At 39.0% G+C, this 56,724-nt stretch carries 64 protein-coding genes, 4 tRNA genes and 1 pseudogene (2 of these 69 only partly in view); 51 read left to right on the forward strand and 18 right to left on the reverse strand.

The genetic code is table 11. The features are described 5' to 3' along the window. Positions 1-8, forward strand: partial view of a type II toxin-antitoxin system RelE/ParE family toxin gene (locus GGG_RS0102735; RefSeq protein ID WP_010111884.1) — the 3' portion only. Its footprint begins 289 nt before the window's first position; the window shows 8 of its 297 coding nt (coding positions 290-297); its start codon lies beyond the left edge, outside the window; the stop codon is at positions 6-8. A 1-nt stretch (position 9) separates the two neighbouring features. Further along, the gene (locus GGG_RS0102740) at positions 10-300 is read left to right on the forward strand and encodes an addiction module antidote protein (RefSeq protein ID WP_010111886.1); all 291 of its coding nucleotides are present in this window, start codon (positions 10-12) and stop codon (positions 298-300) included. Positions 301-380: 80 nt separating this feature from the next. Here the strand turns inward: GGG_RS0102740 and GGG_RS0102745 are convergent, their stop codons facing one another. Together GGG_RS0102745 and plsB are read right to left on the reverse strand one after the other, a co-directional pair. Next, on the reverse strand, positions 381-944 hold the full coding sequence (locus GGG_RS0102745) for a tetratricopeptide repeat protein (RefSeq protein ID WP_171057637.1): 564 nt from the start codon (positions 942-944) through the stop codon (positions 381-383). Between the two features lie 99 nt (positions 945-1,043). Then, positions 1,044-3,626: a glycerol-3-phosphate 1-O-acyltransferase PlsB gene (gene plsB, locus GGG_RS0102750; RefSeq protein ID WP_010111890.1), complete on the reverse strand. Its 2,583-nt coding sequence runs from the start codon at positions 3,624-3,626 to the stop codon at positions 1,044-1,046. Positions 3,627-3,919: 293 nt separating this feature from the next. Here plsB and GGG_RS0102755 point away from each other — a divergent pair, with 293 nt between their 5' ends. Together GGG_RS0102755 and GGG_RS0102760 are read left to right on the forward strand one after the other, a co-directional pair. Continuing rightward, positions 3,920-4,795, forward strand: a complete 876-nt coding sequence (locus GGG_RS0102755) for an acyl-CoA thioesterase II (RefSeq protein WP_010111891.1) — start codon at positions 3,920-3,922, stop codon at positions 4,793-4,795. Positions 4,796-5,145: 350 nt separating this feature from the next. After that, entirely contained in the window at positions 5,146-6,384 is a 1,239-nt protein-coding gene (locus tag GGG_RS0102760; RefSeq protein ID WP_010111892.1) for a dicarboxylate/amino acid:cation symporter, read from the forward strand. 87 nt (positions 6,385-6,471) lie between these two features. Here GGG_RS0102760 and GGG_RS0102765 read toward each other — a convergent pair whose 3' ends face one another. From GGG_RS0102765 to hmpA, 4 genes are all read right to left on the reverse strand, one after another. Next, complete coding sequence (locus GGG_RS0102765; protein WP_010111893.1) at positions 6,472-7,416, reverse strand: metal-dependent hydrolase; 945 nt, start codon at positions 7,414-7,416, stop codon at positions 6,472-6,474. Positions 7,417-7,547: 131 nt separating this feature from the next. Further along, positions 7,548-8,396, reverse strand: coding sequence for a ribosome biogenesis GTP-binding protein YihA/YsxC (gene yihA, locus GGG_RS0102770; protein WP_010111894.1), 849 nt, complete (start codon positions 8,394-8,396; stop codon positions 7,548-7,550). Positions 8,397-8,535: 139 nt separating this feature from the next. Further along, positions 8,536-8,979: an Rrf2 family transcriptional regulator gene (locus tag GGG_RS0102775; RefSeq protein WP_010111895.1), complete on the reverse strand. Its 444-nt coding sequence runs from the start codon at positions 8,977-8,979 to the stop codon at positions 8,536-8,538. A gap of 100 nt (positions 8,980-9,079) precedes the next feature. Further along, entirely contained in the window at positions 9,080-10,288 is a 1,209-nt protein-coding gene (gene hmpA / locus GGG_RS0102780; RefSeq protein ID WP_010111897.1) for an NO-inducible flavohemoprotein, read from the reverse strand. Positions 10,289-10,617: 329 nt separating this feature from the next. Between hmpA and ytfE the strand changes: the two genes are divergently transcribed. Then, a complete protein-coding gene (ytfE, locus tag GGG_RS0102785; RefSeq protein WP_010111898.1) occupies positions 10,618-11,274 on the forward strand; it encodes an iron-sulfur cluster repair protein YtfE in 657 nt (218 codons plus the stop codon). Positions 11,275-11,658: 384 nt separating this feature from the next. On the opposite strand, the gene GGG_RS0102790 is transcribed toward ytfE, so the two are convergent. Both GGG_RS0102790 and GGG_RS0102795 read right to left on the reverse strand, forming a co-directional pair. After that, positions 11,659-13,230 carry a helicase HerA-like domain-containing protein gene (locus tag GGG_RS0102790; protein WP_010111899.1) on the reverse strand — a complete coding sequence of 524 codons (1,572 nt, stop codon included), beginning with the start codon at positions 13,228-13,230 and terminating at the stop codon, positions 11,659-11,661. Between the two features lie 615 nt (positions 13,231-13,845). Beyond that, a complete protein-coding gene (locus tag GGG_RS0102795; RefSeq protein ID WP_010111900.1) occupies positions 13,846-15,030 on the reverse strand; it encodes a PLP-dependent transferase in 1,185 nt (394 codons plus the stop codon). Between the two features lie 182 nt (positions 15,031-15,212). Here GGG_RS0102795 and GGG_RS0102800 point away from each other — a divergent pair, with 182 nt between their 5' ends. From GGG_RS0102800 to GGG_RS0102945, 30 genes and pseudogenes are all read left to right on the forward strand, one after another. Beyond that, entirely contained in the window at positions 15,213-15,938 is a 726-nt protein-coding gene (locus GGG_RS0102800; RefSeq protein ID WP_010111901.1) for a type 1 glutamine amidotransferase, read from the forward strand. 275 nt (positions 15,939-16,213) lie between these two features. Continuing rightward, the gene (rpsJ, locus tag GGG_RS0102805; RefSeq protein ID WP_004725677.1) at positions 16,214-16,525 is read left to right on the forward strand and encodes a 30S ribosomal protein S10; all 312 of its coding nucleotides are present in this window, start codon (positions 16,214-16,216) and stop codon (positions 16,523-16,525) included. Positions 16,526-16,584: 59 nt separating this feature from the next. After that, positions 16,585-17,223 (forward strand): 50S ribosomal protein L3, encoded by a 639-nt coding sequence (rplC, locus tag GGG_RS0102810; RefSeq protein ID WP_010111911.1) that lies wholly within the window; start codon positions 16,585-16,587, stop codon positions 17,221-17,223. A gap of 11 nt (positions 17,224-17,234) precedes the next feature. Next, complete coding sequence (gene rplD, locus GGG_RS0102815; RefSeq protein ID WP_004725681.1) at positions 17,235-17,837, forward strand: 50S ribosomal protein L4; 603 nt, start codon at positions 17,235-17,237, stop codon at positions 17,835-17,837. After that, complete coding sequence (gene rplW, locus GGG_RS0102820; protein ID WP_010111913.1) at positions 17,834-18,154, forward strand: 50S ribosomal protein L23; 321 nt, start codon at positions 17,834-17,836, stop codon at positions 18,152-18,154. Before rplD ends, rplW begins: the two co-directional genes overlap by 4 nt. 11 nt (positions 18,155-18,165) lie before the next feature. After that, positions 18,166-18,990, forward strand: coding sequence for a 50S ribosomal protein L2 (gene rplB, locus GGG_RS0102825; RefSeq protein ID WP_010111915.1), 825 nt, complete (start codon positions 18,166-18,168; stop codon positions 18,988-18,990). A 19-nt stretch (positions 18,991-19,009) separates the two neighbouring features. Beyond that, entirely contained in the window at positions 19,010-19,285 is a 276-nt protein-coding gene (gene rpsS, locus GGG_RS0102830; RefSeq protein WP_004869548.1) for a 30S ribosomal protein S19, read from the forward strand. A 9-nt stretch (positions 19,286-19,294) separates the two neighbouring features. Further along, a complete protein-coding gene (rplV, locus tag GGG_RS0102835) occupies positions 19,295-19,624 on the forward strand; it encodes a 50S ribosomal protein L22 (protein WP_004691320.1) in 330 nt (109 codons plus the stop codon). A gap of 1 nt (position 19,625) precedes the next feature. After that, positions 19,626-20,495 (forward strand): annotated as a pseudogene (rpsC, locus tag GGG_RS0102840) (30S ribosomal protein S3). Continuing rightward, the gene (rplP, locus tag GGG_RS0102845) at positions 20,435-20,848 is read left to right on the forward strand and encodes a 50S ribosomal protein L16 (RefSeq protein WP_004825189.1); all 414 of its coding nucleotides are present in this window, start codon (positions 20,435-20,437) and stop codon (positions 20,846-20,848) included. The pseudogene rpsC and the gene rplP overlap by 61 nt, the downstream one beginning before the upstream one ends. Continuing rightward, positions 20,848-21,045, forward strand: a complete 198-nt coding sequence (rpmC, locus tag GGG_RS0102850; RefSeq protein ID WP_004825188.1) for a 50S ribosomal protein L29 — start codon at positions 20,848-20,850, stop codon at positions 21,043-21,045. Before rplP ends, rpmC begins: the two co-directional genes overlap by 1 nt. Continuing rightward, a complete protein-coding gene (gene rpsQ, locus GGG_RS0102855) occupies positions 21,042-21,299 on the forward strand; it encodes a 30S ribosomal protein S17 (protein WP_004725698.1) in 258 nt (85 codons plus the stop codon). The genes rpmC and rpsQ overlap by 4 nt, the downstream gene beginning before the upstream one ends. A 92-nt stretch (positions 21,300-21,391) precedes the next feature. Then, on the forward strand, positions 21,392-21,760 hold the full coding sequence (gene rplN / locus GGG_RS0102860; RefSeq protein ID WP_004725701.1) for a 50S ribosomal protein L14: 369 nt from the start codon (positions 21,392-21,394) through the stop codon (positions 21,758-21,760). An 11-nt stretch (positions 21,761-21,771) separates the two neighbouring features. Next, positions 21,772-22,089 (forward strand): 50S ribosomal protein L24, encoded by a 318-nt coding sequence (gene rplX / locus GGG_RS0102865; RefSeq protein ID WP_010111933.1) that lies wholly within the window; start codon positions 21,772-21,774, stop codon positions 22,087-22,089. A gap of 16 nt (positions 22,090-22,105) precedes the next feature. Further along, the gene (rplE, locus tag GGG_RS0102870) at positions 22,106-22,642 is read left to right on the forward strand and encodes a 50S ribosomal protein L5 (protein ID WP_004825186.1); all 537 of its coding nucleotides are present in this window, start codon (positions 22,106-22,108) and stop codon (positions 22,640-22,642) included. A gap of 9 nt (positions 22,643-22,651) precedes the next feature. Continuing rightward, positions 22,652-22,957 carry a 30S ribosomal protein S14 gene (gene rpsN, locus GGG_RS0102875; RefSeq protein WP_004825185.1) on the forward strand — a complete coding sequence of 102 codons (306 nt, stop codon included), beginning with the start codon at positions 22,652-22,654 and terminating at the stop codon, positions 22,955-22,957. Positions 22,958-22,970: 13 nt separating this feature from the next. After that, the gene (gene rpsH, locus GGG_RS0102880; RefSeq protein WP_010111934.1) at positions 22,971-23,366 is read left to right on the forward strand and encodes a 30S ribosomal protein S8; all 396 of its coding nucleotides are present in this window, start codon (positions 22,971-22,973) and stop codon (positions 23,364-23,366) included. Between the two features lie 13 nt (positions 23,367-23,379). Further along, positions 23,380-23,913: a 50S ribosomal protein L6 gene (gene rplF, locus GGG_RS0102885; protein ID WP_010111935.1), complete on the forward strand. Its 534-nt coding sequence runs from the start codon at positions 23,380-23,382 to the stop codon at positions 23,911-23,913. A gap of 14 nt (positions 23,914-23,927) precedes the next feature. Further along, positions 23,928-24,278, forward strand: a complete 351-nt coding sequence (gene rplR, locus GGG_RS0102890; RefSeq protein ID WP_002049741.1) for a 50S ribosomal protein L18 — start codon at positions 23,928-23,930, stop codon at positions 24,276-24,278. A 2-nt stretch (positions 24,279-24,280) separates the two neighbouring features. Then, complete coding sequence (gene rpsE, locus GGG_RS0102895) at positions 24,281-24,778, forward strand: 30S ribosomal protein S5 (protein WP_010111943.1); 498 nt, start codon at positions 24,281-24,283, stop codon at positions 24,776-24,778. A 6-nt stretch (positions 24,779-24,784) separates the two neighbouring features. Continuing rightward, entirely contained in the window at positions 24,785-24,961 is a 177-nt protein-coding gene (gene rpmD / locus GGG_RS0102900) for a 50S ribosomal protein L30 (protein WP_010111945.1), read from the forward strand. 3 nt (positions 24,962-24,964) lie between these two features. Then, positions 24,965-25,405 (forward strand): 50S ribosomal protein L15, encoded by a 441-nt coding sequence (gene rplO, locus GGG_RS0102905; RefSeq protein ID WP_010111947.1) that lies wholly within the window; start codon positions 24,965-24,967, stop codon positions 25,403-25,405. Positions 25,406-25,450: 45 nt separating this feature from the next. Next, positions 25,451-26,770, forward strand: a complete 1,320-nt coding sequence (gene secY / locus GGG_RS0102910; RefSeq protein ID WP_171057645.1) for a preprotein translocase subunit SecY — start codon at positions 25,451-25,453, stop codon at positions 26,768-26,770. 21 nt (positions 26,771-26,791) lie between these two features. Then, the gene (gene rpmJ, locus GGG_RS0102915) at positions 26,792-26,908 is read left to right on the forward strand and encodes a 50S ribosomal protein L36 (RefSeq protein ID WP_000867907.1); all 117 of its coding nucleotides are present in this window, start codon (positions 26,792-26,794) and stop codon (positions 26,906-26,908) included. 107 nt (positions 26,909-27,015) lie between these two features. Continuing rightward, the gene (gene rpsM / locus GGG_RS0102920; protein WP_005012957.1) at positions 27,016-27,372 is read left to right on the forward strand and encodes a 30S ribosomal protein S13; all 357 of its coding nucleotides are present in this window, start codon (positions 27,016-27,018) and stop codon (positions 27,370-27,372) included. Between the two features lie 19 nt (positions 27,373-27,391). Further along, entirely contained in the window at positions 27,392-27,778 is a 387-nt protein-coding gene (rpsK, locus tag GGG_RS0102925; protein WP_001040166.1) for a 30S ribosomal protein S11, read from the forward strand. A gap of 12 nt (positions 27,779-27,790) precedes the next feature. After that, positions 27,791-28,417 carry a 30S ribosomal protein S4 gene (gene rpsD / locus GGG_RS0102930; protein ID WP_010112125.1) on the forward strand — a complete coding sequence of 209 codons (627 nt, stop codon included), beginning with the start codon at positions 27,791-27,793 and terminating at the stop codon, positions 28,415-28,417. A gap of 17 nt (positions 28,418-28,434) precedes the next feature. Continuing rightward, a complete protein-coding gene (gene rpoA / locus GGG_RS0102935) occupies positions 28,435-29,442 on the forward strand; it encodes a DNA-directed RNA polymerase subunit alpha (protein ID WP_004650465.1) in 1,008 nt (335 codons plus the stop codon). 18 nt (positions 29,443-29,460) lie between these two features. Next, entirely contained in the window at positions 29,461-29,826 is a 366-nt protein-coding gene (gene rplQ, locus GGG_RS0102940) for a 50S ribosomal protein L17 (RefSeq protein ID WP_004281488.1), read from the forward strand. A 211-nt stretch (positions 29,827-30,037) separates the two neighbouring features. Beyond that, a complete protein-coding gene (locus tag GGG_RS0102945; RefSeq protein WP_010112128.1) occupies positions 30,038-31,528 on the forward strand; it encodes an NAD(P)/FAD-dependent oxidoreductase in 1,491 nt (496 codons plus the stop codon). A gap of 164 nt (positions 31,529-31,692) precedes the next feature. On the opposite strand, the gene GGG_RS0102950 is transcribed toward GGG_RS0102945, so the two are convergent. Then, on the reverse strand, positions 31,693-32,865 hold the full coding sequence (locus GGG_RS0102950) for an acyl-CoA dehydrogenase family protein (protein WP_029574416.1): 1,173 nt from the start codon (positions 32,863-32,865) through the stop codon (positions 31,693-31,695). A gap of 179 nt (positions 32,866-33,044) precedes the next feature. Between GGG_RS0102950 and GGG_RS0102955 the strand changes: the two genes are divergently transcribed. The 5 genes from GGG_RS0102955 to GGG_RS0102980 all read left to right on the forward strand — a co-directional run bounded on the left by GGG_RS0102955 (position 33,045) and on the right by GGG_RS0102980 (position 38,739). Next, positions 33,045-33,302: a succinate dehydrogenase assembly factor 2 gene (locus GGG_RS0102955; RefSeq protein ID WP_010112131.1), complete on the forward strand. Its 258-nt coding sequence runs from the start codon at positions 33,045-33,047 to the stop codon at positions 33,300-33,302. 76 nt (positions 33,303-33,378) lie between these two features. Continuing rightward, positions 33,379-33,690 carry a hypothetical protein gene (locus tag GGG_RS0102960; RefSeq protein WP_138920253.1) on the forward strand — a complete coding sequence of 104 codons (312 nt, stop codon included), beginning with the start codon at positions 33,379-33,381 and terminating at the stop codon, positions 33,688-33,690. A 572-nt stretch (positions 33,691-34,262) separates the two neighbouring features. After that, positions 34,263-35,360: a hypothetical protein gene (locus GGG_RS0102970; protein WP_010112137.1), complete on the forward strand. Its 1,098-nt coding sequence runs from the start codon at positions 34,263-34,265 to the stop codon at positions 35,358-35,360. Between the two features lie 61 nt (positions 35,361-35,421). After that, entirely contained in the window at positions 35,422-36,000 is a 579-nt protein-coding gene (gene rrtA, locus GGG_RS0102975) for a rhombosortase (RefSeq protein WP_010112138.1), read from the forward strand. 540 nt (positions 36,001-36,540) lie between these two features. Then, on the forward strand, positions 36,541-38,739 hold the full coding sequence (locus GGG_RS0102980; protein ID WP_010112139.1) for a TRAP transporter large permease subunit: 2,199 nt from the start codon (positions 36,541-36,543) through the stop codon (positions 38,737-38,739). Between the two features lie 815 nt (positions 38,740-39,554). On the opposite strand, the gene GGG_RS0102985 is transcribed toward GGG_RS0102980, so the two are convergent. The 3 genes from GGG_RS0102985 to GGG_RS0102995 are packed head-to-tail and all read right to left on the reverse strand — an operon-like array spanning position 39,555 to position 42,318. Next, positions 39,555-39,998, reverse strand: a complete 444-nt coding sequence (locus GGG_RS0102985) for a hypothetical protein (protein ID WP_010112140.1) — start codon at positions 39,996-39,998, stop codon at positions 39,555-39,557. Between the two features lie 14 nt (positions 39,999-40,012). Then, positions 40,013-40,222 carry a YheV family putative zinc ribbon protein gene (locus GGG_RS0102990; RefSeq protein ID WP_171057646.1) on the reverse strand — a complete coding sequence of 70 codons (210 nt, stop codon included), beginning with the start codon at positions 40,220-40,222 and terminating at the stop codon, positions 40,013-40,015. 53 nt (positions 40,223-40,275) lie between these two features. Beyond that, entirely contained in the window at positions 40,276-42,318 is a 2,043-nt protein-coding gene (locus tag GGG_RS0102995) for a M3 family metallopeptidase (protein ID WP_029574417.1), read from the reverse strand. Positions 42,319-42,518: 200 nt separating this feature from the next. On the opposite strand from GGG_RS0102995, the gene GGG_RS0103000 reads away from it, so the two are divergent. After that, positions 42,519-43,211, forward strand: coding sequence for a hypothetical protein (locus GGG_RS0103000; RefSeq protein WP_138920254.1), 693 nt, complete (start codon positions 42,519-42,521; stop codon positions 43,209-43,211). A 182-nt stretch (positions 43,212-43,393) separates the two neighbouring features. On the opposite strand, the gene rnr is transcribed toward GGG_RS0103000, so the two are convergent. Beyond that, positions 43,394-45,841, reverse strand: coding sequence for a ribonuclease R (gene rnr, locus GGG_RS0103005; protein ID WP_029574418.1), 2,448 nt, complete (start codon positions 45,839-45,841; stop codon positions 43,394-43,396). A 267-nt stretch (positions 45,842-46,108) separates the two neighbouring features. Here rnr and GGG_RS0103010 point away from each other — a divergent pair. From GGG_RS0103010 to GGG_RS0103020, 3 genes are all read left to right on the forward strand, one after another. Continuing rightward, a tRNA-Ser gene (locus GGG_RS0103010) sits at positions 46,109-46,198 on the forward strand. Positions 46,199-46,214: 16 nt separating this feature from the next. Continuing rightward, positions 46,215-46,291: transfer RNA gene (locus GGG_RS0103015), tRNA-Arg, on the forward strand. Between the two features lie 51 nt (positions 46,292-46,342). Then, positions 46,343-46,419: transfer RNA gene (locus tag GGG_RS0103020), tRNA-Arg, on the forward strand. Between the two features lie 68 nt (positions 46,420-46,487). Here GGG_RS0103020 and GGG_RS0103025 read toward each other — a convergent pair. Beyond that, positions 46,488-47,453 (reverse strand): hypothetical protein, encoded by a 966-nt coding sequence (locus GGG_RS0103025; protein ID WP_010112146.1) that lies wholly within the window; start codon positions 47,451-47,453, stop codon positions 46,488-46,490. A gap of 183 nt (positions 47,454-47,636) precedes the next feature. Between GGG_RS0103025 and GGG_RS0103030 the strand changes: the two genes are divergently transcribed. After that, on the forward strand, positions 47,637-47,834 hold the full coding sequence (locus GGG_RS0103030) for a hypothetical protein (RefSeq protein WP_010112147.1): 198 nt from the start codon (positions 47,637-47,639) through the stop codon (positions 47,832-47,834). Positions 47,835-47,977: 143 nt separating this feature from the next. After that, positions 47,978-48,054: transfer RNA gene (locus tag GGG_RS0103035), tRNA-Arg, on the forward strand. Between the two features lie 429 nt (positions 48,055-48,483). On the opposite strand, the gene GGG_RS0103040 is transcribed toward GGG_RS0103035, so the two are convergent. After that, on the reverse strand, positions 48,484-49,773 hold the full coding sequence (locus tag GGG_RS0103040; protein ID WP_010112148.1) for a hypothetical protein: 1,290 nt from the start codon (positions 49,771-49,773) through the stop codon (positions 48,484-48,486). A 170-nt stretch (positions 49,774-49,943) separates the two neighbouring features. On the opposite strand from GGG_RS0103040, the gene GGG_RS0103045 reads away from it, so the two are divergent. Together GGG_RS0103045 and GGG_RS0103050 are read left to right on the forward strand one after the other, a co-directional pair. After that, a complete protein-coding gene (locus tag GGG_RS0103045; protein WP_010112150.1) occupies positions 49,944-50,444 on the forward strand; it encodes a YcxB family protein in 501 nt (166 codons plus the stop codon). Positions 50,445-50,530: 86 nt separating this feature from the next. Next, complete coding sequence (locus tag GGG_RS0103050; RefSeq protein ID WP_010112151.1) at positions 50,531-51,169, forward strand: fumarylacetoacetate hydrolase family protein; 639 nt, start codon at positions 50,531-50,533, stop codon at positions 51,167-51,169. A 433-nt stretch (positions 51,170-51,602) separates the two neighbouring features. Here the strand turns inward: GGG_RS0103050 and GGG_RS0103055 are convergent, their stop codons facing one another. Further along, positions 51,603-52,403 (reverse strand): helix-turn-helix domain-containing protein, encoded by an 801-nt coding sequence (locus GGG_RS0103055; RefSeq protein ID WP_010112152.1) that lies wholly within the window; start codon positions 52,401-52,403, stop codon positions 51,603-51,605. A gap of 104 nt (positions 52,404-52,507) precedes the next feature. Between GGG_RS0103055 and GGG_RS0103060 the strand changes: the two genes are divergently transcribed. Both GGG_RS0103060 and yddG read left to right on the forward strand, forming a co-directional pair. After that, positions 52,508-53,443, forward strand: coding sequence for a DMT family transporter (locus tag GGG_RS0103060; protein WP_010112153.1), 936 nt, complete (start codon positions 52,508-52,510; stop codon positions 53,441-53,443). Between the two features lie 52 nt (positions 53,444-53,495). Next, positions 53,496-54,380 carry an aromatic amino acid DMT transporter YddG gene (yddG, locus tag GGG_RS0103065; protein WP_010112154.1) on the forward strand — a complete coding sequence of 295 codons (885 nt, stop codon included), beginning with the start codon at positions 53,496-53,498 and terminating at the stop codon, positions 54,378-54,380. 186 nt (positions 54,381-54,566) lie between these two features. Here yddG and GGG_RS0103070 read toward each other — a convergent pair whose 3' ends face one another. Then, complete coding sequence (locus GGG_RS0103070; protein ID WP_010112155.1) at positions 54,567-55,808, reverse strand: YihY family inner membrane protein; 1,242 nt, start codon at positions 55,806-55,808, stop codon at positions 54,567-54,569. 112 nt (positions 55,809-55,920) lie between these two features. Here GGG_RS0103070 and wrbA point away from each other — a divergent pair, with 112 nt between their 5' ends. Then, positions 55,921-56,514, forward strand: coding sequence for an NAD(P)H:quinone oxidoreductase (wrbA, locus tag GGG_RS0103075; RefSeq protein WP_010112156.1), 594 nt, complete (start codon positions 55,921-55,923; stop codon positions 56,512-56,514). Positions 56,515-56,661: 147 nt separating this feature from the next. Here wrbA and GGG_RS0103080 read toward each other — a convergent pair whose 3' ends face one another. Continuing rightward, positions 56,662-56,724 carry the 3' end of a hypothetical protein gene (locus GGG_RS0103080; RefSeq protein ID WP_010112158.1) on the reverse strand. The gene runs 318 nt beyond the window's last position, so only the last 63 of its 381 coding nucleotides appear in the window; its start codon lies beyond the right edge, outside the window; its stop codon occupies positions 56,662-56,664.

The raw sequence follows: 56,724 nt of genomic DNA on the forward strand, positions 1-56,724 counted from the left end.
AGGATTAAAATGGTTAAAGTTGCTGATTTACCAAGTTTTGATATGGCTGAGTCACTCAAAACTGAAGAAGATATTGTGATGTATCTTAATATGGTTCTTGAAGATAATGACCCTGCTGAGTTAGCGCATGCGCTTGGTATCATTGCCAAAGCCAGAGGTATGACTCAAATTGCGAAAGAAGCAGGCATTGGTCGTGAAGCGCTCTATAAAGCACTTCGCCATGATTCAGCACCTCGTTTTGATACGATTAATCGTGTCGTGAATGCATTAGGTTTAAAGCTTAGAGTTCAAAATACTTAAAATTTAAAAAATGGGAGTTTAAGGCTCCCATTTTGATTTTGTATAGACTGTATTTTATTGATTTTAAATGTGTTATATAATTACATCTTTGCCTTATCTTCCCAAAATTTTGCAGTATCTAAATTTTTTTCTACACCTATTCCGTATTGATACATAAACTCAATATCTCTCATAGCCTCTTTACTACCAAGAGAAGCTGCTTTTTTAAATAAATCTAATGCTTTATCAGTATCTTTCGTAACACCCTCACCATCACGATATAACTTAGCCAAACCAACCATAGAATCAGTATGATTCAGGTCAGATCCTTTTGAAAACCAAACGAAAGCTTTTTTATAATGATCTTCAGCATCAATTGGATCCATATCTTCCAGTAGACCAGCATATGTCGCATATCCATCACCGAGCCAATGCATTGCATTAACATTACCACTTTCAGCTGATTTAATAGCCCAACTTTCTGCTTGAGCTTCATCTTCGTCAATACCATAACCGTGTATATATACTTCAGCTAATTCTAATTGCGCTGATGAATCACCATTTGTAGCTTTTGTTAATAAATCATTTGAGAATATTGGGTTTGCTAATATTTCCATTGAAAAGATTAGTCCTAAGGCAATAGATATAAGTTTGAAAATTTTCACTTTCTACCTTTAAGTTAAAGAAATTAAAAGCTAAGTATTCTTCTAAGCTAGATATAAAATAATGCTTTAAATCTAGCTCAGGAGAGGGCATACAAAAGCTTACTTCTTCTTACGTTTTAAACGTTTCTTCGCTTGTTGTGCTGCAACAGCATCTAAAGCTTCTTTTAATTCTTCATCGGTAAACGAAGTAATGTGTTGAAGCATTTGCAAAGTCACATCATCTAAAACAAGATTTGCATACTGTGCAACATTACGGAATTGCTCATCAAAAACAATAGCACCTTCTTCATTCTTGCCAATATAACCTTGCTCAGTCAGTACCTTGATAAAGCTTTGGAATAAGGCTTTATCAAAGAATTCAGGTGAATTGAATTCATACAATACAGAAAGACGCTGCCCCAACAAGTGACTGAGCACTTCAACTTGATTGGTCGAAATATTTCCAGAACCACGTTGTGTGATCAAGGCTAAAGTCATGTAATAACGTTCAAGACTTTGACGAACTGGTGCAGCTAAAACAGCAAGCTGATTATGATTTTCTGAATTTGGTGCTGGACTGTAAATAAAGTCTTCGTCATCAACAAAAATCAAATTGGCTTGAGCTAATGCTTTCACATATTCACAAACCTGATCTTTAATTTCTTCATCTTTCCATTTTAAGAACAATTCTGCTTTTAAGAATGGGTAGAGTGTACGAATGACATTAACCAAATCCGCTAGATTAATTTTACCGTTATGTTCAACTAAAGCAGCAACCAATGACGGTAAAACAAAGGCATGCAAAATATTATTACGGAAGTAAGTGAGCAAAACAGCTTGATTATCTTCGATGGCAATAATATCGCCCAATACATGCTGAACTCGCTTAATCAGTTTTAACTTCAAGCCATAAGCAATGATTTCTTTGCCTGAAAGCGGTGTCACCTGAGTACGACTGTCATAAGGAAGAGCAGTGAGGAGTTTACGATAAGTATCGAGCTGTTTAATGCAAATTTCTTCGTCAAGCGTGTGTTTCGGCGTCGCCAATAAAATCAGGGACAATAAAGAAACAGGGTTGATGACCACTGCACGGTTAATATTTTCCAAAATCGCATTGGCTGAACTATTCACAGCATTTGAAACTTCAGGAGGAATAGGATCATCATTATGTTCAATTTTGATCTTATCCGCGCCGTGTTCTTTGAGTAAATCATCCAAGAATACTGGTTCGCCAAAGTTCACATGGACTTTACCGAAAATACGTTCAATCTTTTTCAGAGTTTGAAGAATACCCCAAATCGATTCAGATTCTTTCGGTTTGCCATTCATTTCACCGACATAGGTTGCACCTTCCATCAGACGCTCATAACCCACATAGGTCGGGATGAAAACAATCGGTTTAGCACGACCACGTAAATGTCCATGCACTGTCATGGCTAACATGCCTGTTTTAGGTGGAAGCAAACGACCTGTACGTGAACGACCACCTTCAATAAAGTATTCAAGTGGTGTGTTGCGAGATAAAATACTGAATAAATATTCTTTAAATACAGAGGTATATAGTGCATTACCACGGAATGAACGGCGAATAAAGAATGCACCACCGCCACGTAATAATTGACCTACGAACGGCATATTTAAATTATCACCCGCAGCGATGTACGGCACCATCAAGCCACGCTTATAAATCACATAAGACAATAATAGATAGTCAATGTGGCTACGATGACATGGGGTGTAAATCACCTCATAGTCTTTCACCAATTCACGAACAGTACTAAAGTTATGAACTTCAACACCATCATAAAGCTGAGTCCATAAACGAGTCAGTGCCATATCGGCAAAACGAACCGCAGACGCAGAGTAGTCTGAAGCGATTTCATTCACAAAACCAATGGCTTTACGCTCAGATTCGATCATGCTGGTTTTAGAGCGAATGCTTTCTTTGCGAATTGCATCCTGAACATCTGGTGCTTTAATTAAAGACTGCATGACATTACGGCGATCTGATAAATCTGGCCCAAGAATGACTTCGCGCTGACGATCTAAATAATCATTAAGGCTATTGGTAATGTATGTTGCAGGTGAAATATTTGGATGGTGAATTTTGGCATACTGTACCAATTCACGCAGAGATTTATTTTCATGGAATTCTAAAAAAGATTGACGACCATGTACGCCGATATTCATCAATTGTTTGACTTTACTTGGGGTTGCCCATGTATCTGTAAACAAGAGTTTAAATAAAGAATCTTCTTTATCAGGTGAACGTCCCCAAAGTACAGTCACTGGGATCAGTTCAATATCCAAGTTTGGGTCTTGATCTAGTGCATCAATCAGTCTTAACAAGCGTGGAGGGAATGTATGTGTCGGCGAGTGTAATAAATTGCTTTCATCTTGTTGCTGTAAAAATACAACCGCTGCTTTTTCTGTGTGATTGCCAATCAGTAATGGATCAAGTGCAGGTGCAATATTTAAACGGCGAGTTTCACTATCGACAACCAAGGCATTGCTACGAGAATAGTTTTGCAATACATAGCAAGTAATCTTCTGCGCCTTTTCTGAAGATGAATTTTCTTGGCTTTCATTTTCAGAAATTTGGTTTTCTGTAGGAACTTCTCCAAGAACATGTGGAGTTACTACAAGGTCAAGTAGCTTACTTGAAAGCCGACGATACATTTGACCAAAGCCACTCTTGGACATACATACTCCTAGCGAATGATGAATATCGCATTGTTAGTCAATGAAAGAAGCGATATTTTCTATAATTTAGGGATAAAACAATAGGTCATTTTCAGACAATTTGTAAGAAAATTGGTTGTTTTAATCATTTTAAAGCGTAATTTTAGTAAGTATAGCAAACTCAGTATGTGACAATATAGTCCATGAAACTTTAGTGAATTACTCAGAATTTATGGCAATATAGAGTTAACCCTCTAAAGTACGTATATTTTACTTCATTTCTGATGATGAAGATTGGAATAAAAAGGTCTTTTATGAATGCTCTAACGCAAGAACTTGTTGAGCTATTAACGCTCGAAAAACTCGAAGAACATATTTTCCGTGGTCAAAGTAAAAACTTGGTGGGTAAGCGTGTTTTTGGTGGGCAAGTATTAGGTCAAGCGCTTATGGCAGCTTCATATACGGCAGACCGTCCAGTACATTCATTACACGCTTACTTTTTATATGGCGGCGATGTAAATGCGCCGATTATCTATGAGGTTGACCGTTTACGTGATGGTAAAAGTTTTTTAAGCCGTCAAGTTCGTGCCATTCAGCATGGGCGTACCATCTTTTCGGCAATGGTGTCTTTTGCGACGCCTGAAGAAGGTTTGAATTACCAAATCAGCGAACCTGAATATCCTGCACCAGAGGAGTTGAAATCTGAACAGGAATTAAAAGAAAACCTGATTAGCTTTATCCCAGAAAATATTCGTGCGGCATTCATGCGTCCACGTCAGGTGGATATCAAGCCGATTAATATTGGTAATCCATTTCAACCACAGCCTGAAGCACCATCCAATGCGTTGTATATGAAAGCTTATGGTGAATTACCTAAACATTTGGCTGATAATATTGCATTGAATCAAGCGATTGTGGCGTTCTATTCAGATTATTCCTTTATGGTTACTGCACTACGCCCGCACGGTGTTAATTATCTGACACCAAGTGTTCAAATTGCCAGTATTGACCATGCAATGTATTTCCATAAACCTGTGAAAGCAGATGAATGGATGCTGTATGACATGGATGCGACGGTCACTGCAAGTTCTCGTGGTTTAAGCCATGGACGGATGTGGCAAAATGGCGAATTGGTATGTAGTACGGTACAAGAAGGCTTGATGCGTATGCGTGAGATTGAAACGCAATAAGCTTGAATGAAAGAATTAAAGACACGATATGAAGTCATCTCAATAGATTAATGCCAGTCAGTTAAGCATTTTTAATCCTCCTCTTGCGGAGCATGCTCCTCACCTTTGAAAAAGGAGGGGGTATCTTGGATTCAATACCGCATTGAATTCACGAGTGTCCCCCTCTTTTGTAAAGAGGGGTTAGGGGAGATTTATCAATCAGTAATAATACAATTGCGTTTAACTGATCAGCATTAATCTAAACAGATGGCTTTTTTATTTTTAAGCTAAGCTGATCACAAAAAAATGCTCGATTTCACATGATTTCAATGGCATATTGCAAAGCACGGAAGACAAAATAGTAAGCAAAGATGAGCTTAAATACGCAAATTTTAATTGCCGCCATTTTAGGTATCGCGTTTGGATTTTTACTCAATCAATTTCCCAATACTCAATTTTTTGAAGCCAGTATCTATGGTTTAGGTATTGCCAGCAGTATTTTTATTGGCTTATTAAAAATGCTGCTTGTGCCTTTGATTTTTAGTTCGATCGTCGTCGGTGTGTCGAATTTACAAGCAGGTGGGCAACTCAGTCGAACGTGGAAAATTACCTTAGCATGTTGTGTGACTACAACGACCTTGGCGTTGATTCTCGGTATTAGCTGTGCGCATTTATTTGAGGTCGGGAAAGGGGTAGACATTGCGCTTTTTCAAGATGCAATGAATCAGCATCAAACCCCCGATACGTTGACAGCTTCATCTTTCTTTACCAATTTTATTCAAAATACCTTAATCAATCCGTTCAAAGCTTTTGCTGAAGGGAATGTACTCGCTGTTGTAGTTTTTGCCTTATTGCTTGGTGTGGCATTGGTCAAAGGTGGTGAGCGTTTTCAAAGTATCCGTAAACTCAGTACACAGTTTTTTGAAGTGATGATGATGATGGTTGGCTGGGTGATGAAACTCGCACCTATCGGAATTTTTGCATTATTGGCTAAACTCATTTCTACTGAGGATATTTCTATTCTCAGTCGTTTGGCTGAGTTTGCTGCTGTGGTGACTGGAACAACGATTTTTCATGGCATTGTCGTCCTACCTTTATTGTTGTGGATTTTTGGACGAATGAATCCGATTACTTTTTTTAGAGGTGCAAGAGCGGCCTTAATTACGGCGTTTGCAACCAGTTCTAGTTCAGCCACCATGCCACTTTCGATGAAGTGTGCACAGGAAAATTTAGGTGTGCGTCCTCAAACAGCAGGCTTTGTTATTCCATTGGGAACGCAGTTGAATATGGATGGCACAGCGCTTTACGAAGCTGCTGCAGCACTGTTTATTGCAAATTTAATGGGGCTTGATCTGAGTTTAGGACAACAAGTCATTGTTTGTTTGACTGCGATGATTGCGTCATTGGGTGCGCCAGGAATTCCAAGTGCAGGTATGGTAACCATGATTATGGTATTGCAATCTGTGGGTTTACCTGCGGAAGCAATCGCTATTTTATTACCTATAGATCGCTTACTCGATACTGTACGAACTGTAGTCAATGTTCAGGGTGACATGATGATAAGTGTGGTGGTGGATCGTTATACCAAAGATATGGGTTCGCCGAGTTAGTTTTTATTCACTAAAATATGGCTAGGCTATAAAAAACAATGTAAAAAAGCAGGATTATTGATCCTGCTTTTCTTTTTTATATAAGATTTAAGCGACTTTAGGTAGTGCACGTTTTGCAGCAGGTGAGCTGTCTAAGTAAGCAATCGCATCTTCAGTTTTAGCTTCATGCACAGGATCATACCACGGCATTAAATAGCCAAGTTGTTGTGAAACCAACCACAGTGGATGCGGCATAACACGATTATCTTTTTGAGCGATATTGGCCCATTCACGCCATATCCATGGTTTATAGAAAGCAGGTTTTTTATCTGCAAAGCGTGGGTCTTGTTCCATGATATGCGCAGCACCATCGACCCATAAACCTAGTACAGCAATGATCACAATCACGCTTTGATAATAACGTGAGATATAACCACCACCTAAATGGCGGTATAAATCAAATGCAACAGTACGATGTTCAATTTCTTCTGCACCATGCCATTTGACTAAATCTAGCATGTTGGGATCTGCACCAAGTTCAGCCCATTTTTTATTATAAAGTGCATATTTACCGAGTACACAAGTCATGTGTTCAACGGTAGCGACAATGCCTAGGCGGAATAAGTCCCATTGATGATCCAAGATTTTTGGAACTTTCAAACCAAGTGGCTGGTCGGCAAGTAATTTACCAAATAGAAAATCCATAACGTCTAAATTACGTTGAATATCGATATTTCGTACCGTTAAATATTCTTTATTTGCGGAAACATGAGCTTGCGCATGCATTGCTTCTTGGCGAATAAAAGCACGGACATCCTGTGCTAATTTTTCATCGGTAATTTTAGGTAAAACTCGGTTGTATAGTCGGCAAAACCAAAATTCACCCGCAGGTAGGATATTGTTAATTTCATTAATAAAATAACTGACGAAAGGCTGGTTTGGAATCCAATCAATTGGGGTTTCTTGCCATTCAAATTTTACTTTACGTGGTTTGATTTGATACTGAATAGATGATCCAATTTTACTGTTTTTTAATCGAGATAATAATTTCATCACACTGTCCTGATTTTTATTTGTAAATATCACAATTTGTATTCAGTATAAAAAAATGTCCTAAATAGTTATTAGCAATTTAGGACATTCCAATATCAATTGGTGATGAATTTGGTCGGACAATTTCTATTTTAGGGTGTTTTGTCTGAATCGATCTCTTGAATCGGTGTTTGTTCTAGATCATCAGCATCAACATCGTCAGCATCATCAAAGTCAGCTTCAGAAGCTTCTGGAATTGAATCCATATCAAAGTCTAAAGTCTTGTCTAATGTGTAATTTAAACGCCCAGCCATGACCGATGCTAATTCTTCAAGTCCTTGTTTATTCATTGATGAGAATAATTGGATTGAGAAATTAAGTTTCATTTTGCGTAATTGTTGCTGTACATCGAGCAGCACTTTACTTGCAGGACCACGATTGAGTTTGTCTGATTTCGTTAATAAAACATGGACAAACAAATGGCGTGAATAAGCCCATTCCAACATCATGACATCAAAATGTTGTAAAGGATGGCGAATATCCATCAATAAAACTAAGCCTTGTAGGCTTTTACGATGAATCAGATAATTCTCAAGTTCTTTTTGCCATACGATTTTCATCGCTTCAGGTACGGCTGCATAACCATAACCAGGTAAATCCACAAGACGTTGATCAGGATTACCTAAGCTAAAAAAGTTGATCATTTGCGTACGACCCGGTCTTTTTGAAGCCCGAGCCAATTGCTTTTGATTGGTTAATGCATTGATTGCACTTGATTTCCCTGCATTCGAGCGACCTGCAAAAGCAACTTCATAACCTGTGTCTTCGACACACAAGTTAAGTTTAGGCGCACTCATTAAGAATTCAGCTTTGCGCAACCAATTTAAAGACGAGGTTGAGTACTCTGAAATCGCAGGGTCAGCTTTTTTCTCATAGCTAATTTTTTGTTTAGGGGCATTTGAGGTCTTACTGTTTTTAGACTTTCCACTGCTGCGATGCATACTTCAACTTCAATAAACGGATGAACAAAGGGCATTATAAAGGAAGTCGATCTTTCAAGCGAATTTTGACAGCTTTTATTGCGTAACCAAACCGAGAGATTGGCTTATTAATCACGTTATAGTCTTGATAAATATTGGCTTATACATTGAGATTTGGAATGGGTGAATGAATCACTTTTTGATAATGCGGTGGTGTATTCAAAACATCTGCAACCGTATATTGGTCTAGGCTTTGATAAAACTGTATAAGAGCATGATCTAAAATGCCTTTTAAACCACACTGAGGACGTAAAACACAGGGAGGGGTATTACATTCTACAATTTCTGTATTGCCTTGCAGAATGCGAACAATTTGTCCCAATTTAAAATTTAAAATATCCTGATTCAGGCGAATACCGCCGCCTTTACCACGAGTCGTAATTAACCAGCCTTGTTTGCCCATGAAATGCACAATTTTAACAAGATGATTTTGTGAAACTTCTAAGTCTTCAGCAATCTCCGCAATAGTATAAGGTAGATCACGTGGTCTACTGATATACATGAGAATGCGCAGTGCATAGTCGGTAAATTTGTTCAGTTGCATGTAAGGTACTCATCTATTTTTAAAGATGTGTCTGATCCTAAAATGAATAAGGCCAGTCTAACATAGACTAGCCTTATAAAGCATATCAGTCGTGAGGAGTTTAAATTCCTGCACCACCTGTGCCAAACGCTTCACTATGAATTTGTTCAGGTTTTATTCCACGTGCAACTAGTGCTTGATGCTGTTGTTGCATAAATGGGATTGGACCACATAAATAGTAATCGGCATTGGCTGGCAGTAATGCCGCATCCACTGTTGCTAGGTCTAAACGTCCAGCGACATCATAATCTGCACCAATCACATCGCCTTCATGTGGGAATTCATAGGCTGTGAATGTGCTTAGACGCGGGAATTTAGTTTTTTGCTCTTGAATATGTTTTTTCATGGCATGTACTTGGCTACTACGACATGCATGAATGAAGCTAACAGGTTGTGGCATATCTAATGTCACCAATTGATTCAACATTGCAATCATTGGAGTTAAACCTACACCACCACTGATGAAGACATTGCGTTTGCTACTATCAATAAGGTAGAAATTACCTGTTGGTGCAGATACTTCGATTTCAGCACCTTCAGCCAAGCTGTGTAAAGTGCTTGAAACCCAACCACCAGCCAAATCACCTTTTTCATCTTCACGTTTTACAGAAATACGTAAATAGTCAGCTTGAGGGCTTGTAGATAGCGTGTATTGACGTGGTTGTTTTAAACCTAGTTCTTCAACGAAGACACGAACTGAAATGTATTGACCTGCTTCATATTTAGGTAATGCGCCACCATCAACAGGTGCAAGATAGAATGAGGTAATTTCTTCGCTTTCAACAACTTTTTTCGCGATTTTAAAGTTGCGCCAACCTAACCAACTGCCTTGAGTTTGTTGATGTTGTTCATAAATTGCTTTTTCTGTGCTGATAAATAGATCAGCCAATTGACCATACGCCGCAGCCCATGCACTGATCAATGGGTCTTCCATTGGAATGCTTAAGACTTCACTGATCGAATGTAATAAGTTTTCACCGACTATATTGTAATCAGGCGATTGGATATTCAAGCTGACATGTTTGTGTGCAATCAGTTCAACAACAGGCAATAGTACTGAAGGGTCTTCAATATTTTCAGCATATGCTAAAACAGCACCAGCCAAAGCCTGAGCTTGCGCACCACTACGTTGATGCCCCATGTTAAAGGTTTCTTTTAATTCAGGATTATTGCCTAACATGCGATTATAAAAATAACCAGTCAGTGCTACACCATTTTCACGAAGAACAGGAACAGTTGCTTTTACTAGGTCAATTTGCTGCGGAGTCATTGTTGATCTCTCTTGGCTATCATTTATAAGATGTATTTAAAATACATCTTTAATATTGTATTTGCAATCTATTTTTAACATAAAACCATAAAATTTTTATGAGATTATTTTGTGTGGTGTGTTTTTTAAGAAAGATAGGTATGAAATGCCGCACAGAAAACGTATTAAAAGCGAATTTAACAGAAAATTTTTACAGATTCACTACACCAAATGGGGGATTTATCTCAGGTCGTTTGGGGGATTTTTTTGTGATGTGAATAGGACTAGCTTAGGTCTTATAGCGCTCAATTTATAATGTATATAATGTGTGAATAAGTGGAGATTTAACCATGAGTATGAATCAGCAAAGTGTGGGTGAAATTGCGAGAAGCATCACTGGAGCAACAGCCGTATTTCATAAATATAAGTTGGATTTTTGTTGTAATGGTCATCTTACATTGGCGGATGCTTGCGTTAAAAAGAACGTGGGGATTGATGATGTTGTGAATGATTTGCAAATACTGATTGATCATCAAAAAGAACATGTAGATCGAGTCGAAGCATTACAAACCAATGAACTTATTGAGCATATTTTAGCTCGTTATCATGAAGTTCATCGTCATCAACTGCCTGAACTTATTCGGTTGGCTGAGCGTGTTGAAAAAGTGCATAAAGCTCATCCTGATTGTCCGATAGTACTGACCAATTTATTGGTGGGAATGCAACAAGAGTTATTCAGTCATATGCTCAAAGAGGAGCAAATTCTATTTCCAATGATTCGAGCACATCAACCTCAGGCGGTGCATCTGATCGAGATGATGCGACATGAGCATACACTACATGGTGAAAGCTTAGAGGCGTTGGAAAAGCTGACTCATGATATTACACCGCCAACAGGTGCATGTAATACTTGGCAAGCACTATATATTGGATTACATAATTTTAAGCAGGACTTGATGCAACATATTCATTTAGAAAGTAATGAATTATTTATGCGAGTATCATAAAATAACCTAAACTCGAGATAAGTATGTTCCCTACTATACGATACGCGGAAACGTCAGTCGCATTGTTTGAGGCCGGTCTGCATTTGCAATGTACTGTTTTTGCAATATATTTGGTACTTGATAATATCTGTCGAGTTGGCGACTGATAAATGGTTTTGCCTACTTTTCCCGAAAGAAAAGTAGGTCGAACCGAAGGTTAATTCTTGTATCTGACTTTAAATGGTAAGACTCCGTTGTGCCTGATCTATCTTTTCAATAACTTACATCAGAATTTATCCCGAACTGGCGTTAAAATATTTTACCTAAATCCAATTGCCTAGATGAAACGAGGGATTTTGCTGAAAGTATTTAATACTTTCAGCAAAATGTTGAACCTTATGTTATTTAACGCTTCCCAAACAATGAGCCTAAAAGCCCTCGAACAATTTTCTGCCCTGTAGAACCACCTAGACTACGTGCGGCGCTTTTAGCAAAAGTACCAATCACATCTTGAGTCATCTTGGCACGTGCAGCAGCGGCTTTTTCTTCTTCTTTCTGTTGTGCTTTGGCGAGACGTTCCTGTTCTTTGTTCAAGGCTTCTTGCTGTTTAGCTTGGAACTTGGCCATTTCTTCAAGTTGCTTAGCTTGTTGTGCAGCAGCTTCGAATGCGATTTGCTGTTGGCTACTGTCTGAAACTTTACGTTGCAACATTTCATAAGCGCTGTCACGGTCAAGTTCTTTGTCGTATACACCTGCTACGATGCTTTGAGCCATTAAAGCTTTGCGTTCATCTAATGTGATTGGACTGAATGCAGAGTAGGGTGGCATCACCATACAACGTTCAACGACTTGAGGTGTACCTTGCTCATCTAGGCAACTGATTAGTGCTTCACCGACAGCAAGTTCTGTAATGGCTTGATCAACTTTAAACTCAGGGTTAGCGCGGAAGGTATCTGCTGCTGTTTTTACGGCTTTTTGGTCTTTCGGGGTAAATGCACGTAAAGCATGTTGTACACGATTACCCAATTGTCCAAGTACATCTTCAGGAATATCCAATGGGCTTTGGCTGATAAAATAAATGCCTACGCCTTTTGAACGAATTAAACGCACAACTTGTTGAATTTTTTCTTGCAAAGCAGGGCTGGCATTATCAAATAATAAATGTGCTTCATCAAAGAAGAACACCAATTTAGGTTTTTCCATATCACCGACTTCAGGAAGCTTTTCAAACAGTTCCGAAAGCATCCATAGGAGGAATGTCGAATACAATTTAGGTGTATTCATTAATTTATCGGCTGCCAATAAATTAATGTAGCCATGTCCATTTGTATCGGTTTGGATAAAATCCATAATGTCTAAGCTTGGTTCGCCAAAGAAGCGCTCACCACCTTGGTCGCCTAAAGCCAATAAATTGCGTTGAATGGCCCCTAAACTGGCAGGGGATAGATTGCCATATTCTGCTTTTAATTCCGAAGCATTTTCACTGACATAAGTCAGCATAGCTTTTAAGTCTTTAAAATCAATGAGCAATAAGCCTTGATCATCTGCAACACGGAAGACTGCGGAAAGTACGCCTTCTTGGGTATCATTCAGATTCAGCATTTGCGCTAATAATAACGGACCAATTTCGGAAATCGTGGTGCGAATAGGATGCCCTTGTTCACCAAATAAATCCCAGAAAATGGTCGGGGAGGCTGCAAAAGGAACACTTTCAACACCTAAACTTTTAATGCGTTCATCAAATTTAGGGTTACTTGAGCCTGCTTTGGCAATACTGGATACATCACCTTTGGCATCGGCTAAAAATACAGGAACACCAATACGTGAAAAACTCTCTGCAAGTACTTTGAGGGTAATGGTTTTCCCTGTTCCTGTTGCGCCTGCAATTAAACCGTGGCGATTGGCAAACTGTGAGTGTAAGACGATATCTTGTGTTGTATCAGAAGTTTTTTTTGCAATGACGATTGGTGTACCCATTGTTATTCCTATAGCTTTAATTCGAGTGCTTTTGTTTGAGTCAAGCATACTCAGTTTTTATATCATGGTTGTTATACAAAATTGCATGAAATGATGATGTTGTAAATCTGTTTTCATTGTGGGAATTTTTGATTTAGCTATGCAGCTTATATAAAAATGTTTATTTAATTCGGTTAAACATGCTTTATAGAATGTATATTCCTTCATCGCAATCATTCCCATATTAGAAACACATTAGACATCCTATTAGCGAATTGCGATGAAGGTTTTATTGAACTATTTTAGCAAACCATAACTTTAATTAACGTCAGTTCGGGATAAATTTCGATGTAAGCTATTGAAAAGATAGATTAAGCACAGCGGAGTCTCACCGTTCAAAGTCAGATGCAAGGATTAACCTTCGGTTCGACCTACTTTTCTTTCGGGAAAAGTAGGCAAAACCATTTGTCAGTCGCCAACTCGACAGATACTATCAAGTATCTAATATATCGCAAAAACAGTATATTACAGATGTAGCCCTGCCTCGAACAATGCGACTGACATTTCCGCGTATCATAATAGTTGGGAGCATATCTTATCCTGAGCTCAGGTTAACTATTTATATTCGATTAGCTATTAAATCGCCTTTAATGCATTCTCAATATCCTGAATCAAATCATCAGCATCTTCCAAGCCGATACAGAAACGTACCAACAAGCCTTGTTTCAAATGCGTTTGCGCTGTGTGGCGCATGTCTTTTAAGTTGTATAGCATCGCTAAACTCACTGGCCCACCCCAGCTAAAACCCAGTTTAAATAATTTTAAGTGGTCGCAAAATTTACGAATCGCAGTCAGATCATATTCAGCTTTAAAAATAACACTGACTAAACCTGCACTTTGTTCCGTCTGACAAGTCTGTTTCCAAAAGTCGTGACTGATATTGTCAGGATCAGCAGGGTGTAAAACCTGAGCAAAAGCTTCTTGGGTTTTGAGCCAGTTTAAAATTTTCAGCGCACTTTGCGATTGATGTTCATAGCGAATTTGCATTGAAGCTAAACTGCGTTGTACTTGTGCAGCATCATCACCTGAAATGGCAATGCCTTGAATGGCATGCATACGAAATAGTTTTTGATGCAAGGCTTTATCTTGAGTGACTACAGAGCCCATGAGCATATCGCCGCCGCCACTTGGGTATTTAGTCAAAGCATGCGCAGTCATATCGACACTTAGATGTTCATGGCTAAAATCAAACGCATTAAAAGCAAGTCCAGCGCCCCAAGTATTGTCTAATGCGGTCAGCATATTATGAGCTTTGGCTTTTTTCACTAAATTGATTAAATCAGGAAATTCCAAAGTCACTGAACCTGCTGCTTCTAACCAGATCAGTTTTGCATGTTCAGAAGGCTGGAAGGTTGCTGCATCAATTGGATTGTAAACTTTGACAATGATCCCGTAGCGTTTTTCAAGGTTGCGCAGATGTTCCAGATTCGGACCATAAATATTATCTGCAACCCAAACTTCATCGCCGTGGCTTAAAAAGCATGAATTTACCAAATTAATTGCAGACAATCCGCTTGGTGTGAGTAGGCAATACTTTCCGCCTTCGATCTGAGCAATATTGTCGCCTAAGGTGTAGGTCGTCGGTGTGCCATGCGTGCCATAACTATAGTCATAGTCATCTGTCCAATGGCGATTAAATAGTGCATCGGTATTTTCGAAAATGATGGTAGATGCACGAAATAAGGGAGCTTGTACGGTATTTATGTATTGAGGTGCTTTGCGAGGTGCATGAATTAACGCTGTTTGTGGTTTTAGTTTCACAAGAGTGCTCAAAATAAGATGAATAAAGAGTTGTTATAAGCAAAACATAATCATTAGGTAGCGCAAAGCAATAATTTGTGAAAATTCATAACTAAAACTGATATTGGCTTCATTTTTGCATTTATACCTCTGCAATTTTTAGATTTTTAGTGAAAACAGATACAACAAGAATAGGTGATAAGATGAAAAAACTTAAAGTGCATTATTTTCAACATATTGCAGGTGAAGGTTTTGGAAGTTGTTTTGAACATTTAAAGGCAATGGATGCTGAAATTACTGCGACAGAATTTTTTGCTTTGCCGACGGATTCACAACTGGATATAGAAGCTTTACCGCATGTGAATGATGTGGACTTGCTCATCATTATGGGTGGGGAAATGAGTGTTAATGATGAGGCGAATTACCCTTGGCTCAAAGTTGAAAAACGCTGGATTAGACGTTATTTGGCACAAGAAAAACCTGCGATTGGTTTGTGTTTGGGCGGGCAGTTGATTGCCAATGCTTTAGGTGCAAATGTAAGACGTAACCCTATGCAAGAGTTGGGGTGGACTTTGGTGAATAAAAGCAATCATGTTCCTGAGGAATATTTCCAACTCCCTCAGGAGGTAAATGTGATGCAGTGGCACAGTGAAACCTTTGATATTCCAAAAGGTGCAATTCGTTTAGCAGAAAATCAGGTCTGTCCGAACCAGCTTTATCAAATTGGTAAAAATGTACTCGGCTTTCAATTCCATCCAGAAATTACGCCACATAGCTTGAAAATATTTATAGAACATGAGGAGGACGATATGGTGTTTAGTGAAACACATATCCAATCCTTAAACAAACTCAAAACTACGCAGAAGTCGGATTATTTGTGCGGAAATCAATTGCTAAACAGTGCAATAGACTATGTATTGAGAGTTTAAGTTGATGTTTAAAAGTTAAACATCTTGATTAACAATAAAATATTTAAATATAGGGAAAAGGCTTAAATTTGTTTGCTTAACTGTTAAACAATCGTTATAATGAGCGACCCTTCGATATGAAGGGGATGGATGGCGAAGAAAGTCATCCAGATCGTTACAGTCATGGCATCGATCATGACCTTAGTGATTTTCACTGCCTTTGACACTTGCCTTATTTAGTGGGGTGAGATGCGTCAAGGGTGATTCTTTATATATTTGGCTTGGAGTTAACTGGTATGTCTAACCAGAGAATTCGTATCCGTCTTAAGTCTTTTGATCACCGTTTAATTGATCAATCTTCTCAAGAGATCGTAGAAACAGCAAAACGTACTGGCGCACAAGTTTGTGGTCCAATTCCGATGCCTACTCGCATCGAACGTTTTAACGTTTTGACATCACCACACGTAAACAAAGATGCGCGTGACCAATATGAAATCCGCACATACAAACGTTTGATCGATATCGTTCAACCTACAGACAAAACTGTAGATGCATTGATGAAATTGGATCTTGCAGCTGGTGTTGATGTTCAGATCGCATTGGGTTAAGGCTTTCGGTTAATTAACGCTCTAAGTTAATTAGGCCGCTTTTTTAGAGGTTTATGCACATGGCTATTGGTTTAGTCGGTCGCAAGTGCGGTATGACACGTATCTTTACAGATGCTGGTGTTTCTGTACCTGTAACAGTGATTGAGGTTGATCCTAACCGTATCACTCAAATCAAAACGCTTGAAACTGATGGTTATCAAGCGATTCAAATCACTACTGGTGAACGTCGCGAATCTCGCGTAACAAATGCTCAGAAAGGTCACTTTGCGAAAGCTGGTGTTGCTGCTGGTCGTTTAGTTAGCGAATTCCGTGCAACAGAAGCTGATCTTGAAGGTCGTGAAATTGGCGGAACTATCGGTGTTGATTTGTTCGCAGTAGGTCAAATTGTTGACGTAACTGGTCAATCAAAAGGTAAAGGCTTCCAAGGTGGTGTTAAGCGTTGGAACTTCCGTACGCAAGATGCTACACATGGTAACTCTGTATCTCACCGTGTTTTAGGTTCTACAGGTCAAAACCAGACTCCTGGTCGCGTTTTCAAAGGCAAAAAAATGGCTGGCCATTTAGGTGCTGAACGCGTAACCGTACAAGGTCTTGAAATTGTATCTATCGACGCAGAACGTTCAGTTCTTGTTGTTAAAGGTGCGATTCCTGGTGCTACTGGTGGCGACGTTATCGTTCGTCCTACGATCAAGGCCTGAGGGGAAATAACGTGAATTTAAAAACTGTTTCCGGCTCTGCTGTTGAATTATCAGAAGTAGCTTTCGGTCGTGATTTTAATGAAGCTCTTGTACACCAAGTTGTTACAGCTTATTTAGCTGGTGGTCGTCAAGGTTCTAAAGCTCAAAAATCACGTGCAGACGTTTCTGGCGGTGGTAAAAAACCTTTCCGTCAAAAAGGTACTGGCCGAGCTCGTGCGGGTTCTATTCGTAGCCCAATCTGGGTTGGTGGTGGTAAGACTTTTGCTGCTCGTCCACAAGATTGGTCTCAAAAAGTTAACCGTAAAATGTACCGCGGTGCAATGCAATGTATCTTAGCTGAACTTGTTCGCCAAGATCGTCTTGTATTAGTTGAAGAGTTTGCTGTTGAAGCGCCTAAAACTAAAGAATTGCTTGCAAAACTTAACGGCTTGAACGCTACTCGCGCATTAATCGTTACAGAAGCTGTAGATGAAAATCTATATTTAGCTGCTCGTAACCTTCCACACGTTGATGTGGTTGATGCTGCTGGGATCGATCCTGTTGGTTTGATCGCGTTCGATAAAGTTGTTATGTCTGTTGCTGCTGCTAAGAAAATTGAGGTAGAACTCGGATGAACAACGAACGTATCTATCAAGTCCTACAAGGACCTGTTTTTTCAGAAAAAGCACAAGTTTTAGGTGAAACTGCTGGTGTTCAAGTTTTTAAGGTTGCTATCAACGCAAACAAACTTGAAATCAAAAAAGCAGTAGAACAATTATTTGGTGTGGAAGTTGTTAAAGTTAACACGACTATCACTAAAGGTAAGACTAAGCGCTTTGGTAAAACATTAGGACGTCGTTCTGATGTTAAAAAAGCATACGTCACCCTGAAAGCTGGCCAAGATGTTGAAATGGCTGACTTGGGCGATACCGCTGAAAGCGCAGCGGAATAAGGACGAAAATTATGCCAATTCAAAAATGTAAGCCAACGTCTCCAGGGCGTCGCTTTGTAGAGAAAGTCGTTCACGACCATCTTCACAAAGGTGCGCCTTATTCGCCGTTGGTTGAAGCTAAAAAACGTACTGGTGGTCGTAATAACAACGGTCACATTACTACTCGTCACGTTGGTGGTGGTCATAAACAACACTACCGTATCGTTGACTTTAAACGTAATAAAGATGGCATTCCAGCGGTTGTAGAGCGTATTGAATACGATCCTAACCGTACATCACACATTGCATTAGTTCTTTATGCTGATGGTGAACGTCGTTATATTATTGCTCCTAAAGGCTTACGTGCTGGTGATAAAGTACAATCTGGTAACGATGCTCCAATTCGTCCAGGTAACTGCTTACCACTTCGCAATATGCCAATCGGTTCTACACTACATAACATCGAGCTTAAAATCGGTAAAGGTGCACAATTAGTGCGTTCTGCTGGTACTTCTGCTCAGTTGTTAGGTCGTGACGGTTCTTACGCTATCGTTCGTTTACGTTCTGGTGAAATGCGTAAAGTACACGTTGAATGCCGTGCTGTGTTAGGTGAAGTATCTAACTCAGAAAGCAACCTTCGTTCACTTGGTAAAGCAGGTGCATCTCGCTGGCGTGGCGTTCGTCCTACCGTTCGTGGTATGGCGATGAACCCAGTAGACCATCCACATGGTGGTGGTGAAGGGCGTAACAAAGGTATTCAACCTGTAAGCCCATGGGGTCAAAAAGCTAAAGGGTACAAGACTCGTACCAACAAGCGTACGACTAAGATGATCATTCGCGACCGTCGCGTTAAGTAACAAGTAAAGGAATCTGACAATGCCTCGTTCTCTGAAAAAAGGCCCATTCGTCGATGCGCACTTGTTCGCTAAGGTTGAAGCGGCTGTAGCGAGTAATTCTCGCAAGCCGATCAAAACTTGGTCGCGTCGTTCGATGATCCTCCCAGATTTTGTTGGTTTAACAATTTCTGTACATAATGGCCGTAACCATGTTCCAGTGATCGTATCTGAACATATGGTTGGTCACAAACTTGGTGAATTCGCGCCAACTCGTACCTATCGTGGTCACGGTGTTGACAAGAAATCTAAACGTTAAGGTGCTATGATGGAAGTTACTGCTAAATTACGCGGTGCCGCTATCTCGGCACAAAAAACTCGTTTGGTTGCAGACCTAATCCGTGGCAAATCTGTTGCTCACGCGCTTAATATTCTTAACTTCAGCAACAAAAAAGCTGCAGTTTTGGTTAAAAAAGCATTGGAATCTGCAATTGCAAACGCTGAACACAATAACAGTTTAGATGTAGACGACCTTAAGGTTACTACGATTTACGTTGATGAAGGCACTAGCCTTAAACGTATTATGCCACGTGCTAAAGGCCGTGCAGATCGTATTACTAAGCGTACTTGTCACATTACCGTTAAGGTAGGGGTTTGATATGGGTCAGAAGGTTCATCCAATCGGTATCCGCCTTGGTGTTGTAAAACGTCATAACGCCAACTGGTATGCGAGTCCGAAACAATACGCTGAATATTTGCTTAAAGATCTTCAAGTTCGTGAGTTTTTAACTAAAAAACTTAAAAGCGCGATGATCAGCAAAATTCTTATCGAACGTCCTACAGGCGCTGCTAAAGTAACAATTAGCACTGCTCGTCCAGGTATCGTTATCGGTAAAAAAGGCGAAGATATTGAAAAATTACAGCGTGAACTTACTCAAATTATGGGTGTTCCAGCGCAAGTAAGCATTAACGAAATCGATCGCCCAGATTTAGACGCTCGTTTAGTTGCTGAAGCAATCGCTTCTCAATTAGAAAAACGTGTAATGTTCCGTCGTGCTATGAAGCGTGCGGTACAAAACACAATGCGTGCTGGTGCGAAAGGTATTAAAGTTGAAGTATCTGGTCGTTTAGGTGGTGCAGAGATTGCACGTACTGAATGGTATCGTGAAGGTCGTGTACCTTTACATACACTTCGTGCTGATATCGACTATGCAACTATGCGTGCTGAAACAACTTACGGTACGATCGGTGTTAAAGTTTGGATTTTCCGTGGTGAGATCTTAGGTGGCATGAAACAAGTCATGAACCCTGCTCCTGCTGAAGAACGTCCAGCTAAACGTGGTCGTGGCCGTGGTGAAGGTCAGGAACGTCGTGGTCGCGGTGAAGGTCGTGGTCGTGGTGAGTCGCAAGATGCTGCGCGCCATGCAGGCCGTGATCGTGATGATCGCGCTGCTAAGGGAGAGTAATCATGTTACAACCTAAGCGTACTAAATTCCGTAAAGTGCAAAAAGGCCGTAATACTGGTTTAGCACATCGCGGTAGCACTGTATCTTTTGGTACAATTGCACTTAAATCGATTGAGCGTGGTCAAATGACAGCTCGTCAGATTGAAGCTGCACGTCGTACAATCAGCCGTCGTGTTAAACGTGGTGGTAAGATCTTTATCCGTGTTTTCCCAGACAAACCAATTACTGAAAAGCCATTAGAAGTTCGTATGGGTAAAGGTAAAGGTTCTGTGGAATACTGGGTTTGCCAAATCAAACCAGGTAAGATCTTGTACGAAATGGATGGTGTTAGTGAAGAATTGGCACGCGAAGCGTTTACGCTTGCAGCGGCTAAGCTTCCATTTAAAACCACTATCGTTACTAAGACGGTGATGTAATGAAAACTAAAGATCTACGTGAAAAGTCGGTAGAAGAGTTGACAGCTTTGCTTGATGAGCAACAGTTGAACCAATTCCGTCTTCGTATGGCGAAAGCAACTGGTCAATTGGGTAAATCGCATGAAGTTGCGCTTACTCGTAAGACTATTGCTCGTATCAAGACCCTCCTTACCGAAAAACAGGGGAACGCACAATGAGTGAGCAAACAGTTCGCACGTTAACAGGCAAAGTAGTAAGCGACAAAATGGACAAGTCTATTGTTGTACTTATCGAACGCCGCGTTCAACACCCGTTGTATGGCAAATCAATCCGCCGTTCAACAAAATTACACGCTCATGATGAGAACAACACAGCTAAAACTGGCGATGTTGTGACCATTAAAGAAAGCCGCCCAATTTCAAAAACTAAAGCTTGGACTTTAGTGGAAGTTATTGAAGCTGCTGCTGAGTAATTAGACGTTCTTGTTGCATCATCGGTCAATTTCGAGTACTCTTTGAGCCTTTCGAAATTGCGACCGGTGATGCTCGGTTTTGGAGTAGGGCAATGATTCAGACCGAAAGTATGCTAGACGTAGCAGACAACAGTGGTGCTCGCCGCGTACAATGTATTAAAGTACTAGGTGGTTCACATCGTCGTTATGCTTCTGTTGGCGACATTATTAAAGTTACTGTAAAAGAAGCAATTCCACGTGGCCGTGTTAAAAAGGGTGACGTGATGAATGCAGTTGTAGTTCGTACTAAATTCGGTATTCGTCGTCCAGACGGTTCTGTGATCCGTTTTGATGATAATGCTGCAGTTATCTTGAACAACAACAAGGCTCCGATTGCCACTCGTATTTTCGGACCAGTGACTCGTGAACTTCGTACTGAACAGTTCATGAAAATCATTTCATTGGCTCCTGAAGTTCTATAATAGAGGCAATCATGGCTAAGATTAGAAAAGGCGATCAAGTAATTGTGATCGCAGGTAAAGAAAAAGGCAAACAGGGTACTGTTTTGTCTGTTTCAAATGACCAAGTTAAGGTTGAAGGCCTTAACTTAGTTAAGAAGCATCAAAAGCCGAACCGTGCAACAGGTGCTGAAGGCGCTATCGTTACACAAGAAGCTTCGCTTCATATTTCAAACGTGGCGATTTTTAATGCTACAACCCAAAAGGCTGACCGTGTTGGTTACCAAGTGTCTGAAGGCGTGAAAACTCGCGTTTATAAGTCAAATGGTGAATCAGTGGCGGTAGCGAAGTAATAGGTTGAAATAGGCTATGGCCAGACTTAAAACACGTTATAACGACGAAATCCGAGCTAAGTTGAAAGAAGAACTTGGTTTGGCAAATGTGATGGAAATTCCTCGCATTACTAAAATCACCATCAACATGGGTGTTGGTGCAGCTTCAGCTGACAAGAAATTGTTAGATGGCGCTTTGGCTGATATGCAAGCTATTGCTGGTCAAAAACCAGTGCTTACATTAGCTCGTAAATCAATCGCTGGTTTTAAAATCCGTGACGGTTGGCCGATTGGTTGTAAAGTAACTTTACGCGGCGAACAAATGTACGAATTCTTAGACCGTTTGATCTCTATTGCGATCCCTCGTATTCGTGACTTCCGCGGTTTTTCTGCGAAATCATTCGATGGTCGTGGTAACTATTCAATGGGTCTCAAGGAACAAATTATGTTCCCTGAAATCGATTTTGATAAGATCGATCGTATTCGTGGTATGGATATTACTATCACTACGACTGCTCGCACCGATGACGAAGGCCGTGCACTAATCCGTGCATTTGGCTTCCCGTTCAAATAAGAGGTCGATATGGCTAAGAAAGGTATGATTAATCGCGAATTGAAACGCGAAGCAACAGTTGCAAAATATGCTGCAAAACGTGCTGAATTAAAAGCAACGATTGCAAACGTAAATGCATCTGATGAAGAACGTTTCGAAGCGATGATGAAGTTACAAGCATTACCACGTAATGCGTCTCCAGTACGTCTTCGTAACCGTTGTGGTTTAACTGGTCGTCCTCATGGTTACTTCCGTAAGTTCGGCTTAAGCCGTAACAAATTACGCGATACAGTAATGCAAGGTGATGTACCGGGCGTTGTTAAGGCAAGCTGGTAAGGAGCGACTATAAATGAGTATGCAAGATACCGTTGCCGACATGTTAACTCGTGTTCGTAACGCACAAATGGCAAAGAAACAAACTGTTTCTATGCCTAATTCTAAGTTGAAAGTTGCAATTGCAAACGTACTTCAACAAGAAGGTTACATTTCAAATGTAGAAGTTGCTGATTCTGAAGGCAAAGCTACTTTGACAATTACTTTAAAATATTTTGAAGGCAAACCAGTTATCGATACTGTGAAGCGTGTAAGCCGTCCAGGTCTACGCCAATATCGCGGTAAAGATAGCTTACCAAGCGTTAAGCAAGGTTTAGGTATTGCAATTGTTTCTACAAGCAAAGGCATCATGACTGATCGCGCTGCACGTGCTGCGGGCATCGGTGGTGAAGTTATTGCTTTTGTTTCTTAATAGGTGATTCCTCATGTCTCGTGTGGCTAAAGCCCCAGTAACTGTACCTAACGGTGTAACAGTTACTCAGAACGGCCGGCAGGTCGAAGTGAAAGGCAGTAAAGGTACTTTGTCTTTCAACCTGCATGCGCTGGTCGAGCTTAAACAGGAAGAAGGTCAACTTCATATTGCTCCAGTTAAAGAATCTCGCGATTCTTGGATGCAAGCTGGTACTGCTCGCGCTGTTCTTAACAACCTTGTTAAAGGTGTTAACGAAGGCTTCGAACGTAAGTTACAACTGATCGGTGTTGGTTATAAAGCTGCGGTTAAAGGTACTATTGTAAACCTTAACCTTGGTTACTCTCACCCAATCGATTACTCTCTTCCAGAAGGCGTAACTGCAGAAACTCCTACTGCTACTGAAATCATTTTGAAATCAGCGAATAAGCAGTTGTTGGGTCAAGTGGCTGCAGAAATCCGTGCTTACCGTGCTCCTGAACCGTATAAAGGTAAAGGTGTTCGTTATTCGGATGAAGTTGTGCTTCGTAAAGAAGCTAAGAAGAAATAAGGCGCGAGGTTCTTATGAACGAAAAGAAACAATCCCGTTTGCGTCGTGCGAAAAGCACACGCTTGCACATCCGTGCATTGGGTGCGACTCGTTTGTGTGTAAACCGCACTCCGCGTCACATCTATGCACAAGTTATTTCAGCAGATGGTGGCAAAGTATTAGCGCAAGCTTCTACTTTGGATGCATCTTTGCGTAGCGGTACTACTGGTAACGTTGATGCGGCTACTAAAGTAGGTGCTTTAATCGCAGAGCGTGCTAAAGCAGCTGGTGTTACTAAAGTTGCATTTGACCGTTCTGGTTTCAAATATCATGGTCGTATCAAAGCCTTGGCTGATGCTGCTCGTGAAAACGGCTTGGAGTTCTAATCATGGCTAAAGTTGAACAAAACGAAGGTCTTGTTGAAAAGCTGGTTGCCGTTGATCGTGTAGCCAAAGTTGTTAAGGGTGGTCGTATCTTCTCTTTCACAGCATTGACTGTGGTTGGTGATGGTAATGGTCGCGTAGGTTTTGGTCGTGGTAAAGCACGTGAAGTTCCAGCTGCTATTTCTAAAGCACTTGAAGCTGCACGTCGCAACATGATTACTGTTGATCTTGTTGACGGTACTGTTCAGCATCCTATCAATGCTCGTCACGGTGCAAGCCGCGTTTACATGCAACCTGCTTCTGAAGGTACTGGTGTAATTGCTGGTGGTGCTATGCGTGCAGTGTTAGAAGCTGTAGGTGTACGTAACGTATTGACTAAATGTTATGGTTCTACTAACGCTGCTAACGTAGTAAACGCAACTTTTAACGGTTTGCGTGATATGACTTCTCCTGAGAAAGTTGCTGCGAAACGTGGTCTTTCAGTAGAACAAATTTTAGGGTAATCAATCATGAAAACGATTAAAGTTACCCAGACTAAATCTGCTGCGCATCGTTTGAAAAATCACAAACTTTGCCTACAAGGTTTAGGTCTGCGTCGTATTGGTCATACAGTAGAAGTAGTGGATACACCTTCTAACCGTGGTATGATCAACAAAGTCTACTATATGGTTAGTGTAGAGGAATAAGCCATGACTCTGCGTTTAAATGAACTTGCGCCTGCTGAAGGTGCAAAACGCGAAAACCGTCGTTTAGGCCGTGGTATCGGTTCTGGCGTTGGTAAGACCGGTGGCCGTGGTGTCAAAGGTCAAAAATCACGTAAAAGTGGTGGCGTTCGTCCAGGTTTTGAAGGCGGTCAAACTGCGTTATATCGTCGTTTGCCTAAATTCGGTTTCACAAGCCAATTGGCTTTGAAAACTGCTGAAGTACGTTTGTCTGAACTTGCTAAAGTTGAAGGTGATGTTGTTTCACTTGAAACTTTAAAAGCTGCGAATGTCGTACGTAAAGATATGGTGCGTGCTCGTATCGTTCTTTCTGGTGAAATCACTCGTGCATTCACTGTTCAAGGTGTTGCATTGACTAAAGGCGCTAAAGCTGCTGTTGAAGCTGCTGGCGGTAAAGTCGAGGAGTAATCGCGAGTGACTATGTCTCCTAGTTCTTCAGGTCATGTGAACATGATGAAAGGTCAACCATTTCATGTGAAATATCGTGAAATTATTCACCGATTAATGTTTTTAATTGGTGCGTTAGTTGTCTTTCGACTAGGAGCGCATATTCCGCTGCCAGGTATTGATAACGTCGCTCTAGAACGGTTTTTCAAAGCTAATGAAGGTACTTTTTTAGGTTTGTTTAACATGTTCTCGGGCGGGGCATTAGAGCGAATGTCTATTCTTGCGTTAGGGATTATGCCGTACATTTCTGCATCTATTATTGTGCAGTTAATGTCTACGGTAGTTCCTTCGTTAGAGGCATTAAAAAAGGAAGGCGAGCAGGGTAAGCGTAAGATTAATCAATATACGCGCTACGGCACCTTATTACTCGCATTAGTCCAAGGTATTGGGATGTGTGCTGGTCTGATCAGTCAAGGGATTACTTTGACTTCGGGTCTAGCTTTTTACGTTCCGGCACTAACTTCGTTAGTTGCAGGTACCATGTTCTTGATGTGGTTAGGTGAGCAAATTACTGAACGTGGTGTTGGTAATGGTATCTCAATGATTATCTTTGCAGGTATTGTTGCTGGTTTACCAAACTTAGTGATTCAAGCATTTACATCTGTAGATAACGGTCAATCAAGCTTAATTGGTTTGGCTGTATTTGGATTACTATCAATTGCTGTTTTAGCAGCGATTGTGTTTATTGAAAAAGCTCAACGTCGTATACCTGTTAACTATGCTCAAAAGCAGCAAGGGCGTCGCGTATTTACTGCACAGCAGACACATTTGCCATTGAAAATTAACATGGCAGGGGTTATCCCAGCAATTTTCGCTAGTTCGTTATTGTTGTTCCCTGCAAGTTTAGGTCAATGGTTAGGTAGTGCTGATCCAAACGCAGGATTCGTGAAGCGTGCGCTACAAGATTTGGCATTAGTATTATCGCCTGGACAACCTTTGTATTTGGTGCTCTTCGGTGCGTTAATTATCTTTTTCTGTTATTTCTATACGGCACTGGTTTTCAGTCCGAAAGAAGTTGCAGAAAACTTGAAACGCAGCGGAGCTTACGTACCTGGTATTCGCCCAGGTGAGCAAACTGCTCGTTACTTAGATCATATTCTTAATCGTTTGACATTTATTGGTGCAATCTACATCACGGTTATCTGCTTAATGCCGATGATTTTACAAAGTTCTTTTGGTATTCCATTCCATTTGGGTGGTACCTCATTACTTATCGTTGTTGTAGTTGTTATGGACTTTATGGCACAGCTTCAAGCCCACTTAACGTCGCATCAGTATGATAATCAATCGTTAATGAGAAAAACGACTGCTCATCCTAAGGGATAAGCGCACTTAGAAGGTTTCATCATGAAAGTACAAGCTTCTGTAAAAAAAATTTGTGGTAGCTGTAAAGTTATCCGTCGTAATGGGGTTATTCGCGTAATTTGCAGCGCAGAACCTCGTCATAAGCAGCGTCAAGGTTAATTTAATTAAGACCTGTTGATTTCAGTAGGCTAATTAGGTTATTATCCGCCCCTCAAGATTTTTGTGGGGCGGTTGATTATCTCTACTGCCTTTTTGGAGAAATTTGAATGGCTCGTATTGCCGGTGTAAACATTCCGGATAACAAGCATGCTGTTATCTCTCTCACGTATATTTTTGGTATTGGCCGTCACACTGCTAAAAACATTTTAGCTGCTGCAGGCATTGCTACTACTACTAAAATTCGTGAATTAGATGATGCTCAGCTTGATGCGATTCGTGCAGAAGTTGCTAAGGTTCCGACCGAAGGTGATTTACGTCGCGAAATTTCCATGAACATTAAACGTTTAATGGATTTAGGCTGCTACCGCGGTCTTCGTCATCGTCGCAGCTTGCCTGTTCGCGGACAACGCACCAAAACTAACGCACGTACCCGTAAAGGTCCGCGCAAACCTATTAAGAAATAAGATTTCTGGAAGCTAAAAGATGGCTAAAGATACTCGCACACGCAAGAAGGTCACTCGTACCGTCTCTGAAGGTGTTGCACACATTCACGCTTCTTTTAATAACACCATTGTTACGATTACTGATCGTCAAGGTAATGCATTGGCTTGGGCTACTTCAGGTGGACAAGGCTTCCGTGGATCACGTAAATCAACTCCGTTTGCTGCTCAGGTAGCTGCTGAAGTTGCTGGTAAAGCTGCTTTAGATTACGGTTTGAAAAACTTGGACGTCCTTGTAAAAGGTCCTGGTCCAGGTCGTGAATCTGCGGTTCGTGCATTAGGTGCAGTGGGTTATAAAATTAACAGCATTACCGATGTGACACCGATTCCGCACAACGGTTGCCGTCCACCTAAAAAACGTCGCGTGTAAGGAGAAACATTCATGGCTCGTTATATTGGTCCAAAATGCAAACTCTCTCGCCGCGAAGGGACAGACCTGCAATTAAAATCTGGCGTTAAACCATTTGACGTCAAAACTAAAAAAGCTGCTAAAGCTCCTGGCCAACATGGCGGGGCGCGTGGTGGTAAACAATCTGAGTACTCACTACAGTTACGTGAAAAACAAAAAGTACGTCGTATGTACGGTGTTTTAGAGCGTCAATTTAGTAATTACTATAAAGAAGCTGCTCGTGTGAAAGGCGCAACAGGTGAAAACTTGTTGAAATTGCTTGAAAGCCGTCTTGATAACGTCGTTTATCGCATGGGTTTTGGTTCTACACGTGCAGAAGCTCGTCAGCTAGTATCTCACCGTTCAATCACTTTAAATGGTCGTCGTGTTAACATCGCGTCAATCCAAGTTAAAGCGGGTGACGTGATCGCAGTTCACGAAGGCGCTAAACAACAATTACGTATTAAAAACGCAATTGAATTAGCTGCTCAACGTGGTACAGCTTCTTGGATTGAAGTAGATCATTCAAAACTTGAAGGTACATTTAAAGCTGCACCAGATCGTTCTGATTTACCTGCTGAAATCAACGAAAGCTTGATTGTAGAATTGTATTCTAAATAATCCTTGAGGTAGCAATAATGACGCGTACTGCAAACGAGTTTCTAACTCCGCAAGCGATCAAGGTCGAAGCGGCAAGCGGGACCTCGGCAAAAGTGATTCTTGAACCGTTAGAGCGTGGTTTTGGCCATACTCTTGGTAATGCTTTACGTCGCATCCTATTATCTTCTCTACCTGGCGCTGCCGTGGTAGAAGTTGAGATAGAAGGTGTCGAGCACGAGTACAGTACTTTAGAAGGCTTGCAGCAGGACATCGTCGAGCTCTTGCTGAACCTAAAAGGATTGTCTATTAAGCTGTTCGATCAAAACGAAGCATATTTAACATTAGAGAAGCAAGGACCTGGCGACGTAACTGCCGCTGATCTTCGTTTGCCTCATAATGTTGAAGTGGTTAACCCTGAACATTTGATTGGTACTTTAAGTGCTTCTGGCTCATTAAAAATGCGCTTGAAAGTTTCTCAAGGCCGTGGTTATGAAACATCTGATTCTCGTTTCCCTGAAGGTGAAACACGTCCTGTTGGTCGTTTGCAATTAGATGCTTCTTATAGCCCGATCAAACGTGTGTCTTACACAGTGGAAAACGCTCGTGTAGAACAACGTACTGACCTTGATAAGCTCATCATTGATCTTGAAACAAATGGAACTGTAGATCCAGAAGAAGCAATCCGCAAAGCGGCAACAATCTTGCAACAACAAATTGCAATTTTTGTTGATCTTCAGAAAGATCAAGCTCCAGTTGCTCAAGAACCTCGTGAAGAAGTTGATCCAATTTTGCTTCGTCCAGTAGATGATCTAGAGCTTACTGTTCGTTCTGCTAACTGTTTGAAAGCAGAAAATATTTACTACATTGGTGATCTAGTACAGCGCACTGAGGTTGAGTTACTTAAAACTCCTAACCTTGGTAAAAAATCGCTTACTGAGATCAAAGATGTTCTGGCTTCTAAAGGCTTACAACTCGGCATGCGTTTAGAGAACTGGCCACCAGCTAGTCTCCGTATGGACGATCGTTTCGCCTATCGTAGCCGTTAATTAAGTAGGACTATCACCATGCGTCATCGTAATAGTGGTGTGAAATTAGGCCGTACCAGCAGCCATCGTAAAGCGATGTTTCAAAACATGGCTAATTCTTTGTTCGAGCATGAGTTGATCAAAACAACTGTGCCTAAAGCAAAAGAGTTACGTCGTGTAGCTGAGCCTTTAATCACTTTAGCTAAAAACGATACAGTAGCAAACCGTCGTTTGGCGTTTGCTCGTACTCGTTCAGCAGCAACAGTTGGTAAATTATTTACCGTTCTTGGCCCTCGTTACAAAGAACGTAACGGCGGTTATCTACGTGTTCTTAAAGCTGGTTTCCGTGCAGGTGATGCTGCGCCGATGGCTTATGTAGAGCTTGTGGATCGTGAAGTAAACTAATTTTACTCACGTCATAGAACAATCGGTTGTTCGAAAAAGGTCGGTATTTTACCGACCTTTTTTTATGCGTGAAATTTAAGAATTGTCAGACAAAATCTAATTTTGTCCTCAAGTGATATGAAATTTGTCGGAAAAATACAAACTTGACATTGCGTATTGTCAAATTTGTGATTTAATAAAAATGTACTCTTGAATAGGTTATAAAAAGAACATGGAAAGACAAGTTGATATTCTTATTGTAGGCGCAGGTATTTCTGGTATTGGCGTTGCTGCACATTTATCTAAAAACTCGCCACAACGCTCATTCGAAATTATTGAACGTCGAGAAAGTTTTGGTGGTACGTGGGATTTATTTAAATATCCTGGTATTCGTTCAGACTCAGATATGTCTACTTTTGGATTTAATTTTAAACCATGGCAAAAAGCCAATGTTTTGGCTGATGGTGCTTCAATTAAAGGTTATGTCGCTGAAGTTGTTGAAGAATATAAATTAAAAGATAAAATTCATTTTAAACATCGTGTGCGCACAGCGAATTATGATTCTTCAATTAAAAAGTGGATTGTTGAAATTGAAGATGAGAATCAAAAATTACACACTTGGGTGGCTAATTTTGTTGTCGGTTGTACAGGTTATTATAATTACGACCAAGGCTATCAACCTGACTTTCCAAATAAAGAAGCATTTAAAGGTGAGTTTGTAAATCCGCAATTTTGGCCTGAAAAATTAGATTATACAGGAAAAAAAGTCGTCATTATTGGAAGTGGTGCAACTGCAATTACCTTGGTTCCAGCGATGTCGAAGGGTGGTGCGGCTCATGTAACCATGTTGCAACGTTCGCCAACGTATATTGCGTCTATTCCTTCAGTAGATTTTGTGTATGACAAAATGCGTAAAGTGCTTCCTGAAGATGTTGCATATAAATTAACGCGTGCTCGTAATATTGGTATGCAACGCGGTATTTACGCACTTGCACAAAAACAACCAAAATTACTGCGTAAATTCCTATTAAAATCAATTGAAATGCAGTTAAAAGGTAAAGTGGATATGAAACACTTTACGCCTAGCTACAATCCTTGGGATCAACGTTTATGTGTGGTTCCTGATGGTGATTTATTCAAAATTTTACGTTCAGGTAAGGCAAGTGTTGAAACGGATCAAATTGAGAAAATTACTGAAACAGGCATTCAATTAAAATCTGGTAAACATTTAGAAGCGGACATTATTGTGTCAGCGACAGGTCTTGAAATTCAAATCTTAGGCGGAATCAAAGCAACGATTGATGGTAAGCCAATGAATACATCACATCATATGCTTTATCAAGGTGTGATGGTCAGTGATGTGCCGAATATGGCGATGATTATTGGTTATATTAATGCTTCATGGACATTGAAAGTTGATATTGCAGCAGAATATATTTGCCGCCTTGTGAACTATATGGATCAAAAAGGCTTTGACGAAGTGATTCCGCAAGGTGATGCAACCGAGTTGATGGAAGATACTGTAATGGGTAGCTTAAGCTCTGGTTATATCGCTCGTGCTGCCGATGTGATGCCAAAACAAGGTAAGCACGCGCCTTGGAAAGTCAGCAATAATTATTTGGCTGATCGTAAAGAACTTAAAAATGCCAAGTTTGATGATGGTGTATTAAAGTTTTATAAACGTGAAGCGCAAGCAGCAAAAAAGCCTAAACTGGTTTCTTGATTGATATCAAAACTGAAAAGGAGCGAAAGCTCCTTTTTTGTATTAAAGGAAGTATCAAATTTTGCTGATATTATTTTTCAAAACGATATCAATAGAAAATCTTTAAAAAAAGAAAAGGAGTCTTTTTACCCCTTTTCTTAAATATTTTTGGTGCGAATTAAAAACTATAAAGAACGTGAAATAAGTTCTTTCATGATTTCGTTGGTCCCTGCATAAATACGATTTGCACGGTTATCAATATAGGCACGAGCAATTGGGTATTCGAGCATATAGCCATATCCACCATGTAGCTGTAAGCACTCATCCACAACTTCAGAAAATAATTCTGAAATCTTGTATTTCGCTGCTGCGGCAGCTTCTATGCCTAAATTTCCCTCAAGTTGCAGTTCCATACAACGGTCGAGATAAGCACGACAAAAGTCAATTTCTGTACGCATTTCAGCAAGTTTAAAACGAGTATTTTGGAAAGCACCAATTGGTTTTCCGAATGCTTTACGGTCTTTAGTATATTGAACTGTATGGGCAAATGCTGCCTCAGCTCCTGCTTGACAAATAATTGCCACAAGCATGCGCTCCCATGCTAACTCCTTCATTAACATGATAAAGCCCATGCCTTCCATGCCGATTAGGTTTTCTTTAGGTACACGCACATCTTCAAAGAATAATTCGCATGTATCTTGACCTTTCATGCCGATTTTATTTAAGGGCTTGCCTTTGCTAAAACCAACACGATCAGCTTCTACAATAATTAAGGATAGATTGGCTGACCCTTTCTCTGAGCTTCCTGTCTTGCACACAACGATGGCCATATCGCATAAATAACCATTGGTAATGAAAATTTTAGAACCATTGATCACATACTCATCACCATCTAAAACTGCAGTAGTACGAACACCTTGCAGATCTGAACCCGTGCCTGGTTCAGTCATTGCAATGGCAGTGACAACTTCACCAGATGCCATTTTGGGTAGCCATTTTTTCTTTTGTTCTTCATTGGCAAAGTTGTTGAGATAATTGGCAACGATATCCGAATGCAATGAAAAACCAGTCGCAGAATCCATTGCATAAGCTTGTTCTTCGATCAAAATCATACTGTATAGACGGTCTACACCATAACCGCCATATTCTTCAGGCATGGTTGCGCAAAGTAGCCCTAAGTCTCCAGCTTTATTCCATAAGTCACGATCCACATGTTGTTGTTGTTCGTATTTTTCGATGTTTGGAACAACTTCTTTTTCATAAAATTTACGTACAGTTTCACGAAATGCTTCATGTTCAGCATTAAATAATTTACGAGGTAGCATGCTTGCTAAAGGTCGAATCGCACCTGATTGCATTTTTATAATATCCAAATAGAATTTTAGTGCTTAGAAATTATGTGAAATACAAAATAGTCGCAATGAGATGAATGCTCAAAACAATTGCAAAAATGATGAATTTGGTCATTTATGCAAAAGAAGAAAATTTTAAATAGAAATAAGGTAAACTAAGCCTGAACTATTTTGAGGGAAAAATAATGTCTGATGAAATAACATTAGAAGAACGTAAAGTGATCTATCGTGCTCGACGTGGCTTAAAAGAAATCGACGTTTATTTTGATCCTTATGTTAAGCAACATTATTTACAAGCTGACCCTTCTGAAAGAGCTTTATTTAAAGAATTGGTCGATCAAGAAGATCCTGATTTACTCGATTGGTTTATGGAAGTTTCAGAACCACCACGTTCAGAGCTTCGTGATTTGATTACAAAATTAAAAAAATATGTTCATGGATAGCCGCAACATACATTACTGCTATCAATTAAAACCCAGTCGATTTGCACTGGGTTTTCAGTTTTTAGGTTTATCTTTAATGTTAATTTTAATCTATTTAATCAGTGATATCTGGGTTGTTATCGGTTGTTTTTTCATTGCATGTGTAAGCTTGATCATCTTTCGTAACCGATATGCTGCCTATCAATTAGAACAACTTGATTACGAATTGTGGTCTGTACAATATTTACCAACACAGAAAATTCAGCAAGTTCAAATTAATCGATTCATTGATCATACTTTTTATATTTCAGTTCATTTTGAGGATAAAAAATTAAAGCCTTTCATTATTTGGCAGGATCAAGTTGATGAATATCAGTGGAAATCGCTTAAAACGAGATGCAAATTTTAGAGATTGTCTAACAAAATAAAATAACCATTAATATTTTATAATGATTAAAAATAATAACTTAATTAGAATTATAATTTAAATTAGTGTTTTGTTAGACGAGAAATAATGAAAAATGCCAAATATTCAAATTGTCAGACAATTATTTGAGCATATTCTCAAACTTCATTGTAAATTAAAAAAACCAACAGCGAGTGAGGGTTTCGAAATGAGTGAAATTCATACGTTTTGGTTTCTAATCATCGCAATTGTTTCTGCGATTATTATCGGAAGATTAGGAACTGTGCTGAGGGAACAGATTGAGAAAGCTAATCATAACAAGCTTAGATGACTCAAAACAAATAGGCTCTCTTGAGGAGAGTTTACCTTTTAACAAGTAGCATGTGCAGAACCGTCGCAATGCTACTTTTTTTTGCCTAAAATTCCTATAAATATAAACTTGGGTCAATTGAATTTGTTTATTGTTATGGCACATTGTTTTTATAAAATTAGAGCAATTACTCTTTTATTCGAAGAGTGCATCTGATATTGTTGGTTAAAAAGGACATAAACACAATTATATAGAGGACAGGAAGATGTCTAAGGTCCACAAATTTGGTCAATTGATGCTGACCGCTGTTGTCGCTTCATCTGTTTTATCTGGCTGTTCATATGTGGTTAAATCTGGTGCAAATATTGCCCTTGGATTCAGTGAGAATCACATTGTCCCACCTATCCTTGCAGGTGGTGACACAGATATGGCATGTAATTCTGGAACGGCATTAACACCAGCCATTATGGCAACAAAAGATATGGGTGCAGATCCGACACGTATGGCCGTGCTGTTATATTCAGCAGCGGGGATGTGTGCGGAAAACCGTGCTTTAGATGCGGAATTAAGATATTTACGTGCTTCAAAAGACGGTAAAGTGACTGAAGCTCAAGATGCACGTGTAGAACAAAAACGTTGGGCGGCACTTGCTGCTGAGCGTCAATATACGGGTTATCAACTTTTTGCAGAGCGTTGGCAGGCCAAGTATAAATATACTTTAGGTGATTCATGCCCGACGATGCGTAAAGACTTGGATCAAACTATTTATTTAATTGGTATGCTCAGCGGTCTACAAGCCATGACCAATGATATTAACTCTGGTGGTGCAGTGAATGTACCTAAAGATATCGCTGCAATTGTTGAACGTGGTATGGCATGCTTGGACAATAATAAGTTTTGGGGTGCGCCAAATGCAACGCGTGCTGTGATTTGGACATTATTACCAGGTGCTGGAGATGGTAAACCTGATCCAACGCAAACTTTACAGCAATCGATGCAAATTGCTGAGCAAAAAGGTGTCCGTTTAGCGTTTGCAATGAATGCTGTTGCTGCGCAAGCAAGCGGTGATGACACTAAATTGCGGAATGCGTTAAAAGCTTATGCAGCATCTCGTGCAGATGACAAACCAGTCAATCCTGAATTTAAATTATTGGATAGCATGGCAGGTCATATGATTCAAGGGATCGCAGATCGTTATTGGACAGAAAATACAGGTGTCCGTGCGGCTGATGATGGAATGTCGACATTCTGGGATGAGCAAAACACCTCGGGTGATGATGAATTATTCAGTGATCTACCTGCACCAACTGAAAGTTCAGAAGCAGCACCGCCTGTTGAAGAAACAACAGGGGCCGGTGAATAGTCGATTTTCAATGAGTTTTTACTAAAAGAAGAGCAAGAGCTCTTCTTTTTTATGGAGAAAAATGGATAGATTACAATTGCGTCAAAGTTGCTTATTGATTTTTGGATGTGCAATTTTTTTTGCCATACTTCAGCTTTTTCAGCAGCAATTTATCTATCAATATGATGTTTTTTTTTCACAGCCTTGGCGGCTATGGACAGGACATTGGGTACATGTTGGATGGATTCATTATTTATTAAATATTGTCGCTCTGGCATGTTTACCTTTTTTATTTCCGCATATTAAGCAGAAATATTTCATCATTTTATTGATGATATTGCCTCCATTGTTAAGTATTAGCTTCTATTTCATTTATCCAAATATTTTTGCTTATGCAGGGCTTTCAGGGGTATTACATGGCTTATATATATATTGTGCTATTGTGAGTTTAACTGAGGGAAATGAACGTAATTTTGCGTTACTTATTCTGTTATTAATCCTGATTAAAATTATTTGGGAATATTTTTTTGGTTCATTTCAGACAGCTCAATTGATTGGTAGCCCAGTACTTACACAGGCGCATTTATGGGGTGTGGTATTTGGCACTTTATTGGCAATTTTGTGCATTATTTTTCATATAAAGGTGATTCAAGAAAACTGAATAAGCATATTTAAAAATTTAATTTAGCATTTATTTTTATTGTGAAAAAGATCTTTATTAAAATAAAGACTTAGAGTGTTTTTGATTTTAGCGTATTATGTTATTAGATTAAATCCATAAATATTTAATGGTTATTAATCTAAAATACAATGATTATTTTGATTGATTCTTCTGTGGTTAAAGATATTTTTGGTCATTGTTGTTGAGTAGGAAACTTATTTTAAAAATATTTCATGGATTGGATATCGTATTTCATTTTTCTTAAATCTTTTACATATAGGGTGGATGCATAACAAATGATTCAATATAAATGATAGATATTAAATAGAAAGAGCCTTTGATTTTGTTAAACATCGCTTGAGTTGGCAAAAAATGCCTTAAATAATCGAATCAATGTCATATTTTTTTTGGTAAAAATAAGGCAAATTTAAACTGTAATAATAGGAATGGGTATTGGTAAAGGATTTTACCATTGACCAAAATAAAATATGCGTTATACAAATCATTGTATGACCGCGATATATAAAAACTGGAATAACAATGCAAGAACCTGTAAATAAAAGATCAGGATTAGGTCTACTCAGTTATCTCTGGAATGAGTGGTTCTCAACCTTTTCCATACTTATCCTGCTTCTTCTGACCCTCATTATTGGGACAGGAGATATGATTCATGGGCAAATGCTTCGTTTCGGTGAAAAACTTTACGGAAATGAACAAGTAGGAATGCAGTATTCTTACTTAAGAGCTGAGCCACAAAAACCTTCTTGTGATCGCAATTTAAATATTGATGCGCTTGTTAAAGAAAAAATGCAGCAGGAAGCCAATGATCCTGATGTTGCATTTTTTGGTGTAACGCCTGAAGCTGACATTAGACAGTCATTTATGGCTGCGCAACAAGAATGTGAAGGGAAATTCGCTTTCTATGATAAATCCATAAAATATATGGAAGAACATACGACGATTCGTGCTTATCGTACGATGGAAACAGGGTTCTTCTGGATTTTGAAATGGGGTGTTGAAAACCGAGTTATTCTTCTTGTACTGATGGTGATGATTGCTGCAATTACAGCATCATTGAAAATGCACCATATTGGTCTACGCCCAGCAAGAACTAAGCTCGATCACAAAGTTTACTCTATTGCCATGATCGTGGGTAACTCATTCTTGAGTTTCTCGGTGTTTAGCCAATACCGTTCAGTATTAAATTCAGGGGTTATTTCTACCTTTGAAACGCTGGCTGTATACTGGTTATGGATGTTCTTATTCGTCAGCTTGGCTGTCATTAGTTTGTATCAGTTGTTCCGTACTCCGCCGAATGCAGAAGAAGGCGGCAAGTTTGGACTCGCTTTATTGTGTATTCCTTTATATGCCTTTATGGCCATTATCACAGGGATCGCATTTACATTCTTTATGGATTATCCAATGGGACAAGGGATTTACCTTGGCTTCTTGGTTGAATTCTCAGGAATTTTCTTAAACTTAGCATTGTTTATTTGGGCAGGTATGTTGCTGACCCAAACACGTGTTATGGATTTGTTCTTGGCAATTCTTCGTCCATGGAACCTTGCTCCTGAAACATTGACTTGGATCATCTTAATTGGTGCTGCAATCCCTACCGCTTATACAGGTGCTTCTGGTATCTTTGTTGTTGCGGCTGGTGCGATCATTTATAAAGAAGTGTGGAACTCTGGTGCACGTCGTCAATACGCACTTGCTGTATCTGCAATGTCAGGTTCATTGGGTGTAGTGTTACGTCCATGTATTCTGGTGATTCTGATTTCAATGTTAGATAGTCGCCATGTAACCTCTGATGAATTATTTGATCATGGTATTTATGTTTTCTGGTTAACAGCGTTTATTTTCCTTGGTGTGTCTTTACTCCTTGCAGAAAACAAATTCCGTATTAATTCACCAAAAATTGCTGTACCGGGTATGCTTCGTGCATTTGTACCTGTGATTCCATATATTGTGATTGCGATTATTGTTATCGGATTCTATAAGTATGGACTAGACACGCAAATGGATGAGTTCACAGCGCCTGTGATTCTTCCAATCATGCTCTTGGCATTTATCTTATTTGATAAAGTTTTAGGAGATAAGTTACCTGTCCCTGAAAATCCAAATAGAGCTTTAGAGCTTGAGCATGAGCGTAAATCGGAATACTTACGTGAACATGGTGAAGATGCTGAGAAGAAGCGTAGTTTTGGTAGCGCAATTCGTTTTGCAACCTCTGAAAGTGTAGGACATATCGGTGCCTTAATTATTCTTATGGCATTGTCAGTGAGTATTGGTGGTCTGATTGAACGTAGTGAAATTGTGACATTAATACCAACACATCTTGGTAGTATCTTGATTACACTTGGTTTCATGGCGTTATTACTTGCTTTAATCGGTATGACGACAGATCCATTTGGTGCAGTAATTCTAGTTGCTACAACTGTTGCTCCAGTAGCCTTTGCAAATGGTATCCATCCAATTCACTTCTGGATGGTTGTATTGGTTGCCTTCGAATTTGGTTATGTAACACCACCTGTGGCACTGAACCACTTACTGACACGAATGTCGGTCGGTGATGCTGAGGTCGCCGCCGCAGATGCTGAGGCAAAAGCTAAATATACGAGCTTCTATTATCGTTATGAACGTTGGATTTTACCGATGGTTGTATTGTTCTCAGCTTTAGTCATCGTGACTTACATACCTTACTTCTTCAATCTATTTGATTGGTATCCAAACAAATAAAGCTGTAATCCAAAAAAGCACCTTCGGGTGCTTTTTTATTTGAGCTTAGAATAAGCGGAAAAGGGCAGTGAAGCGCTATGGTGTAATTGAAGTTGTTGAATACACAACGATATTGAACAAAACCTTTTGTATAAATATTTAATGTTAATGATTATTCAGATGACTTACTTTGATGTGAGTTATTATATTTGTAGTATTAATATAACGTCAGTTCGGGATAAACTTTGATGTAAGCTATTGAAAAGATAGATCAGGCACAGCGGAGTCTTACCATTTAAAAGTCAAATGCAAGGATTAACCCACTTCGTCTTGCACTTCGCTTGAAATATATTTCAATCTTGTTCAGGTTCGACCTGAGAGGTACTACCTCGCCAAGGCTTTCGGGATGAGTGGCACTGCCACGCAAGGGCAAAACCATTTGTCAGTCGCCAACTCGACAGATACTATCAAGTACCTAATATATTGCAAAAACAGTATATTACAGATCTTGCGGAATATATTCCTCATGCCTCGAACAATGCGACTGACGTTTCCGCGTATCAGATAGTTGAGAACATATCTTATCTCGAACTCGATTAATATACATATTTATAATTAAAAGTAATGAAATCAGCAGCTAAGTCTAGTTCAGATTTTTAGTTTTTGAAAATAGTTGGTCTTAGTCAATGTTCAATGTTTCAAGTTGAAAATATTGGTTTATCAGCATCTTAACGAGGCTACACAAATAGCATTTCATGCGAATTTAAGAGCCAAAAAAAGCTTTAACCACATGTGTTAAAGCTTTTTTATTTATCTACTGACTGAGCTAAATTACTTTAAGCTTTTGCTTGAGTTGCCAATTGCTGTTCAAGTAATTTGACTTGTTCTTCTTTTAATTTAATCAATTGGTCTGCGTCGGCATGTTGTGACTTGAGATTGTGTTGCTGTTCATCTAATTGTTTTTGAATATCATCTAATTTAGCAACTTCTTCTTTAGCTAAACTGGCATTTTGAGGAACCTGATCTTTTAAAATAGATGCGTTGACGAGTTCAGTATTTGTAGGCGTTGATGATGCATTTTCTTGTACTGGCTGTGCAACAGGTGGCGTAGCAACTTCAGGTTTTTTCTTAACAGCAACAGGTTGGTTAAACTGATCGTTGACTTGATTACTTTTATGATCATTATTTAGCCAAAATAAAGCCGTAATTAATACAGTTAACGCAATTAAAGCCCCAGCAATGATCCATATTAACTTAGAGTTATCTCTTTCTATACGCATTTTATTCGGTCCAGTTATTTTGAAGAACGAGGCTTGAATTGAATAACCCCAATCTCATCTGGTGTGGCTGGTTCTTCAGGCGCATCTACATGCGTAGGGCGATTTTCAGAGTATCCACACTCGATGCATTCAATCCATTCAGCATCGCCTTGGGTGAGCATAACAATACGATCCATCGCTTCACATTTTGGACACTTTGCGCCAGCAATGAAACGACGTTTGATATTCATATACCCACCACACTTAAATCAATTTTGACCGTTAGTTTAAGCGTTGTTTAATGGTTCGTCCAACCCTGATGACGTAATAATGCGTCAATTTTTGGTTCACGCCCGCGGAAATTGATAAATGCGTCAAGTGCTGTGTCTTTTCCGCCAACTGCTAGAATATTCTTGCGAAATTCTTGTCCAGTTTGTGTGTTAAAAACACCCTCATTTTCAAATCGATCAAAGGCATCACTGGCTAAAACTTCAGCCCATTTATATGAATAATAACCTGCAGCATAACCACCTGCGAAAATATGACTAAAGCTATTTTGGAAACGGTTATAGCTTGCTGTCGGTAGTACCGCATATTTATGGCGAATGTCATCTAGTGTCGCCTGGATTTGCGTTGTATCTAAAGCAGGGGTGAGCTTATGAATGGTCAAATCAAACAATGCAAATTCAATCTGACGCAAACTTTGCATACCTGACTGGAAGAAACGCGCATTCAGTAATGCCGTAAGTAAATCATTTGGCAATGTTTCTTGGGATTCAATATGCTCGCTAATTAACGCTAAACTTTCAGTATCCCAAGTCCAAAACTCCATGAACTGGCTTGGTAATTCAACAGCATCCCACGCCACACCATGTGTACCCGCCACAGAAATATTATCTACTTCGGTAAGCATGTGATGTAAACCATGACCAAACTCATGGAACAGCGTATTCACCTCATCATGGGTTAACAGAGCTGGTTGATTGCCTACAGGTGGGGTGAAATTACCCACCATGTAACAGATAGGTTTTTGTAGCCCGTGTTCTGTTTGCATACGAGAACGGAAACCACTCATCCATGCACCACCACGTTTGCCATTGCGTGCGTAGAGGTCAAAATAGAAACCACCAATCACAGTACCTTGATCTTCAAGCTCATAATAATGCGCATCTGGATGCCAAAGTGGTGCTTCACGCTCAACCACATTGATGCCATATAAACGCTGAACCACGTTGAATAAACCTTGAATCACTTTTGGTGCAGGGAAGTAGGGCTTTAAATCTTCTTGAGAAAGATTGAATTTTTGTACTTTTAATTTTTCAGAATAATAGGTGCTATCCCACGGTTGTAATTCATCAATACCATCCAATTGAGCAATGGCTTTGAGTTCCTCAATTTCTTTTAAAGCCGGCGCTCGAGCATGTTCAGCAAGATCAACCAAGAATTTATCTACAGTAGCAACATCAGGTGCCATTTTCGAAGCTAATGAATACTCTGCATAGTTGTCAAAACCTAAAAGTTTGGCCATTTCCTGACGTAAACTGAGAATTTCAACCATTACAGAGGCATTGTCATATTGCTGATCATCAGCCTGATCAGATGCACGTGTGGTATAGGCCTTATATAACTCTTCACGTAATTCACGATCTTGAGCATAGGTCATTATTGCCAAATAAGATGGAATGTCGAGCGTTGCAACGGGCTGATCTAAATCACGTTGTTGACCATATTGTTTTAATAATTCAACACTGCTTTGCGGTAAGCCTTTTAGCTGATCTTCGCTTAATGGTTTGCTATACGCTTGGGTTGAATCTAATACATGATTAGAAAAATCAGAAGAAAGTTGTGATAAACGTGCTGAAATTTCTGCATAGCGTTTTTTAGCATCACCTTCTAATGCTACACCTGACAATTTAAAATCACGTAAAGCTAATTTAATGGCACTTTGTTGTGCGCTTGGTAAGTCAGTGAAGATGACATTGTCATAAATGTGTTGATAGCTTTGATATAGAGGAACGTGTTGTCCAAGCTGTGTGTAATATTCACTTAAACTTGGTAATAGTGATTGATACACTTCACGGGTTTCTACGTTGTTCATCACGGCATTTAAATGTGACAAAATGCCCCATGATTCACTCATATTGTTTTCTAAAGTATCAATATTTTCTAATACTTGTAGCTGTTGTTGAATGCTGTCTGGTACTTGAGTCAGTTCATTTAAAAAGTGCTGACCATTTTGAATGGCTTGCTCAATATTTTGTTTCAGTTGGTCTAAGCTAATTTGATCAAATTGTGGTACAGGCAGAGTCGCCTTTTCTAATGTCATGCGGTTAAACCAAATTATTGACTAAGTTATCAATAGATGTAGGGCTTTTGGTAGGGGAAATCAAGTGACAATATGGTAAATTTATTGAGCATTTCACAGCCTTTATCTTGAATATGATGGATTTTTCCTGAAAAACGACAAGGTTTGAATTTTCATGATTTTATTCCTAAGTTATTAGAGTGGATATTCATGAGTCATAAAACAAAGGGAAATATGTGATGATACAAGAAAGGTATTTTTTAGAAATAGAAAGTTTTAGTCATGATCGTGGACCAGAAATAGAACTTGTTTGTGCGATTGAAGTTCATGACTTTGAACTTAAAAAAGATCAAATTATTTTTAAAAATTGCTTAAACTCTAAAATCTTGTATGAAATGACAGAATTGAATCTACTCAAAAGAAGTAAGAAAGTTACAGGTTATAGTTTTTGCTTGAATTCTAAACTATATGATCATCAAAGATGCATTTCAGATTATCTAGGGTTCCCTTATGAATTTAACTATACTGAATCGGATTTGACTATTTATGATTTCAGCAATGTTGAATGTGACGAAGATGATCATCAATCCTTAAGAGAAAGAGTTGATTTTTTCTTAAAGCAAAAACAGTTTTTAAAGCTTTTTCTTGAGAATAAAATATTATTAAAACAATGGTTTGGTTTAAATGAATTTGACAAAGAGTGTTGGTTAATAGCCTCTCATAAAGTTGCTGTTAATCGACAAATGACTGAGCGTATCCCACAAGTTAGCCATATTATTTTAGATGGTCACTATATACATTCGGAAAATGATCTTTATTGCGCTATAGGCGAAGAAGTCTGTGGTATTTTTGGTTATATGGGATATACCTCGTCAGCTTTAAGAGACTGTTTAACGAATGATGATCTTCGCCAACTCATTGTCCATTAACCATTATATGGAAGAATTTTAAAAGTTCTGAACAAAATTTTAATTGTATGGATGATTTGAATTATTTGGTTCAGTTTTTAAAAGAATACTCAAATTTAAAGATTGAACTCTAATCTTTAGCCATAAAAAAGAGAGCCGAAGCTCTCTCATTTTGAAACTATTCCGATGAAGCCATTTAAAAATTACTCGGTCTTAGCTTTCGCATTAGACTTTTTCTTTTTCGCCTTAGCCTTTTTCTTCACTTTATCTTTAACCTTCGTTTCAGACTTTGTTGAAGGACTTGCACTAGGTTTTTTATTGTAAGAACTGGGCTTTCCTTTGGATTTTTTCTTTCGAATGGGACGTTCTCCATCTTCACTGACTTTTGCATCGCTAGATTCAGATTTTACTTTGGTTGGACGTTCAGAAAAAACTTCTTCTTTTGCAGTTGCTTTGGCAACACGAGGTGCACGACTACGAATCGCACGACCTGCATGAGAAAGTTGCTGTAACAACTCAAAGTCAATCTTACGTTCTTCAAGATTCACGCCAGCGACTTTAATTTTGACTTCATCGCCCAAACCAAAAGTTTGACCACGATTTTGCCCAACTAAGTTTTGACTTGCTTGATCAAAAACAAAATAGTCATCGCCTAATTGGCTGACATGCACCATACCATCGACATACAAATCTTTGAGTGTGATAAATAAACCAAACTCAGCTGTTGCACTGATCACACCGACAAATTCTTCACCCAAATGCTGTTGCATATAGTGGCATTTTAACCATGAAGTAACTGAGCGAGAGGCTTCATCGGCACGGCGTTCAGTTGCAGAAAAATGTTCACCTGCATCATCTAAAGCAGCACCTGAAAGTGGCGATGGTTTTTGTGTTAAATGTGCCTTAATTGCACGGTGCAATAGCAAGTCAGGATAACGACGAATAGGTGAGGTAAAGTGTGTATACGCTTCATAAGCCAAACCATAATGACCTACATTTTTTGCGCCATAAAAAGCTTGCATCATTGAACGGAGCAATACCGCATGAATACTTGGTGCATCAATACGGTCTTTGGTTGCTTCAATAACGGCTTGATAATCCGCTTGAGTCGGCTGTTCTGGAAATTTTAAGCCCAGTAATTTCACAAAATCACGAACTTTTTGAATACGTGAGAACTCAGGCGCTTCATGCACACGGTATAACATTGGAATATCATGCTTTAAGCAATATTCCGCTGCGGCAACGTTGGCAAGCAACATGCATTCTTCAATCAGTTTGTGTGCAACATTACGTGAACGAGGTAGGATTTCATTAATTCCACCTAATTCATCAAACGTCATATAGGTTTCAACGGTTTCAAATTCCATTGCATGACGTTCAGCACGTAAGCCTTTTAAAGTTTCATACAATTGATACAAAGTATTCAATGATTTACGTACATCACGATCTTCAGGAACAGCAGTGCTGTCGCCGTCAAAATATTGTGCAACTTGGGTATAGGTTAAACGTGCCTTTGAATGCATCACCGATGGATAAAATTCAAATTTAGTCACTTTACCTGCACGACTTAAATTTAAATCACACACCATACACAAACGGTCAACGTGTGGATTTAAAGAACACAAGCCATTAGAAAGTGCTTCGGGAAGCATGGGTAATACATAATGTGGAAAATATACCGATGTACCACGTTCTTGCGCTTCATCATCCAAAGGCTTACCTGAACGGACATAGTGACTCACATCTGCGATAGCAACAACCACACGATAACCACCACCTGGACGTTTTTCAGCATAGACTGCATCATCGAAATCACGTGCATCTTCACCATCAATGGTGACCAAGGGTAAATCACGTATATCAATACGACCTGCATGATCTTGAGCACTTGGTTCTTTAAAGCTTTCAGCTTCTTTGACTACTTCTTCTGGAAATTCATAAGGTAAACCATATTCTAAAATGGTTTGTGGGATAATAATTTCAGTATCCGCTTTATCTGCCATCGATTGAATGACATGTCCTGTCGCAAAATTATCGCGAGTCGGATAGTCATCAATTTCTACACGTAATGCATCGCCAATTTTAGCTTTGGCATGTTCAATAAGTTCTTTTTCTAAAGTAATCGGTTGGTGTGCATTGGGATTTGCAGGTTGAATAAAATATTCACCTTCAAATTCTGCAACTTTACCAATCAATTGCTTAATACGACGTTGAGTGACTTCGGTAATATAGCCCCAAGCTTTACCTTTACGATCCACCGAGGTTTGTTGGACTTTGACTCGATCACCATGAAAGACTTGGCGTAACTCACGCTCAGGCAATAAAAATTCATCTTTCTTGCCATCTAAACTGGCAACACCCAAACCTTTTGAGTTGATATAAACAGTTGCATCTAATGTAGGTTGATCTGCCATGAGCTGATATTTAAAACCATCTTTCATTAGCTGACCGTCACGTACCATTGCACTTAAGCGATGGCTGAGCGCATCTATACTTTTTTGATCTGCAATTTCAAACAGACTCACAAGGTCTGCATGCGACAGAGATTGTTTTTTTTGCTCAATGATTTCTAAGATGAGCGTACGACTTGGAATAGGATTGTCATAACGTTCAGCTTCAGCTTTAGCTTCAGGATCGACCCAATTTTTCATCATGTATTTGGTTTCTAGTCAGAAGATAGGATTAGCATAAGTCATACAGTGCCAGACTGCACGTAATTGATTGCAATAATGCGCTTTAAATTTAAGTTTAGGGAGATTTCTTTAAATTTTCATTTAATTAGCAGCATTTAAAGACTAAAAAAACGACAAAATGATGAAAATTGCTTAAAAAGTATTTAATTGAGTAAAAATCTATAACTTTTTTAGGCTGATGGCTTGCTGAAACGAGTTTTACTTTGTATTATGGCGGCTCGTTACGGTGAGATGGGTGAGTGGCTGAAACCACATCCCTGCTAAGGATGCATACGGGTAACTGTATCGAGGGTTCGAATCCCTCTCTCACCGCCAACGAATAACTTATGATGCGCTCATAGCTCAGCTGGATAGAGCACTTGGCTACGAACTAAGGGGTCGGGAGTTCGAATCTCTCTGAGCGCACCAATCAAGTTAATCGTGATGTAACGAAGTCGATAGCTCGACAACACAAGTATTGCGCTCATAGCTCAGCTGGATAGAGCACTTGGCTACGAACTAAGGGGTCGGGAGTTCGAATCTCTCTGAGCGCACCAACTTGAACACATCGAAAGATGAAAAATAACCGCTTAATTGCGGTTTTTTTGTGTCTGGAGTTTGGTTGTTAACTAATGATTGGTTTTAAGTTCTTAAGTAAATTAATACGATAAGCAATCTTTTTCCAAAAATACCACGTAATGAATCCTAATGTTGCAATTGTGGCGAATGCCTTTCCAACAGTGTTATTGATCATACTCCATGAAAATAGGACACTAATAATAACTAAAATAAACCAAAAGAACGCAAAGTAAATAATTTCTGCAATGAGTAGAGAGTTCACAAATATAGTCCTTTTTTTTGAATCTGAAATTCTGACTAAGAATGTGTAACGATGTTGGAACCCGAGTAGATTTTCTGAAAATACTTCACCTTTTGTGATGAGAATACGATAAAAAGTTTCTTCATCTATGGAGTAATCGAGCTCAGTTGCGTTAGATTCTATAGGGGATTGAGCTATTTCTGTTTCATTCTTTTCAAGCCATTCATCTACTTCGGGGCAAGGTAGTAACTCTTTACCGAAACCATCTATAAGTAAATACCGATCTTGAGAGGTTTTGAATTCATATGTTGGTAAGCACGCTAAATTATGATGTTCAGAACTAGGATTAAGATGTTTTTCTTCTAGCCAGTTAATCATTGTACGCATTTCTAATTCGGCTTCTTCACTGCTGTAATCAATATACATTGAAAGGATATCGTAAACGTCTAAGACAATAATGTGCTGAGAATAATTCTGCAAAAACTGAAGAAATGTAGTTGCTAATATTTCAACTCGTTCGTTATTGAATAACGGAGTCCAAATACTTAGGCGTTCTTTGAATGTTGTAATACATTGATAAGCAGGTGCTTCAAATCGATAATAAAGTTCATCACTATCATTGCTTAGTTTAATAATGTGCTCAGTTCTAAACAACGCTAACCAAAACAATGGAATCGCATATTTAACTTCTTGGTAAATGTCATGCTCAGCTATTTCACCATCTGTTCGATCTAAATTGGATGAAATCCAAAGTGTTGAATAATGTCCCATTTTTCTCATTGTTTTTGAGTGATGAAAAAGATGATATAACAAGTTGATGATATTTGAATCAAAAAATCATTTTTTAGAAAACTCTAAACGTCTATTCTTGTCGCAGGTGTATTGAATCGACCGCTATTTTCAACATAAAAGCTTTAAAATAGATCTAAGAATAGAGACATGTGAAATAACAACATGACGAAATATACAGATGGATATTATATTTATGAACATATTGATTTCATTTGCCATCTTGAATTAAAACAATGTGATGGTTGCGATCGAACTTTAACAGGTTTTGTTTATGAGCTTAAAATTCAAAGCCTAGAGAATGAATACGTGATTTTCTGTGCTGAATGTATGGAAATCCTTGAGATTGTAACGGCTGAATAGGGGGATGTATTCTTTGTTTATCCGTAATGTGCAATGGATGAGAAGTGATAGATCGTCCAAATACTAAACATTCAGTATGTAATCGATAAAATAACCCTTAACAAAAACGTGAAAAGGCGTATAATGCGTCCCATCAAGACGTCGCGCTCATAGCTCAGCTGGATAGAGCACTTGGCTACGAACTAAGGGGTCGGGAGTTCGAATCTCTCTGAGCGCACCACTTGAATACATCGAAAGATGAAAATTACCGCTTAATTGCGGTTTTTTTGTGTCTGAAAATTAATATAGATTTAAATTAACGTCAGTTCGGGACAAGCTCTGATGTAAGTTATTGAAAATATAGATCAAGCAAAGCGGAGTCTTACCGTTTAAAGTCAGATACAAGGATTAACCTTCGGTTCGACCTACTTTTCTTTCGGGAAAAGTAGGCAAAACCATTTGTCAGTCGCCAACTCAACAGATACTATCAAGTATCAAATATATTGCAAAAACAGAGTATATTGCAGATCTTGCGGAATATATTCCTCATGCCTCGAACAATGCGACTGACGTTTCCGTGTATCATATAGTTGGGATATATCGAGCTTAGGTTAAATTAGAATAAAAATAAATACTTACTTTTTTAAGCTAATAATCTAAGTGACTCAAACTATTTGATTTTCTGTACAAAAATTGCATTCGCACCCACAGCAGGCAACATTTCATGGTAAGGCAAACTACGTGCTGCTCTAAGTAAAAAAGGTGCTTTTTCATCAACTTTCATGGTTGTGGTCATTTTCAATAAAGTGTCATTGCCTTGTGGGAAAAACTGAATCTGTCCTTTTAAATAACGTAAATCTCCACCATTGGCATAGAAATTATTTTCAGTAGGTTTCGGATAAGCAAAATGCATTTTAAAATCAAAAGGAATACTAATCACACCAAGTCCAACACTGACTTTAAATTCAGCGTCTTGTTCTTGCTGATTGAGCGCAGTGGTGGTGATGCTTTTAATTTGTTTCGGGAATACTTCTTTGTAGGACATGGGTTGCGTCCATTTCTGCATGTGTTGTGGGGTGGTTTTAAAATATTGATAAGTGGTGGTAAATCGTAAAGCTTCACGACCATGTGTATAAGGTACGGTGCTCGGATTCAAAATAATACTCACGGGCTGTTGTGAATTGGCACTGACTTGAGCAATTTTATTCACCTGAGTGCTGTTGAGTTGAGGATTTGGGAATTGTCCTACATTAAGTGCCGTCACTTTCTTCTGACTCAAACGGATTTTTAAAGCTTCTAAAATAAAAGCATTGGTACTTTGCGGAGCGCCTAATTTAAGCTCAGGAAAAGCGGAGATGATCTGTTTAAATAAGAAACCTTGCGGTTGATTTAAATCACCCCATTGGGTGAGCGTAATCAACGTCTTTTGATCTCCCAAACTAAACCATTCAAATTTGCCTAATCCATAGGGGATCGGGGCATCAACCACCAAACTTGAAATACTGTTTACTCCAATTTGGTGTTGAAAGACCACATCCTCATTAAAATTCAATACTGGAATGGGGGTAGGAATAGAAATTCTGTATTTAACTTGGCTGACATTGCCAGCTTTCTCTATGACTTTTGCAGATTTTAATGTTGGGAATAAACCCACATACTGCGTGTAATTACTCAATATTTTGGCAACTTCTTGGCTACTCACAGGAACAACAATCGCTGCGGTAGAAAATTTAGCAATGGGTTGAGTGCTGCTTTTTAAAGTCGGTAGGGCGGTTTTTACCGCAGGATGTGAGTAGATTAAAATATTATCTTGAGCAATTGCAGCCACTTGTTGGATATTGTTATCGAAAGGTTTTATTCCACTGGGAATATTGTCAGTCCATGTGATTAATTTTGCACAACTGATCGAGCTAATACTACTCAGAAGAATAAGGCAAATCATTGCGTGAAAAGTGTTCATCATTTTTCCTTTATTGTTATTCGAGCCCATACAGGAGCTGGGAGCGCTATTTTTAAAATGATTTACCAGATAACAATAGAGGTGTTCTGTAATTCAGGATGAAAAGCATCATGCTCATTCAAATCTAGTGTAATATCTTGGCATCGTAATTGATTTGTATTGAAACAACTATGTCAGACAGTAAGCCTGCATTATCAGCACGTTATTATCTTAATTTAGAAGAATCTCAAGACGGTTTTAAGCTTGCCACTTTTGGTAAAAAGCAAATCAGTCAATTACTTACACCTTTGATCAGTATCGGGATTATTGCGTGGGGTATTTACCTTGGTTTTGATGGTGTGGGTCAGTACTATGTTTATTTAGGTGGTTTTTTCCTTATTTTACAAATACTCATGCGTTATTGGTTTTTACCAATGATGTTTAAAAGACAATTCGTAAAATATCAGTTTGGTAAAAGTGAACAAGGGATCGAGCTATTTCAAGATTATGCTGAAATTTTTAGTAGTGGTCGTCCGAAACAAGTTTTCCACTATGCTGATGTACAAAAATTTGCAGAAGGTAAGCTGACGTATATGATTGAATTGAAAAATCGAACGGTGATCATCGTACCAAAGCGTGCGTTTGAAGCTTCAGCGGAGCAATCCATTTTTGTAAATACATTTAAAAAATAAGATCAAAGCGTTGTTATTGAGTCTGGTCAATCATGGGTATTGACCTGCAAAGTTGTTAAATGGTGATGAAATAAGAAGGGAGCAATATGAGTACACGTCCATCTAAAATTGTGTGTGTCGGTCGTAGTTATGCAGCGCATGCCGCAGAATTAGGCAATGCGATTCCAGATCGTCCAGTCTTATTTATCAAACCGCCCAGTACGCTGATCTCGTTGGAAGACGGTATTTCTTGGAATGAGAATTGGGGCAATTGCCACCATGAATGTGAATTAACTTTACGTATAGACCAGCCTTTAAAAGGTGAAACTAACCCTGAGAAGGCACTTGAAGCAATTGGTGCCGTCACGTTGGGTTTAGATTTAACTTTGCGTGATTTACAAGATGATTTGAAGAAAAAAGGTCAGCCTTGGGAACGTTCGAAGGCGTTTGATGGTGCATGTGTTCTTGCAGATTGGGTAAGCTTAGATGAAGTGAAAGATTGGTCTGCAATCACTTTTGAATTTGCTGTGAATGATCAAGTTCGTCAAAAAGGGGATACTTCATTATTGATTTTTGATATTGGTTATTTACTGGCAGATATTAGCCAAGTTTTTTCTTTAGAACCTGGTGATGTGGTGATGACGGGTACGCCAGCAGGTGTAGCAGCATTGGCTTCAGGTGATCAATTAACCATGACTTTAAATGGTCAGAGTCATGATTTTGTTTGGAAAACTTTTGTGAAGTAGGATTTTGTGAAGTAAGATTTTCTATTTCAAGTTTATAGTGAATACAAGCGGATTAAAATAAAGGTTTTAATCCGTTTTTTATCATCCATGATTTAATAAATTTTATTGGGCATGTCTAAATCAATAGATAAATGACGTCAGTTCGGGATAAACTTTGATGTAAGTTATTGAAAAGATAGATCAGGCACAACGGAGTCTTACCGGTTAAAGTCAAATGCAAGGATTAACCTTCGGTTCGACCTACTTTTCTTTCGGGAAAAGTAGGCAAAACCATTCGTCAGTCGCCAACTCGACAGATACTATCAAGTACCTAATATATCGCAAAAACAGTATATTGCAGATGTAGCCCTGCCTCGAACAATGCGACTGACGTTTCCGCGTATCATATAGTTGGGAACATATCTTATCTCGAACTCAGGTTAAATAAGTTAAATCAACGATGTAGTAATTTTCTAAACTGATCAGGTGTGATTTTCATCCAACGCTTGAACATATTAATAAAGGCTGATGAATTGGCATAGCCCAAATCCAAAGCAATATTTTCGACTGTTCTCCCTTCATCTAACATCGACATCGCTTTCATCACTTTTAAACGTTGTCGCCACTCATTCAAAGACATCGAAAGTTCTTTCAAACTTAAACGCGCTAAAGTACGTTCAGTCATGTTTATGCGTTTGGCTAAATCTTCTAAAGTGCTGTTATCCGTAGGATCTGCATGTAAAAAATCTAAGAGTTGTTTAAGTGTAGGGTGTTCTGTATGTGGTAAATAACTTCCAATGAGTTCAGCATGATGTAATTGATCCAATAAAACTTGAAGAAGACGTAAATATTCAGGATCTGTTTCCTCCATAAGATGCTGTTTTAAGTGCTGTAAAATTGCAGTGACCAATGGAGATGATAAAAGAATGCCTGCTTGTTGAGGTAAATGTTCACATAAAGATTCATGTATATACAAAGTCGCATGTGATACCGATGTCCGATTTAAACCACTGTGATTCAAATGAGGTGGTAACCAAATTCCGTAGGGCGGTGGAGTGATATAATTCATTTGCTCAATATTCACTTCCATCACGCCGTTAAATGCATAAACGAACTCACCCCATGCATGACCATGTTCAGGATAAATTGACAAAGCAGGATCATCTCGGAAATGTAGCCATAACGGTGCGCCAATAACATCATTGGTTTTAAGCCGTGTTGGAGATTCAAAGGATGACTTTATTTTTTTTATCATTTGAAAATGCCTGAATAAAAAGATTTGTTGTCTGTTTTAAAGTATATCCTACAAAATTGACAGGATTATAGTGTATTCAAGATCATCCTATTTGAGTCACGTCTGTGGATATGCGCAAAGCACTCGATGCAAAAGCATCCAGTTTAATGGTGGGTATTTGTATCATTTGGGGAATACAACAGGTGGTTTTGAAAATTGCCGCCGCAGATATTTCACCGATTATGCAAATCGCAATCCGTTCAGGCTTATCAGCGCTTATGGTTTTGCCCTTGATTCAATTGCAACAAGGGGTAAGCTTATTTTCTAAAGAATATTTTATACCAGGCATTTGGATTGCTTTATTATTCTCAGCTGAGTTTTTTCTTGTAGCTGAAGCATTGCGCTACACCACAGCCTCACATAGCGTAGTGTTGCTCTATACCGCTCCAATTTTTGTGGCTTTAGGGCTGCATTGGAAATTACCCACTGAACGTTTGGCGATGATCCAGTGGGGAGGGATTTTTATTGCTTTCCTTGGAATTGTTGTGACATTTATGGGACGGGATGATCAGGCTGTCGGTTCTGACATGCTATTGGGTGATGTTTTAGCGCTGATTGCAGGGATCATGTGGGCACTCACCACGATTTCTTTAAGATTGACCAAATTGTCCGATGCACATCCAACCCAAACTTTGTTTTATCAATTGCTCGGTGGTTTTGTGTTTTTATTCCCTTTGGCTTTTATTTTAGGACAAGCTGAAATTCATTGGACAATCATCGCTATAGGGAGTTTGGCTTTTCATACCTTGATAATGTCGTTTATGAGTTTAATGCTGTGGTTTTGGCTGTTGCGTCATTATCTTGCCAATCATTTGGGGGTATTTTCTTTTCTGACACCAATTTTCGGTATGATTTTTGGCGTACTCTTTTTAAATGAACGGATTGAATTAAATTTTATTGTGGGCACAGCTTTGGTGGTACTCGGTGTGATGGTGGTAAGTTTACATGTTTGGATTGAAAGAAAATTACATCGATTTGAATTTATTAAAAGCCCTAAATGAACCATTTAAGATGACAGTATTCAGATGAAATATTTAAAATGAAAAAGCTAAAATGAAACAGATCAATCGCTATACATGGCTTGGCTTATCCTCCATTTTAATTTGGGCAAGTTTGGTTGCCGTAGTTAAGTTGATTACGGAATCTATTAGCCCAATTTTAGCGCTTGCGCTGATTTATAGTTTTAGTGCGCTGTGTATTTTGGGTTTAAATGGTTTTCCTAAAATGAGTCAAATGCCCAAACACTATATATGGGGTTGTGGAAGTCTTTTTGTTTGTTATGAAATTCTATTTTTAAGTTCAGTTGCCTATTCACATAATCATGAACAAGTTTTAATCATTGGCATGATTAATTATTTATGGCCACCTTTAACGGTTTTTTTGGCAATTTTAGCGAAACAACTGAGTTATCGATGGCCTGTTATTTTAGGTTTTATTCTCGCTATTCTCGGTTTAATGATGGTGGTGAATCCTGATGTTTTAGCCCTATCAAAATTTTGGTCTGTGTTGCAACAAAATCCAATGGCGTATAGTTTTGCCTTAATCGGCGCCGTTTTATGGTCTTGTTTTAGTGTGTTTACTAAAAAATACGCGCAAGGGCATAATGCAGTTCCGTTCTTTTTTGCAGTGACTGCAATAGCGTTATGGGGCATACATTTTATTTCCGCTGAGCCTTTTACTTTACCAAGTTTGGGAATGTGGGGTGCTATTGTGATGACAGGAAGTTTGATTGGGATAGCATATAGCCACTGGAATCAAAGTCTGCAATTTGGCGATATGAAATTACTGATTTTAGCGACTTATTTTATGCCGATACTTTCTTCTGTGATGTCTATGCTGATTCTAGATGCAACACCACAATTGGCTTTTTGGATTGGGACAATACTGGTCACTATCGGCGCGTTGATTTGTTGGAAAAGTACAGCAGTAAGACATTAGCAAGACATTAAATAATGCGATCTATTCATTCTACAGAAGATAAAAATAAAGAGGCAGTAGGATAAAAACGGACTGCCGATATGAACTTCAAACGATTTACATTGATCAATTAAGATTTGATAAGATTCGGGATGTGCATAGACAACATCCATGTTAGCTCATGCAAAAGACCCACTATTTCCGTGATTATTTATCAAAAATTGCTGAAAGCGGTATGGATAATTTGGCTGCCAAATATTCATCAGATTCGATAAGTGATGGGCCAAGTTTTTGCATCCACGTGTCATCGTCATGGATATTTTTAACATCATTACGATTGGGGAGGGTATAAGGTAAGGCTTGATAAAATGACCAAAAATCAATGGTATCCAAATTTCGAACAAGCACGTATTCATCATTATCGGTGCGTTTTACTAAGTTTTGTTTTTCCAACAATAATATATACGCAGGCCAGCGACCGATCTCTCCACGACCTAATATTTCTAATGCTTCGGCATCTGTAACAGTTTGTCCAGTTTGTTGTTTTTTATAGAATAACTCTAAAATATCCAAGAGCATTAATACAGGATGCCGTGTTTGTACTTTTCCAGAGTGAAATGCTGTCAGTGCATAACTAATTTCGATCCCCAAAAGTACAATATTCCATGACATAAAAATCCATAATAGGAAAATAGGAATCGCTGCAAATGCACCATAAACAACGGTATAACTGGTGAAATTGGTCATGACAAAACCAAATAGGTTTTTGAGTAATTCAAAAACCACAGCGCTAAACAAACCTGCAATCGCTGCGGCTTGAACGGGGACACGACGATTAGGAATAGTCCAATACAGGATAAAAAAACCAAGGACTGTGAGTGAAAAAGAGATAATCCAAAACACAGCAGTCCCATCAACTTCATAGCCTGCAAAGTTATTACTCAGGATACTCATGGACGCCAAAGTGGATGAAATGATGAAAGCACTTCCCAGTAAAATTGGGCCGAGTGAAATAATCGTCCAATAGCGCATAAAACCAATGATACCATTACGTGTTTCTTGAACTCGCCAAATTCGATTAAACACAGTTTCGATACTGGTCAGCATCATCACGGTGGTAATAAATAAAAATAGAATACCGATAATCGTAAGATTGCTTGAGTTTTCTGTAAAAACATTAAAAGCTTTATCAAAAGCAATACTGGTTTTAGGCAGAAAATTGCTATAAATCATTTGTTGTAATTGTTGTCGAGCAGGTTCTAATGCTTTGATGGAGGAAATAATGACTAAAAAAACGGTCAGCATTGGTACAACCGCAAACAAAGTGGTATAGGTCAATGACCCTGCTTGCTCTCGACAGCGATCGGTTTCAAAACGACGCAGTACAAATAAAATGAATTGAAACCAAGTTTGATTGTAAAAGGGAAGTTTTTTCAGTAATTCAAGCATATATCTTTTATCTCAATTATTTTCAGCATATATTCCATTTTCACTGACTAGCTTACCCAAAAATGAAGCAAAATACCGTATAGTTTATTTTTAAATTTGAATATCTACAAATATGCAAGCTTATGTTTTAGTTTTATATTACAGCAAATACGGCTCTACTAAGGAAATGGCGCATCTCATTGCCAATGGTATTGAGTCTGCTGGAATGGCAGTAAAAATTCGAACAGTGCCGAATCTTTCAACGGTTGTAAAAGAAGCAGAAGCCAGTATTCCTGAGCAAGGGGATATCTATTGTACGCTGGATGATTTACAACATTGTGCAGGTTTGGCTTTAGGTTCTCCAACACGCTTTGGCAATATGGCTTCTGAAATGAAATACTTTTGGGATCAGACGACAAGCCTTTGGTTAAATGGTGCATTACATAATAAACCTGCTTGTGTATTTACCAGTTCTGGTTCAATGCATGGCGGACAAGAAAGTACTTTACTGACCATGCTTCCACCTTTATTTCATCATGGCATGATGATCATGGGTTTAACCAATGCTCATCCTGCATTGTCGAACACCAAATCTGGAGGAACGCCGTATGGTGCAAGCCATGTGAGCGGACCACGACATGATCAAGGTTTGAGTCAAGATGAAAAGGCGTTGTGTGAGGAGCAAGGTAAGCGTTTAGGTGCAGTGGTTAAGAAATTAATTGCGTAATAAGTTTGAGTTTATTCTTTTAATTTTTAAACTCAATACAGTCTTTGTTTTATTTAAATATAAGCTGTAAATAAAATGATCAATAGCGTAATCAAAGGCTTCATTCTTCATCGTTGATTGATGAATGAAGCCTTTTAATATTGGGTTTTATTCAGGTTTTTCTACTTTTTCCACATTGAAGCGATGTTTGCATTTTTTACATTGATAATC

The sequence above is a fragment of the Acinetobacter sp. P8-3-8 genome (assembly GCF_000214135.1).
GTDB lineage: Bacteria > Pseudomonadota > Gammaproteobacteria > Pseudomonadales > Moraxellaceae > Acinetobacter.

Bases quoted from the DNA above. Each gene is read 5' to 3' on its own strand.
- GGG_RS0102740 (WP_010111886.1), top strand. From the start codon at position 10: ATGGTTAAAGTTGCTGATTTACCAAGTTTTGATATGGCTGAGTCACTC.
- plsB (WP_010111890.1), bottom strand. From the start codon at position 3,626: ATGTCCAAGAGTGGCTTTGGTCAAATGTATCGTCGGCTTTCAAGTAAG.
- GGG_RS0102755 (WP_010111891.1), top strand. From the start codon at position 3,920: ATGAATGCTCTAACGCAAGAACTTGTTGAGCTATTAACGCTCGAAAAA.
- GGG_RS0102760 (WP_010111892.1), top strand. From the start codon at position 5,146: ATGAGCTTAAATACGCAAATTTTAATTGCCGCCATTTTAGGTATCGCG.
- GGG_RS0102765 (WP_010111893.1), bottom strand. From the start codon at position 7,416: ATGAAATTATTATCTCGATTAAAAAACAGTAAAATTGGATCATCTATT.
- yihA (WP_010111894.1), bottom strand. From the start codon at position 8,396: ATGCATCGCAGCAGTGGAAAGTCTAAAAACAGTAAGACCTCAAATGCC.
- GGG_RS0102775 (WP_010111895.1), bottom strand. From the start codon at position 8,979: ATGCAACTGAACAAATTTACCGACTATGCACTGCGCATTCTCATGTAT.
- hmpA (WP_010111897.1), bottom strand. From the start codon at position 10,288: ATGACTCCGCAGCAAATTGACCTAGTAAAAGCAACTGTTCCTGTTCTT.
- ytfE (WP_010111898.1), top strand. From the start codon at position 10,618: ATGAGTATGAATCAGCAAAGTGTGGGTGAAATTGCGAGAAGCATCACT.
- GGG_RS0102790 (WP_010111899.1), bottom strand. From the start codon at position 13,230: ATGGGTACACCAATCGTCATTGCAAAAAAAACTTCTGATACAACACAA.
- GGG_RS0102800 (WP_010111901.1), top strand. From the start codon at position 15,213: ATGAAAAAACTTAAAGTGCATTATTTTCAACATATTGCAGGTGAAGGT.
- rpsJ (WP_004725677.1), top strand. From the start codon at position 16,214: ATGTCTAACCAGAGAATTCGTATCCGTCTTAAGTCTTTTGATCACCGT.
- rplC (WP_010111911.1), top strand. From the start codon at position 16,585: ATGGCTATTGGTTTAGTCGGTCGCAAGTGCGGTATGACACGTATCTTT.
- rplW (WP_010111913.1), top strand. From the start codon at position 17,834: ATGAACAACGAACGTATCTATCAAGTCCTACAAGGACCTGTTTTTTCA.
- rplB (WP_010111915.1), top strand. From the start codon at position 18,166: ATGCCAATTCAAAAATGTAAGCCAACGTCTCCAGGGCGTCGCTTTGTA.
- rpsS (WP_004869548.1), top strand. From the start codon at position 19,010: ATGCCTCGTTCTCTGAAAAAAGGCCCATTCGTCGATGCGCACTTGTTC.
- rplV (WP_004691320.1), top strand. From the start codon at position 19,295: ATGGAAGTTACTGCTAAATTACGCGGTGCCGCTATCTCGGCACAAAAA.
- rplP (WP_004825189.1), top strand. From the start codon at position 20,435: ATGTTACAACCTAAGCGTACTAAATTCCGTAAAGTGCAAAAAGGCCGT.
- rpmC (WP_004825188.1), top strand. From the start codon at position 20,848: ATGAAAACTAAAGATCTACGTGAAAAGTCGGTAGAAGAGTTGACAGCT.
- rpsQ (WP_004725698.1), top strand. From the start codon at position 21,042: ATGAGTGAGCAAACAGTTCGCACGTTAACAGGCAAAGTAGTAAGCGAC.
- rplN (WP_004725701.1), top strand. From the start codon at position 21,392: ATGATTCAGACCGAAAGTATGCTAGACGTAGCAGACAACAGTGGTGCT.
- rplX (WP_010111933.1), top strand. From the start codon at position 21,772: ATGGCTAAGATTAGAAAAGGCGATCAAGTAATTGTGATCGCAGGTAAA.
- rplE (WP_004825186.1), top strand. From the start codon at position 22,106: ATGGCCAGACTTAAAACACGTTATAACGACGAAATCCGAGCTAAGTTG.
- rpsN (WP_004825185.1), top strand. From the start codon at position 22,652: ATGGCTAAGAAAGGTATGATTAATCGCGAATTGAAACGCGAAGCAACA.
- rpsH (WP_010111934.1), top strand. From the start codon at position 22,971: ATGAGTATGCAAGATACCGTTGCCGACATGTTAACTCGTGTTCGTAAC.
- rplF (WP_010111935.1), top strand. From the start codon at position 23,380: ATGTCTCGTGTGGCTAAAGCCCCAGTAACTGTACCTAACGGTGTAACA.
- rplR (WP_002049741.1), top strand. From the start codon at position 23,928: ATGAACGAAAAGAAACAATCCCGTTTGCGTCGTGCGAAAAGCACACGC.
- rpsE (WP_010111943.1), top strand. From the start codon at position 24,281: ATGGCTAAAGTTGAACAAAACGAAGGTCTTGTTGAAAAGCTGGTTGCC.
- rpmD (WP_010111945.1), top strand. From the start codon at position 24,785: ATGAAAACGATTAAAGTTACCCAGACTAAATCTGCTGCGCATCGTTTG.
- rplO (WP_010111947.1), top strand. From the start codon at position 24,965: ATGACTCTGCGTTTAAATGAACTTGCGCCTGCTGAAGGTGCAAAACGC.
- secY (WP_171057645.1), top strand. From the start codon at position 25,451: ATGAAAGGTCAACCATTTCATGTGAAATATCGTGAAATTATTCACCGA.
- rpmJ (WP_000867907.1), top strand. From the start codon at position 26,792: ATGAAAGTACAAGCTTCTGTAAAAAAAATTTGTGGTAGCTGTAAAGTT.
- rpsM (WP_005012957.1), top strand. From the start codon at position 27,016: ATGGCTCGTATTGCCGGTGTAAACATTCCGGATAACAAGCATGCTGTT.
- rpsK (WP_001040166.1), top strand. From the start codon at position 27,392: ATGGCTAAAGATACTCGCACACGCAAGAAGGTCACTCGTACCGTCTCT.
- rpsD (WP_010112125.1), top strand. From the start codon at position 27,791: ATGGCTCGTTATATTGGTCCAAAATGCAAACTCTCTCGCCGCGAAGGG.
- rpoA (WP_004650465.1), top strand. From the start codon at position 28,435: ATGACGCGTACTGCAAACGAGTTTCTAACTCCGCAAGCGATCAAGGTC.
- rplQ (WP_004281488.1), top strand. From the start codon at position 29,461: ATGCGTCATCGTAATAGTGGTGTGAAATTAGGCCGTACCAGCAGCCAT.
- GGG_RS0102945 (WP_010112128.1), top strand. From the start codon at position 30,038: ATGGAAAGACAAGTTGATATTCTTATTGTAGGCGCAGGTATTTCTGGT.
- GGG_RS0102950 (WP_029574416.1), bottom strand. From the start codon at position 32,865: ATGCAATCAGGTGCGATTCGACCTTTAGCAAGCATGCTACCTCGTAAA.
- GGG_RS0102955 (WP_010112131.1), top strand. From the start codon at position 33,045: ATGTCTGATGAAATAACATTAGAAGAACGTAAAGTGATCTATCGTGCT.
- GGG_RS0102960 (WP_138920253.1), top strand. From the start codon at position 33,379: ATGTTAATTTTAATCTATTTAATCAGTGATATCTGGGTTGTTATCGGT.
- GGG_RS0102970 (WP_010112137.1), top strand. From the start codon at position 34,263: ATGTCTAAGGTCCACAAATTTGGTCAATTGATGCTGACCGCTGTTGTC.
- rrtA (WP_010112138.1), top strand. From the start codon at position 35,422: ATGGATAGATTACAATTGCGTCAAAGTTGCTTATTGATTTTTGGATGT.
- GGG_RS0102980 (WP_010112139.1), top strand. From the start codon at position 36,541: ATGCAAGAACCTGTAAATAAAAGATCAGGATTAGGTCTACTCAGTTAT.
- GGG_RS0102985 (WP_010112140.1), bottom strand. From the start codon at position 39,998: ATGCGTATAGAAAGAGATAACTCTAAGTTAATATGGATCATTGCTGGG.
- rnr (WP_029574418.1), bottom strand. From the start codon at position 45,841: ATGAAAAATTGGGTCGATCCTGAAGCTAAAGCTGAAGCTGAACGTTAT.
- GGG_RS0103025 (WP_010112146.1), bottom strand. From the start codon at position 47,453: ATGGGACATTATTCAACACTTTGGATTTCATCCAATTTAGATCGAACA.
- GGG_RS0103030 (WP_010112147.1), top strand. From the start codon at position 47,637: ATGACGAAATATACAGATGGATATTATATTTATGAACATATTGATTTC.
- GGG_RS0103040 (WP_010112148.1), bottom strand. From the start codon at position 49,773: ATGAACACTTTTCACGCAATGATTTGCCTTATTCTTCTGAGTAGTATT.
- GGG_RS0103045 (WP_010112150.1), top strand. From the start codon at position 49,944: ATGTCAGACAGTAAGCCTGCATTATCAGCACGTTATTATCTTAATTTA.
- GGG_RS0103050 (WP_010112151.1), top strand. From the start codon at position 50,531: ATGAGTACACGTCCATCTAAAATTGTGTGTGTCGGTCGTAGTTATGCA.
- GGG_RS0103055 (WP_010112152.1), bottom strand. From the start codon at position 52,403: ATGATAAAAAAAATAAAGTCATCCTTTGAATCTCCAACACGGCTTAAA.
- yddG (WP_010112154.1), top strand. From the start codon at position 53,496: ATGAAACAGATCAATCGCTATACATGGCTTGGCTTATCCTCCATTTTA.
- GGG_RS0103070 (WP_010112155.1), bottom strand. From the start codon at position 55,808: ATGCTTGAATTACTGAAAAAACTTCCCTTTTACAATCAAACTTGGTTT.
- wrbA (WP_010112156.1), top strand. From the start codon at position 55,921: ATGCAAGCTTATGTTTTAGTTTTATATTACAGCAAATACGGCTCTACT.